This is a genomic window from Streptosporangium sp. NPDC051023 (assembly GCF_040689595.1).
In the GTDB taxonomy this organism is placed as follows: domain Bacteria; phylum Actinomycetota; class Actinomycetes; order Streptosporangiales; family Streptosporangiaceae; genus Streptosporangium.
This window is the reverse complement of record NZ_JBFBCE010000021.1, coordinates 57672-113627: the sequence shown is the minus strand read 5'-3', so window position 1 is coordinate 113627 and position 55956 is coordinate 57672. Positions and strand designations below refer to the sequence as shown.

At 69.3% G+C, this 55956-nt stretch carries 56 protein-coding genes (2 of these 56 running past the window's edge); 24 read left to right on the top strand and 32 right to left on the bottom strand.

Annotation, left to right across the window (positions count from 1 at the left end):
- Both AB0395_RS16530 and AB0395_RS16525 read right to left on the bottom strand, forming a co-directional pair.
- Positions 1 to 756: the 5' portion of an NAD-dependent epimerase/dehydratase family protein gene (locus AB0395_RS16530; RefSeq protein ID WP_366281349.1), read on the bottom strand. Its footprint begins 189 nt before the window's first position; 756 of the gene's 945 nt are visible here — the first part of the coding sequence; it begins with the start codon at positions 754 to 756; the stop codon falls past the left edge of the window.
- Positions 757 to 820: 64 nt separating this feature from the next.
- Positions 821 to 1165 carry a YrdB family protein gene (locus AB0395_RS16525; protein ID WP_366281348.1) on the bottom strand — a complete coding sequence of 115 codons (345 nt, stop codon included), beginning with the start codon at positions 1163 to 1165 and terminating at the stop codon, positions 821 to 823.
- A gap of 116 nt (positions 1166 to 1281) precedes the next feature.
- Between AB0395_RS16525 and AB0395_RS16520 the strand changes: the two genes are divergently transcribed.
- Together AB0395_RS16520 and AB0395_RS16515 are read left to right on the top strand one after the other, a co-directional pair.
- On the top strand, positions 1282 to 1980 hold the full coding sequence (locus tag AB0395_RS16520) for a TetR/AcrR family transcriptional regulator (protein ID WP_366281346.1): 699 nt from the start codon (positions 1282 to 1284) through the stop codon (positions 1978 to 1980).
- 189 nt (positions 1981 to 2169) lie between these two features.
- Positions 2170 to 4017, top strand: a complete 1848-nt coding sequence (locus AB0395_RS16515) for a translation factor GTPase family protein (protein ID WP_366281344.1) — start codon at positions 2170 to 2172, stop codon at positions 4015 to 4017.
- 49 nt (positions 4018 to 4066) lie between these two features.
- On the opposite strand, the gene AB0395_RS16510 is transcribed toward AB0395_RS16515, so the two are convergent.
- Positions 4067 to 4840: a DUF2267 domain-containing protein gene (locus AB0395_RS16510; RefSeq protein WP_366281342.1), complete on the bottom strand. Its 774-nt coding sequence runs from the start codon at positions 4838 to 4840 to the stop codon at positions 4067 to 4069.
- A gap of 374 nt (positions 4841 to 5214) precedes the next feature.
- Positions 5215 to 5550: a hypothetical protein gene (locus AB0395_RS16505; protein ID WP_366281340.1), complete on the bottom strand. Its 336-nt coding sequence runs from the start codon at positions 5548 to 5550 to the stop codon at positions 5215 to 5217.
- Between the two features lie 337 nt (positions 5551 to 5887).
- Between AB0395_RS16505 and AB0395_RS16500 the strand changes: the two genes are divergently transcribed.
- Both AB0395_RS16500 and AB0395_RS16495 read left to right on the top strand, forming a co-directional pair.
- On the top strand, positions 5888 to 6535 hold the full coding sequence (locus AB0395_RS16500) for a PadR family transcriptional regulator (RefSeq protein WP_366281338.1): 648 nt from the start codon (positions 5888 to 5890) through the stop codon (positions 6533 to 6535).
- 206 nt (positions 6536 to 6741) lie between these two features.
- Positions 6742 to 7611 carry an alpha/beta hydrolase gene (locus AB0395_RS16495; RefSeq protein ID WP_366281336.1) on the top strand — a complete coding sequence of 290 codons (870 nt, stop codon included), beginning with the start codon at positions 6742 to 6744 and terminating at the stop codon, positions 7609 to 7611.
- 295 nt (positions 7612 to 7906) lie between these two features.
- On the opposite strand, the gene AB0395_RS16490 is transcribed toward AB0395_RS16495, so the two are convergent.
- Both AB0395_RS16490 and AB0395_RS16485 read right to left on the bottom strand, forming a co-directional pair.
- Positions 7907 to 9238, bottom strand: coding sequence for a carotenoid oxygenase family protein (locus AB0395_RS16490; protein WP_366281334.1), 1332 nt, complete (start codon positions 9236 to 9238; stop codon positions 7907 to 7909).
- A gap of 58 nt (positions 9239 to 9296) precedes the next feature.
- The gene (locus AB0395_RS16485; RefSeq protein ID WP_366281332.1) at positions 9297 to 9875 is read right to left on the bottom strand and encodes a hypothetical protein; all 579 of its coding nucleotides are present in this window, start codon (positions 9873 to 9875) and stop codon (positions 9297 to 9299) included.
- Between the two features lie 97 nt (positions 9876 to 9972).
- Here AB0395_RS16485 and AB0395_RS16480 point away from each other — a divergent pair, with 97 nt between their 5' ends.
- The gene (locus tag AB0395_RS16480) at positions 9973 to 10542 is read left to right on the top strand and encodes a PadR family transcriptional regulator (protein ID WP_366281330.1); all 570 of its coding nucleotides are present in this window, start codon (positions 9973 to 9975) and stop codon (positions 10540 to 10542) included.
- A 237-nt stretch (positions 10543 to 10779) separates the two neighbouring features.
- Here the strand turns inward: AB0395_RS16480 and leuA are convergent, their stop codons facing one another.
- Positions 10780 to 12492 carry a 2-isopropylmalate synthase gene (gene leuA / locus AB0395_RS16475; RefSeq protein WP_366281328.1) on the bottom strand — a complete coding sequence of 571 codons (1713 nt, stop codon included), beginning with the start codon at positions 12490 to 12492 and terminating at the stop codon, positions 10780 to 10782.
- A gap of 337 nt (positions 12493 to 12829) precedes the next feature.
- On the opposite strand from leuA, the gene AB0395_RS16470 reads away from it, so the two are divergent.
- Together AB0395_RS16470 and AB0395_RS16465 are read left to right on the top strand one after the other, a co-directional pair.
- Positions 12830 to 13075 carry a DUF2630 family protein gene (locus AB0395_RS16470; protein ID WP_366281326.1) on the top strand — a complete coding sequence of 82 codons (246 nt, stop codon included), beginning with the start codon at positions 12830 to 12832 and terminating at the stop codon, positions 13073 to 13075.
- A 114-nt stretch (positions 13076 to 13189) separates the two neighbouring features.
- Positions 13190 to 14179 (top strand): GNAT family N-acetyltransferase, encoded by a 990-nt coding sequence (locus tag AB0395_RS16465; RefSeq protein ID WP_366281324.1) that lies wholly within the window; start codon positions 13190 to 13192, stop codon positions 14177 to 14179.
- Here AB0395_RS16465 and AB0395_RS16460 read toward each other — a convergent pair.
- From AB0395_RS16460 to AB0395_RS16415, 10 genes are all read right to left on the bottom strand, one after another.
- Complete coding sequence (locus AB0395_RS16460; RefSeq protein WP_366281322.1) at positions 14127 to 15359, bottom strand: hypothetical protein; 1233 nt, start codon at positions 15357 to 15359, stop codon at positions 14127 to 14129. The two genes, AB0395_RS16465 and AB0395_RS16460, sit on opposite strands and share 53 nt — an antisense overlap.
- Positions 15284 to 16372 (bottom strand): transporter substrate-binding domain-containing protein, encoded by a 1089-nt coding sequence (locus AB0395_RS16455; protein WP_366281320.1) that lies wholly within the window; start codon positions 16370 to 16372, stop codon positions 15284 to 15286. Before AB0395_RS16455 ends, AB0395_RS16460 begins: the two co-directional genes overlap by 76 nt.
- A 121-nt stretch (positions 16373 to 16493) precedes the next feature.
- On the bottom strand, positions 16494 to 16694 hold the full coding sequence (locus AB0395_RS16450; protein WP_366281318.1) for a hypothetical protein: 201 nt from the start codon (positions 16692 to 16694) through the stop codon (positions 16494 to 16496).
- 61 nt (positions 16695 to 16755) lie between these two features.
- The gene (gene era / locus AB0395_RS16445; RefSeq protein ID WP_366281316.1) at positions 16756 to 17676 is read right to left on the bottom strand and encodes a GTPase Era; all 921 of its coding nucleotides are present in this window, start codon (positions 17674 to 17676) and stop codon (positions 16756 to 16758) included.
- A gap of 17 nt (positions 17677 to 17693) precedes the next feature.
- Positions 17694 to 18026 (bottom strand): cytidine deaminase, encoded by a 333-nt coding sequence (locus AB0395_RS16440; RefSeq protein ID WP_366281314.1) that lies wholly within the window; start codon positions 18024 to 18026, stop codon positions 17694 to 17696.
- Between the two features lie 54 nt (positions 18027 to 18080).
- On the bottom strand, positions 18081 to 18665 hold the full coding sequence (locus AB0395_RS16435) for a hypothetical protein (RefSeq protein WP_366281312.1): 585 nt from the start codon (positions 18663 to 18665) through the stop codon (positions 18081 to 18083).
- Between the two features lie 525 nt (positions 18666 to 19190).
- A complete protein-coding gene (locus tag AB0395_RS16430) occupies positions 19191 to 20495 on the bottom strand; it encodes a hemolysin family protein (protein WP_366281310.1) in 1305 nt (434 codons plus the stop codon).
- Positions 20492 to 20974 carry an rRNA maturation RNase YbeY gene (gene ybeY / locus AB0395_RS16425; protein ID WP_365058004.1) on the bottom strand — a complete coding sequence of 161 codons (483 nt, stop codon included), beginning with the start codon at positions 20972 to 20974 and terminating at the stop codon, positions 20492 to 20494. Before ybeY ends, AB0395_RS16430 begins: the two co-directional genes overlap by 4 nt.
- Positions 20971 to 22047, bottom strand: coding sequence for a PhoH family protein (locus AB0395_RS16420; RefSeq protein WP_366281308.1), 1077 nt, complete (start codon positions 22045 to 22047; stop codon positions 20971 to 20973). The genes ybeY and AB0395_RS16420 overlap by 4 nt, the downstream gene beginning before the upstream one ends.
- A 92-nt stretch (positions 22048 to 22139) precedes the next feature.
- Entirely contained in the window at positions 22140 to 22490 is a 351-nt protein-coding gene (locus AB0395_RS16415; protein ID WP_366281382.1) for a histidine triad nucleotide-binding protein, read from the bottom strand.
- A 296-nt stretch (positions 22491 to 22786) separates the two neighbouring features.
- Between AB0395_RS16415 and AB0395_RS16410 the strand changes: the two genes are divergently transcribed.
- Positions 22787 to 23266, top strand: coding sequence for a SigE family RNA polymerase sigma factor (locus tag AB0395_RS16410; RefSeq protein ID WP_184719763.1), 480 nt, complete (start codon positions 22787 to 22789; stop codon positions 23264 to 23266).
- Between the two features lie 226 nt (positions 23267 to 23492).
- Here AB0395_RS16410 and AB0395_RS16405 read toward each other — a convergent pair whose 3' ends face one another.
- The 4 genes from AB0395_RS16405 to hrcA form a co-directional block, all read right to left on the bottom strand.
- Positions 23493 to 23813 carry a hypothetical protein gene (locus AB0395_RS16405; protein WP_366281306.1) on the bottom strand — a complete coding sequence of 107 codons (321 nt, stop codon included), beginning with the start codon at positions 23811 to 23813 and terminating at the stop codon, positions 23493 to 23495.
- 152 nt (positions 23814 to 23965) lie between these two features.
- The gene (locus tag AB0395_RS16400; RefSeq protein ID WP_366281304.1) at positions 23966 to 24697 is read right to left on the bottom strand and encodes a 16S rRNA (uracil(1498)-N(3))-methyltransferase; all 732 of its coding nucleotides are present in this window, start codon (positions 24695 to 24697) and stop codon (positions 23966 to 23968) included.
- 57 nt (positions 24698 to 24754) lie between these two features.
- Positions 24755 to 25894, bottom strand: coding sequence for a molecular chaperone DnaJ (dnaJ, locus tag AB0395_RS16395; protein ID WP_366281302.1), 1140 nt, complete (start codon positions 25892 to 25894; stop codon positions 24755 to 24757).
- Between the two features lie 12 nt (positions 25895 to 25906).
- Positions 25907 to 26920 carry a heat-inducible transcriptional repressor HrcA gene (gene hrcA / locus AB0395_RS16390; RefSeq protein WP_366281379.1) on the bottom strand — a complete coding sequence of 338 codons (1014 nt, stop codon included), beginning with the start codon at positions 26918 to 26920 and terminating at the stop codon, positions 25907 to 25909.
- Between the two features lie 183 nt (positions 26921 to 27103).
- Between hrcA and AB0395_RS16385 the strand changes: the two genes are divergently transcribed.
- Genes AB0395_RS16385 through AB0395_RS16375 form a run of 3 tightly spaced genes read left to right on the top strand, consistent with a single transcriptional unit; the run spans position 27104 to position 29518 of the window.
- On the top strand, positions 27104 to 27868 hold the full coding sequence (locus AB0395_RS16385; protein WP_366281300.1) for a hypothetical protein: 765 nt from the start codon (positions 27104 to 27106) through the stop codon (positions 27866 to 27868).
- 57 nt (positions 27869 to 27925) lie between these two features.
- Positions 27926 to 28741, top strand: a complete 816-nt coding sequence (locus AB0395_RS16380) for a DUF3097 domain-containing protein (RefSeq protein WP_366281298.1) — start codon at positions 27926 to 27928, stop codon at positions 28739 to 28741.
- Between the two features lie 24 nt (positions 28742 to 28765).
- The gene (locus tag AB0395_RS16375) at positions 28766 to 29518 is read left to right on the top strand and encodes a DUF4870 domain-containing protein (protein ID WP_366281296.1); all 753 of its coding nucleotides are present in this window, start codon (positions 28766 to 28768) and stop codon (positions 29516 to 29518) included.
- A 55-nt stretch (positions 29519 to 29573) separates the two neighbouring features.
- Here the strand turns inward: AB0395_RS16375 and hemW are convergent, their stop codons facing one another.
- Entirely contained in the window at positions 29574 to 30785 is a 1212-nt protein-coding gene (hemW, locus tag AB0395_RS16370; RefSeq protein ID WP_366281294.1) for a radical SAM family heme chaperone HemW, read from the bottom strand.
- Positions 30786 to 31038: 253 nt separating this feature from the next.
- On the opposite strand from hemW, the gene AB0395_RS16365 reads away from it, so the two are divergent.
- Positions 31039 to 32316, top strand: a complete 1278-nt coding sequence (locus tag AB0395_RS16365; RefSeq protein WP_366281292.1) for a glycoside hydrolase family 18 protein — start codon at positions 31039 to 31041, stop codon at positions 32314 to 32316.
- Between the two features lie 286 nt (positions 32317 to 32602).
- Here the strand turns inward: AB0395_RS16365 and lepA are convergent, their stop codons facing one another.
- Positions 32603 to 34444 carry a translation elongation factor 4 gene (gene lepA, locus AB0395_RS16360; protein ID WP_366281290.1) on the bottom strand — a complete coding sequence of 614 codons (1842 nt, stop codon included), beginning with the start codon at positions 34442 to 34444 and terminating at the stop codon, positions 32603 to 32605.
- 74 nt (positions 34445 to 34518) lie between these two features.
- Here lepA and AB0395_RS16355 point away from each other — a divergent pair, with 74 nt between their 5' ends.
- Both AB0395_RS16355 and rpsT read left to right on the top strand, forming a co-directional pair.
- Entirely contained in the window at positions 34519 to 35520 is a 1002-nt protein-coding gene (locus AB0395_RS16355; RefSeq protein ID WP_366281288.1) for a hypothetical protein, read from the top strand.
- A 402-nt stretch (positions 35521 to 35922) separates the two neighbouring features.
- The gene (gene rpsT, locus AB0395_RS16350) at positions 35923 to 36195 is read left to right on the top strand and encodes a 30S ribosomal protein S20 (protein WP_366281286.1); all 273 of its coding nucleotides are present in this window, start codon (positions 35923 to 35925) and stop codon (positions 36193 to 36195) included.
- Between the two features lie 277 nt (positions 36196 to 36472).
- Here rpsT and AB0395_RS16345 read toward each other — a convergent pair whose 3' ends face one another.
- On the bottom strand, positions 36473 to 36961 hold the full coding sequence (locus AB0395_RS16345; protein ID WP_366281284.1) for a MarR family transcriptional regulator: 489 nt from the start codon (positions 36959 to 36961) through the stop codon (positions 36473 to 36475).
- 75 nt (positions 36962 to 37036) lie between these two features.
- Here AB0395_RS16345 and AB0395_RS16340 point away from each other — a divergent pair, with 75 nt between their 5' ends.
- Positions 37037 to 37978: an EamA family transporter gene (locus AB0395_RS16340; RefSeq protein WP_366281282.1), complete on the top strand. Its 942-nt coding sequence runs from the start codon at positions 37037 to 37039 to the stop codon at positions 37976 to 37978.
- On the opposite strand, the gene holA is transcribed toward AB0395_RS16340, so the two are convergent.
- Positions 37975 to 38958, bottom strand: coding sequence for a DNA polymerase III subunit delta (gene holA, locus AB0395_RS16335; RefSeq protein ID WP_366281280.1), 984 nt, complete (start codon positions 38956 to 38958; stop codon positions 37975 to 37977). The two genes, AB0395_RS16340 and holA, sit on opposite strands and share 4 nt — an antisense overlap.
- Before the next feature lie 99 nt (positions 38959 to 39057).
- Between holA and AB0395_RS16330 the strand changes: the two genes are divergently transcribed.
- On the top strand, positions 39058 to 39216 hold the full coding sequence (locus tag AB0395_RS16330; protein WP_366281278.1) for a hypothetical protein: 159 nt from the start codon (positions 39058 to 39060) through the stop codon (positions 39214 to 39216).
- 513 nt (positions 39217 to 39729) lie between these two features.
- On the top strand, positions 39730 to 39900 hold the full coding sequence (locus tag AB0395_RS16325) for a hypothetical protein (RefSeq protein WP_366281276.1): 171 nt from the start codon (positions 39730 to 39732) through the stop codon (positions 39898 to 39900).
- A gap of 172 nt (positions 39901 to 40072) precedes the next feature.
- Here AB0395_RS16325 and AB0395_RS16320 read toward each other — a convergent pair whose 3' ends face one another.
- The 5 genes from AB0395_RS16320 to hutI form a co-directional block, all read right to left on the bottom strand.
- Positions 40073 to 42406: a ComEC/Rec2 family competence protein gene (locus AB0395_RS16320; protein WP_366281274.1), complete on the bottom strand. Its 2334-nt coding sequence runs from the start codon at positions 42404 to 42406 to the stop codon at positions 40073 to 40075.
- A complete protein-coding gene (locus tag AB0395_RS16315; RefSeq protein ID WP_366281272.1) occupies positions 42403 to 42693 on the bottom strand; it encodes a hypothetical protein in 291 nt (96 codons plus the stop codon). The genes AB0395_RS16320 and AB0395_RS16315 overlap by 4 nt, the downstream gene beginning before the upstream one ends.
- Positions 42694 to 42846: 153 nt before the next feature.
- Entirely contained in the window at positions 42847 to 43626 is a 780-nt protein-coding gene (locus AB0395_RS16310; protein WP_366281270.1) for a ComEA family DNA-binding protein, read from the bottom strand.
- 646 nt (positions 43627 to 44272) lie between these two features.
- On the bottom strand, positions 44273 to 44725 hold the full coding sequence (locus AB0395_RS16305) for a helix-turn-helix domain-containing protein (RefSeq protein WP_366281268.1): 453 nt from the start codon (positions 44723 to 44725) through the stop codon (positions 44273 to 44275).
- Positions 44726 to 45109: 384 nt separating this feature from the next.
- A complete protein-coding gene (hutI, locus tag AB0395_RS16300; RefSeq protein WP_366281266.1) occupies positions 45110 to 46318 on the bottom strand; it encodes an imidazolonepropionase in 1209 nt (402 codons plus the stop codon).
- Between the two features lie 816 nt (positions 46319 to 47134).
- Between hutI and AB0395_RS16295 the strand changes: the two genes are divergently transcribed.
- The 6 genes from AB0395_RS16295 to AB0395_RS16270 are packed head-to-tail and all read left to right on the top strand — an operon-like array spanning position 47135 to position 53099.
- Positions 47135 to 48010 carry an STAS domain-containing protein gene (locus AB0395_RS16295; RefSeq protein ID WP_366281264.1) on the top strand — a complete coding sequence of 292 codons (876 nt, stop codon included), beginning with the start codon at positions 47135 to 47137 and terminating at the stop codon, positions 48008 to 48010.
- The gene (locus AB0395_RS16290; protein ID WP_366281262.1) at positions 48010 to 48390 is read left to right on the top strand and encodes an STAS domain-containing protein; all 381 of its coding nucleotides are present in this window, start codon (positions 48010 to 48012) and stop codon (positions 48388 to 48390) included. The genes AB0395_RS16295 and AB0395_RS16290 overlap by 1 nt, the downstream gene beginning before the upstream one ends.
- Positions 48387 to 48788 carry an anti-sigma regulatory factor gene (locus AB0395_RS16285; RefSeq protein ID WP_366281260.1) on the top strand — a complete coding sequence of 134 codons (402 nt, stop codon included), beginning with the start codon at positions 48387 to 48389 and terminating at the stop codon, positions 48786 to 48788. The genes AB0395_RS16290 and AB0395_RS16285 overlap by 4 nt, the downstream gene beginning before the upstream one ends.
- Positions 48776 to 49786 carry an ATP-binding SpoIIE family protein phosphatase gene (locus tag AB0395_RS16280; RefSeq protein ID WP_366281258.1) on the top strand — a complete coding sequence of 337 codons (1011 nt, stop codon included), beginning with the start codon at positions 48776 to 48778 and terminating at the stop codon, positions 49784 to 49786. The genes AB0395_RS16285 and AB0395_RS16280 overlap by 13 nt, the downstream gene beginning before the upstream one ends.
- On the top strand, positions 49783 to 51519 hold the full coding sequence (locus AB0395_RS16275) for an ATP-binding protein (protein WP_366281256.1): 1737 nt from the start codon (positions 49783 to 49785) through the stop codon (positions 51517 to 51519). The genes AB0395_RS16280 and AB0395_RS16275 overlap by 4 nt, the downstream gene beginning before the upstream one ends.
- Complete coding sequence (locus AB0395_RS16270) at positions 51516 to 53099, top strand: fused response regulator/phosphatase (protein WP_366281254.1); 1584 nt, start codon at positions 51516 to 51518, stop codon at positions 53097 to 53099. Before AB0395_RS16275 ends, AB0395_RS16270 begins: the two co-directional genes overlap by 4 nt.
- 142 nt (positions 53100 to 53241) lie before the next feature.
- On the opposite strand, the gene hflX is transcribed toward AB0395_RS16270, so the two are convergent.
- Both hflX and AB0395_RS16260 read right to left on the bottom strand, forming a co-directional pair.
- A complete protein-coding gene (gene hflX, locus AB0395_RS16265) occupies positions 53242 to 54609 on the bottom strand; it encodes a GTPase HflX (RefSeq protein ID WP_366281377.1) in 1368 nt (455 codons plus the stop codon).
- A gap of 248 nt (positions 54610 to 54857) precedes the next feature.
- Complete coding sequence (locus AB0395_RS16260) at positions 54858 to 55550, bottom strand: DUF4097 family beta strand repeat-containing protein (RefSeq protein WP_366281252.1); 693 nt, start codon at positions 55548 to 55550, stop codon at positions 54858 to 54860.
- A gap of 235 nt (positions 55551 to 55785) precedes the next feature.
- On the opposite strand from AB0395_RS16260, the gene aceB reads away from it, so the two are divergent.
- On the top strand, positions 55786 to 55956 hold the 5' portion of the coding sequence (gene aceB / locus AB0395_RS16255; protein ID WP_366281250.1) for a malate synthase A. The gene runs 1416 nt beyond the window's last position; only the first 171 of its 1587 coding nucleotides appear in the window; its start codon is at positions 55786 to 55788; the stop codon falls past the right edge of the window.

Below are 55956 nucleotides of genomic sequence, written 5' to 3'. Positions count from 1 at the left end.
CATCCAGTGGGGCATGGCCTTGACCCCCGGGTTCGGCACGCCCGCCAGCGCGCACAGCCGGTCCGCGACCTGGCCGGCCGACATCGGCTCCGTCGTCGGGACGTGCCACGCCCGCCCCCAGGACCGGTCGTCGGTCGCGGCCGTCACCAGGGCCCTGGCCACGTCGGGCACGTAGGTCCAGCTGTGCGGCTGGTCCGGGTCCCCGACGAGGCGGACCGGCTTGCCGCCGAGCATCTGGGGGACGAACCTCTCTCCCAGATGCGACTGGCTCAGGCAGCCTGGACCGAAGTAGTCAGATCCGCGCACCTCGGTCACCCGGACCCGTCCCGCCTCGTGCGCGGCCAGAGCCTCCCGCCACACACGGACCCGGACGGCGCCCTTGGCGCTGGGCGGTTCGAGCGGGTCGTCCTCCCGCATCGGGCGCTCAGGGGCGGCGTAGACGTAGAGGTTCCCGAGCATGACGTATCCCGCCCCGCTGTTCTCCGCCGCGGCCAGCAGCGACTGCGACATCGGCGGCCAGTCCTGCGCCCAGCGGTGGTAGGGCGGGTTGACGCAGTTGTAGAGGACGTCCGCTCCCCCGGTCAGCTCGGTCATCCGCTCCCGGTCGGCCGCGTCCGCGGCGACCTTGCGGATTCCCCGGGCGTCGGGCCCCGATCCTGAGCGGCTGACCAGGACGACCTCGTGTCCCTGTTCGGCCAGCAGCAGGGCGACCTGGGCGCCGACCTGACCGGCTCCCGCGATGACGTGCTTACCCATGACCGTCTTTCCTTTCATCGTTTCTCATCGATTCCACGCGGTATTCACCGGTTCCGCGCGGTTTTCACTGGTTCCACAGCAGCCGCAGCACGGCGTTGACGACGTAGACGGCGGCGAAGACGAGGCCCGGGGTCAGGCGGCCCGCCATGACCAGCGCCGCGGCGCCGCCGCCGAACCACAGGACCTCAAGCACCACCCGGGCGAACCCGGTGAGCGGGATCAGCGCGCCGTTGGCCGCGCCGAAGACGGCCCAGAGCGCGATGAACAGCGCGGGCGCGCCGAGCCCGAGAAGCAACTTCACCGGCCAGCTCTGGCCGACGGTGAACCCCCAATAGCAGGTCGAGGCGAGAACGCCCAACTCCAGCAGGAACGCGACGAGGAGGTTGACGTTCTTGGCCAGGGACAGCATCGGGGGACTCCTTAGAGATTGCCATTCCGTTCTGAGAGCAATGCTCTCGCCAATGAGCGCCGCCCGTCAAGAGCGGTGCTCTTTTTTTATTTCGGTGCTCTGATATGGTCCTGAGCATGAGCTCAAGCCGCACAGCACGAGAACGGGTCCGCGCCGAGCTGACCCGCGAGATCACCGACATCGCCCGCAACCAGCTCGCGACCGACGGGGCGGCGGGCCTGTCCCTGCGCGCCGTGGCCCGCGAGATGGGGATGGTCTCCTCGGCGATCTACCGCTACTTCCCGTCCAGGGACGACCTGCTCACGGCCCTGATCATCGACGGCTACAACGCCGTCGGCGAGGCCGTGGAGAACGCGGACGCCGCCCGTCCCCGGGAGGACCACACGGGCCGGTGGCTGGCGGTCTGCCACGCCGTACGGGACTGGGCGCTGGCCCATCCACACGAGTACGCCCTGCTGTACGGCTCGCCCGTGCCTGGCTATCAGGCGCCGATGGACACCGTCGCCGCCGCGATCCGCGACACCACCGTCTACGGGCAGATCGTCTCCGACGCCCACCGCGCGGGAGCCCTGAACCCGCCGGGCATCTGCCCGCCCCCGCCTCCCTCGTTCGGCGATGACGCGAGCCGCGTGCGCGCGGTCATCTCCGAGGTCCCGGACGACGTCATCGCCCGCGCGCTGATCGTCTGGACGGGGCTGTTCGGCTGGGTCAACTTCGAACTGTTCGGCCAGTTCAACAACGTGATCCTGGACCGCACCACGGCCTTCGACCACTCCATGCGCTGCCACGCGGCCTTCCTCGGCCTGCCCCTCTGACCCCCGCGCCCCGCGCGGTTCTGGCGCCGGGGCTTTCGGAGACACGAACCAGAAAAACCGATCGCGGCCCGCATGGGACGGCTGGGAGGATGTCCGCCTACCCGACGTCCCAGGAGCACAGCATGCGGCAGAGCCTCGACATCTCCCAGCGCCCCACTGGCACTAGAGTTCTCGAGGTCTCCACAGCCCATGCGTGTCCTGAACATCGGCATCCTCGCGCACGTCGACGCGGGTAAGACCAGCCTCACCGAGCGGCTGCTGTTCCACACCGGCGCCATCGACCGGCTCGGCAGCGTCGACTCCGGCAGCACCCAGACCGACAGCGGCGCCATCGAACGCCGGCGCGGCATCACCATCCGCACCGCCGTCGCCCCCTTCACCGTCGGTGACCTGCAGGTCAACCTCATCGACACCCCCGGCCACAGCGACTTCATCGCCGAGGTCGAACGCGCCCTCGGCGTCCTCGACGGCGCGGTGCTCGTGCTGTCCGCGGTCGAGGGCGTCCAGGCGCAGACCCGCGTCCTGATGAGGACGCTGCGCCGGATGCGTCTGCCGACCCTCATCCTGGTCAACAAGATCGACCGAACGGGCGCGCGGCAGGAGGAGACACTGACCGACATCCGTCGCAGGCTGTCGCCGCACATCGTCGTCATGAACGCGGTCGAGGACATCGCCACGCCCGCCGCCCGTACCCGGCCCCTGCCGATCGAACACGCGGCGGAGGCCCTGGCCGAACACGACGACCGGCTGCTGGCCGATCTCGTCGACGGCCGCGCTCCCGGCCCCGGTGTTCTGCGTGACCTCCTGCGCGCCCAGACCGCGGAGGGGCTGACGCATCCCCTGTTCTTCGGCTCGGCGATTGGCGGGCAGGGCGTGGTCGAGCTCCTCGACGGCATCACCGGCCTGCTCCCGGCCGCCCCCCAGGCCGACGGGCCGCCGCGCGGTACCGTCTTCGCCGTCGAACGCGACGGCGGTGGGCAGAAGATCGCCTATCTGCGGCTGTTCGAGGGCGAGCTGCACCCACGCAGGCCGCTGACCCTGCGCCGCCCCGGCGGCGAGCACACCGAGCGCGTCACCGCGCTGCGTACCGTCGGTGCTACTCCGGCGATCACCAAGGTGTGGGGCCTGTCGAAGGTGCGGGTCGGCGACCGTGTGGGGGCCGCTCCCGACCTGGCCGACCAGCCGCGCTTCGCTCGGCCCAGCCTGGAGACCCTGGTACGGCCCCGCCACGAGACCGAGGCCGCCCGGCTGCACGCCGCACTGGCCAGCCTGGCCGACCAGGACCCGCTGATCCAGACCCGCACGGTTGAGGGTGAAGGCGTCTCGGTGCTGCTGTACGGAGAGGTGCAGAAGGAGGTCATCGCCCAGACGCTGCGTGACGACTTCGGGGTCGAGGCCGTTTTCGAGGAGAGCAGGCCGGTCTACCTGGAGCGCCCGCACGGCAGGGCCGAAGCGGTCACGGAGATCGACCAGCAGGGGTCCAGCGGTTTCTACGCCACCGTCGGGCTGCGCGTCGAGCCCGGCTCCGACATCACCTTCCGGCGGGAGGTGAACCTCGGCTCGCTGCCGCTGGCCTTTCACCGGGCCATCGAGGAGAGCGTGCACCAGGCGCTCCAGGAGGGGCCGAACGGCTGGCCGATCACCGACTGCGCGGTCACGCTGACCCGCACCGGCTATTTCTCCCCGATCACCGCCGCGGGCGACTTCCGCGGCCTGGTCCCCCTGGTGCTCCGGCGGGCCCTCAGGCAGGCGGGGACCACCGTGTTCGAGCCGTGCCACATTTTCGAGGCGGAGGTGCCGCACGAGGCGCTCAGCGCGGTCACCGTACTGCTGACCGGGCTCGGCGCGCAGCTCACCGAAACCTCCGGGCAGCAGACGTGGCTGATCAGGGGGGAGATCCCGGCCAGGAGCGTGCAGGAGGCCGAGCGTCGGCTACCGGGCCTGTCACGCGGCGAGGGAGTGTGGTGGTCGCAGCCCTGTGGTGACCGGCCGGTCATCGGTGCGCCGCCGAAGCGCCGTCAAGGTCACGGGAGATGAGACCGCGACGAGCCCGCGGGGCCGGGGATCCGCGAAGAAACCCGTGGTCTCAGGCGCTCAGCAGTGTCCGGTACTCCTCGGGAAGCCCGGCCATGACGTCGAGGAATCCCTTCTCGGTGACCGCCTCGCGCAACGTGGTGAAGACGGCCTGGGCGTGCCCGCGTCCCTCCTCCCGGTTCACGCCCTGGCGCTCGGCGACGCGGCACGTGAAGTCCTCCAGCGGCATCCGCCCGTCCGTGGCGAGCCCCTCCGACGCGCCCCGTTTCAGCGGCTCGTGCAGTGGAACGGCCAGCTCGCAGATCAGGTTCTCCGCCCGGCCGCCCGCGACCTGCTCGGCGAGCGTCTGCAACACGGCCTCGCTGGCACGGTGGGCTCCCGCGGCGTCGAGCCCGGCCCTGCTCGCGACCCGGGCGAGGAACTCCTCCGCGGGCATGACCCGGAGACTGCGCCGCTGGGCCTCGACGAGCAGCGGATCGAAGTCCTCGGACAGGCCTGCCGCGATGTCGGTGATCTCCTCCGGGGCCACCGCCTGCCCGAGCACCCAGAAGACGTCACGGGCGTGCCGCGCGGCCACCTCGACGTCCACCTCCTCGCGCTCGGCCACCCGGCGCAGGAACTCCTCAACGTCGAAGGGCTCGTGGGCGTCGGCGGCGCCGATCCAGGGTTTCACTCTCATGGGCAGCCGCTGGAGAACGCCCCTGCCCTCGCCGTCGGGGAGCCGCTCCCCCAGTGTCTGGAGCGTCGCGCGCACGGCGCGCTCCGCCTCCTCGGTGCCGAGATCGTCGTACTGCTTCAGGATGTCGATGAACTCCTCGTACTCCACGGCTCGCTCCTCCCCCGGCTCGTAGGGCAACGCATGCGCTCCGGCCTTTCCTGGTCAGCTACCCCGATTCCCGAATCGGCCACCAATGGACCCGGTCAACTCGGTATAGCCGAAAAGAGCGGAACGTCGAGCAAGAGAAAGGAAATATCTCTACTAACCATCCCATGAGACACGCGTCATGGGTGAAAGGCGGGAAGAGCTCGGCGCGGCAGTTCGTGGAGCGACCGGGGCGGCACGGCGATCCGTCGAGGAGATCCGCGCCGGAACGCCGTGCCAGGCCCGAGGAGGCTCCGCCGGTCACCCGGCGGAGCCGCTCAGCCGTCGATCCGTCGTCCGGCACGAGCCGGGAGACCCGCCGGGCGACCGCGCCGATCTCAGACCTGGAGCAGGCAGATCAGGTAGTGGTCCGGCAGTCCTTCCTTGGCACCCACGACCACGCTGGTCGGGTGGCTGAACCGGCAGGCGTCATAGGCGTTTCCCGAGCCCACGTACGTGAGCCGGCCGCCGGTGTAGCTGTAGCACCTGAGAGAGCCGTACTCGTAGAGACCGATGAAGGACTGGGAGTTGACCTTGCTGGCGCAGTAGTAGCCCGTGCTGATCGGGCTCTCGCCGTACTCGACGACGGCGGCCTGCGCGGGAGAGGACGCGGCGAGCACCGCGGCGGCGGCCAGGACGGCACTTGAGAGCAGCGTGAGAACACGTCGGGACATGAATGTCTCCAAAGGGAATAGGATCCGCTTTCCGTTTCCGGCGGTGCCGGCGATTCCCGCAGGACCATTTGACCTCAACGGTCCGCCACCGATAGCGGGACGAACAACAGCAGGCAGGGGATCTAAGACAGAGTCTTGTATAGGAAACTTTCCTAAGCAATACCTGAGAGCCAGAGAAATGCCGCTAGGCGGAATCCTTTTCCATCGTCACTCCGAGCAGGCGCGCGATCACCCAGGGCCTTCGCATCTCCACCGGGGAGGCCGTGGAGGCCGCTCTTGCCTCCCTTTACTCGCGCCCGTATGCTCGTAGACGAGTAATCGTTGGCGAGGTGATGTGATGGCGAAGCGCCGCAAAGTCGGCAACCTGCTGGCCCTCGGCGTGCTCACGACCCTCGTCCAGCGGCAGGCTCACCCCTACGAGATGGCCTCACTGCTCCGCGCGTGGAGCAAGGACGAGGACCTGCAGATCAAGTGGGGGTCGTTCTACACGGTCGTGCGGAATCTGGAGAAACACGGCTTCATCGCCGAGGTCGAGAGCACACGGCAGGGAGGCCGTCCCGAGCGGACGGTCTACCGGATCACCGACGCGGGCCGCGCGGAGCTTGAGGACTGGACGCGCGAGCTGATCTCGGTCCCCGAGCGGGAGCATCCGAGGTTCGAGGCCGGGCTCTCCGTGCTGGGAGGCCTGCCACCCGACGAGGCCGTGGTCCTGCTCGGACAGCGGCTCACCGGGCTTGAGGAGAGGATCGCGGACCAGCGCGAGGCGCTGCGGCGGAACGGCGACGAGGTGCCCCGCCTGTTCCTCGTCGAGGCGGAGTACGCCCTGGCGATGCGCGAGGCGGAGGCGGCCTGGGTCAGGTCGCTGCTCGACGAGCTCACGACCGGCTCGTTTCCCGGCCTCGCGCAGTGGGGGGCCTTCCACGAGACGGGCGACATGCCGCCCGAGCTGACCGACCTCACGCGAAGGGGGAGGACGACCGACTGACCTGAGAACGGCCCGGTGGGGTGCGGGAACACCCCGCCGGGCCGTCGGCCTCGAACCGAGACCCGCGGGAACGGAAACCCCGGCCACGAGGTGGCAATCGCAAGGATAGCCGGGCTTCTCCCAACGGGCCGGTTCGGGCGCACACCATCCGAATCGACGCGCGGGCGCCGGGCCGTACCGGCTCCGCGCGGTTCCTGGGAGGAACCATGACGAACGTGAAGATCGGCTCTGTGATCTCCGCGGACGGCACCGCCATCGGCTACCGCACTCTCGGCGGCGGCCGTGCGGTGGTGCTGCTGCACGGGGCCATGGAGTCGTCGGCCAGTCACCTGCAGCTCGCGCAGGCGCTGGCCGCCGATTTCACCCTCTATCTGCCCGACCGCCGAGGCCGCGGCCTGAGTGGTCCGCACAGAAGAGACCACTCCATACGCACCGAGGTCGAGGACCTGCTCGCACTGCTGACCGCGACCGGTGCCCGCGACGTCTTCGGGGTCAGCTCGGGCGGCGTCGTCGCGCTTCAGACGGCCCTGACCACCTCCGCCCTGGACAGGGTCGCCGTGTTCGAACCCCCGCTGATCGTCGACGGCTCGCTCTCGACCGCGTGGCTGGAGCGGTACGACAGGGAGATGGCCCGGGGCAAGGTGGCCGCGGCGCTCGTCACGGGCATGCTGGGAACCCGGATGGGTCCCCCGCTCTTCGACCGCCTGCCCCGCTGGCTGCTCAAACTGCTCACGATCATGCTCATGGCGAGCGAGGACAGGAAGGCGAGGGCCGGGGGCGACGAGGTGCCGTTCGGGGCGCTCGCGCCGACGCTGCACTACGAGGCGCGTCTGGCGATCGAGACGACCGACATGGTGGACGACTTCAAGGCCGTGGACATCGAGGCTCTCCTGCTCGGCGGCGGCAGGAGTCCCGCGTATCTGAAGACCGCGCTCGACGCGCTGGAGAAGGCGCTGCCACACGCCCGGCGCGTCGAGTTCCCCGGCCTCGGCCACGGGGCCTCGGGCAACACCGGCAAGGGCGGCCACCCGGAACAGGTCGCCCGGGAACTACGCCACTTCCTGACCCGCCCGTAACGGGCCACGCCCACCCGGACGAGCGACGGCGGCGACTGCGACTGCGTCGGAGTCGCCGCACTGTCCGATGGACACCGAGGTTTCCAGGACAACGAGAACCCACCGGCCCGGCGCCGATGCTCATCTCCACCGAATGGAATTTTTTTCCTCACATCGAACGGGGTGAGCGGGACATCCGCTCACCCCGTTCGGCCCCCGATGCCCCTGCGAAACCTCTACAGGGTGGACAACGCTCGTTTTCGGACCTCACCGCCGGTGAGACGATCACACCGGCGGTGAGGGAAGGGCTCCCGGATCAGAGGTCGGGCAGCCAGTTGCCGTGGAAGCCGTCCGGGACACGCCGGGGAAGCTCGACCGAGGCGACGAACTCCAGATCGGCGGCGTCCAGGACGAGGAGCCTTGAGGCGTCTCCCGAGTGGTCGGTGACGATCGACATCAGCCAGCCGCCGTCCTCGGTCTCGGCGCCCGCCGCGGGCACGAAGACCGCCTCGCCGGGGTGGCCGCCGACGTCCTTGACCTGCCCCGCGCCGGTCTCGGTGTCGTACTTCACGATCGCGTCGTCGGAGACGGTGTACAGCAGGCCGCTGGCACGGCCCAGCAGGTCCTCGTTGAAGGTGGGGAACTCGACCGCGCGGTCGTCGCGCTGTTCCTCCTTGACCGTGCCGTTCGCGGGGTCGAGCGTCCAGCGGTGCAGCACCGCTCCCCCGGTCTCGACGGCGGGGTTGGCACTGCCGCTGATGCGATCCCAGATGGCGTTGAAGGACTCCCGCGAGTAGCGGACCGCGTCGAGCACCACGCGCCCCGAGGCGTCCTCGCGGGCGTTGCCGACGTGGAAGACGTAGCACGGGTCGACGTCGAACCAGGTCACCTTCCCCGCGCGGTCCATCACGCCGAGCCTGGCCCCGTAGGAGTCGTCCCACCCGAACGGCAGGCCGCTTCCGACCCGCTCCATGTCGAAGACGACTGGCAGGTCGAGCCAGATCACGTGGTTCTCGGTGATCGCGAAGTCGTGGACCATCGTCGGCCCGGGGACGTCGACGACGCGGCTCTCCACCAGTTCCCCCGCCGCGGTCAGGCGGTGGTAGGTCAGGTACGGCGCCTCGAAGCCGTATCCGAAGAAGTGCAGCTCGCCGGTCGCCGGGTCCAGCTTGGGGTGCGCGGTCATCGCGGTGGTCAGCCGCCCGCCGAAGTCCCACGGCCCGACTGTGTCCAGCTCGGGGGTCACCTCGTACGGGAAGCCGCTCTCGACGAGTGCGAAGATCTTGTCGGCGTGCCGGATGACGGAGGTGTTCGCGCTGACGGCGGTCCTGTCGACGCCGTCCGGGCCGACGAGCTGGGCGCCCTCGGTGAAGGAGCGGGTGCGCACCCAGCGGTTGCGATACCACTCGGCGCGGCCCTCGCTCAGCCTGATGCCGTGAAGCATGCCCGGACCGGCGAACCAGTGGCCCGAGTCCTGGCCGGGCAGCGGGTTGGGACCGTTACGGAAGTAGCGTCCCGTCAGCTCCGGCGGCAGGGTGCCGGTGACCGGCAGGTCGAAGGCGCCGATCTCGTCGGGCACCGGGGCGAGGTGGCCGCTGAGGTAGGCGGGCGGCGCGGGGGTCTCGGAGGTTTCAGAAGTGGTGGTCACGATCAGCTCCAAATGACTCAGTGGAAATCAGGAAGAGCAGGGTCGGAAAGGGCGTCGGTCAGGCCGCGTCGCCTGCCGTCTGGCCCCGGTAGCGAGCGGCGACGGCCTTGGGGTAGCGGATGGTGAAGAGCATGGGCGCCACGAAGGTGACGATCTTGATGGTGATGACGGCGGCGGTCGCGTGCGGGGCGACGGCCAGCAGCACGGCCAGCAGCACCGCGGCGACGACGAAGGCGACACCCCACACCGCGGTGATGACCGCGTTGACCCGGTAGAACTGGGGAGTCCGCCAGACCTCCTCCGGCGCCATGGTCCTGGCGATGCCGAGGGTGAAGGGCTTGCGGATGGCCAGCGACCCCCAGGCGGTGAGCGCCAGCCAGGCGTTGACGAGGGCCGGCCCGTACGGCATGAGCGGGGAGCCGGGATCCACGAAGGAGATCAAGGTGACCAGGACGAAGAACACCGCCGCGCTGGTCTCAATCACCATCTGGTCCCACGCCTTGCCCGTGCGACGGTCCATGAAAATGACGCCGAGTGCGATCACCAAGCCAGCCAGCGCGCCGTACCGCCACTCGTCGCCGGTGGCGATGACGGCGTAGACGATCCACGGGAGGAATCCAAGGAAACTGCGGATCATGGCTGAACTCTCTTCACACTCGACATTCCTGTGCAGACAGGTCGAAGATAGAAGCTCCTGTAGCGACATGTCAACAGTGGAATGTAGGATCGCCGTCATGAGCCTCCGACACGCGCTGCTGGGCCTGCTGGGACAGTCTCCTGCGAGCGGCTATGACCTGCTGAAGACCTTCGGCATCTCCCTGGCCAACGTGTGGCCCGCCACGCAGAGCCAGGTCTACGCCGAACTCGGCCGCCTCGCGGACGCCGGGCTGGTCGAGGTGAGCGCGGAGGGACCACGCGGCCGCAAGGAATACGCCATCACCGAGGCCGGGCTCGCCGAGCTCCGTCACTGGATGACGGAGACCGACCCGGGCCCGATCGCCAGGCGCAGCGAGATGCTCCTGCGCGTCTTCTTCCTCGGCCAGATCCGCCCCGAGCAGGCACGCGCCTACCTGCGGCGGCAGGCGGAGCTCGGGGAGGAACGGATCAAGAAGCTGGCCCCGCTGAAGGAGGTCGTGGAGAAGATGGACGACGATCTGTCGGTGTACGGCAGGCTCGCGCTGGATTGGGGGCTGCGCTTCAGCGCCATGCAGCGGGACTGGGCCCTGTGGGCCGAGAAGGAGATCGAGAAGGAAATCGAGAAGAAGCCCGGCAGCGCTCCTGAGCCGGAGGCGCGACCCGAGTAAGCCGGACGCGGGCCCCGGGGCAGGCCGCTCCCCCGAGACAAGGGCTCGACCGGCTCCGGACACGACTCGACCGCGCCTCGCGCGGATCTCGCGGCGGACGCGGTCGAAGTGGAGAACGTGATCGCCTCGTGGGCGCCTTGTCACGTCCGCCCGTCGGCGCCGATCAGGTCAGTGTCGCTCCTCGCCGAAATGACGCCGTGAAGAAGGCGTCGTCCGGCGAGGGAGCAGGTGGCACGCCTAGCGGGTGGCGCGGTTGACGGCGGAGATGATGGCCTTCAGCGAGGCGGTCGTGGTGTTGGCGTCGATGCCGACGCCCCACAGCGCCTGGCCCGCGACCTCGCACTCGATGTAGGAGGCCGCCTTGGCGTCGGTGCCCGCGCTCATCGCGTGCTCGGCGTAGTCCAGGACGCGGACCTGGATGCCGATCCCGGCCAGGGCGTCGCAGAAGGCGGAGATGGGGCCGTTGCCGACACCCTCGACCTCGCGGATCTCACCGTCGACACGCAGGTCGGCGCCGATGGCGTCCTTGTCGTCCCCCCTGGATACGGTGCGGTGGGCCAGCAGGCCCAGGCGGCCCCACGGGCTGGCCGGGTTCGGGAGGTACTCGTCGGTGAAGACCTCCCACATCTGGGCCGGGTTCACCTCGCCGCCGAAAGCGTCCGTGCGGTTCTGCACGACGCGGGAGAACTCGATCTGCAGGCGACGCGGCAGGTCCAGGTGGTGGTCGGCATTCATGATGTAGGCGACCCCGCCCTTGCCCGACTGGCTGTTGACCCGAATGACCGCCTCGTAGGTGCGACCGATGTCCTTGGGGTCGATCGGGAGGTACGGCACCGCCCAGGTGAACTCGTCCACCGGCACGCCCGCCTCGGCGGCGTCGCGCTCCAGGTGCTCCAGGCCCTTCTTGATGGCGTCCTGGTGGGACCCGGAGAAGGCGGTGTAGACCAGCTCGCCGCCCCAGGGGTGACGCGGGTGGACGGGCAGCTGGTTGCAGTACTCGGTGACCCTGCGGATCTCGTCGATGTCGGAGAAGTCGATCTGCGGGTCGATGCCCTGCGAGAACAGGTTCATGCCCAGGGTGACCAGGCAGACGTTGCCGGTGCGCTCCCCGTTGCCGAACAGGCATCCCTCGATGCGGTCGGCTCCGGCCAGGTAACCCAGCTCGGCGGCGGCCACGGCGGTGCCCCGGTCGTTGTGCGGGTGCAGGGACAGCACGATCGAGTCACGGTAGGCCAGGTTGCGGTGCATCCACTCGATCTGGTCGGCGTAGACGTTCGGCGTGGCCATCTCGACCGTCGCGGGCAGGTTGACGATGACCTTGCGGTCAGGGGTCGGCTGCCAGACGTCGTTGACGGCGTCGCAGACCTCGACGGCGTACTCCAGCTCGGTCCCGGTGAAGGACTCGGGCGAGTACTGGAAGTAGATCTCGGTGCCCTCCAGCTCGGCGGCCAGCTTCTTGCACAGCTTGGCGCCCTCGACCGCGATCGCGGTGATGCCGTCCCTGTCCTGGCCGAAGACGACCCGGCGCTGCAGCGTCGAGGTGGAGTTGTACAGGTGGACGATGGCCTGCTTGGCCCCGCGCAGCGACTCGAAGGTCCGCTCGATCAGCTCGGCCCTGGCCTGGGTCAGGACCTGGATCACCACGTCGTCGGGGATCCGGCCCTCCTCGATGATCTGCCGGACGAAGTCAAAGTCGGTCTGCGAGGCGGCCGGGAAGCCTACCTCGATCTCCTTGTAGCCCGTCTTCACCAGCAGCTCGAACATCTTGAGCTTGCGGTGGGAGTCCATCGGGTCGATCAGCGCCTGGTTGCCGTCACGCAGGTCGACGGCGCACCACTGGGGAGCGCGGTCGATGACCTTGCCGGGCCAGGTGCGGTCGTCGAGCCGAACCGGGGCATAAGGCTGGTAACGCTTGAAAGGCATGGAACTGGACTGCTGCTGCGGATACATGGAAAGGCTCCTCGGCTGGAAAGATAATCACGGCCGACACGCATGGCTCGCTCCGCGACGAGGGAGCCGGCCTGTTACAGGCCCTCGTCGCGGCAGCTAAGAAGCAGCCCGCGCAGCATGCCTAGCACGTTAGCAGACGCTCCCGAATACTTGAGACACGGTCTCACATCGCGGGACACGTGAGGCAGGAGCGACCACCGAGGCCCCGGTGAGGTGGGTGACCGCCCGTACGAGTCTCCCGCGCACAGGTGGTGCGCGCGGGGCGCGTTTCAGCTCGTGTCCACCGTTTCCGGTCGCGGGTTACAGTGGCGCTACCGCCGATGACAGGGGAACGGACATGAAAGATGACGACATCCTCACCCACATCCACGAGCTGATCGCCGAAGAGCACGGCCTCCGCCAGCGGCTGGCCTCCGGCTCGATCTCCTCGCACGAGGAGAACAACCGGATCACCCAGCTGGAGGAGGCCCTCGACCAGGCATGGGACCTGCTCAGGCAGCGGCGGGCGCGCCGGGAGTTCGGGGAGGACCCCGACTCGGCGGCACCGCGCCCGATCCCGGAGGTCGAGGAGTACCGCCAGTAGGGCACGCGCACCCTCCGAGGAGCACGGCAGGGCACGCGTCTCGAAGACCGGCGGGGCACGCGCCTCGGGAAAAACCGTTCGCCCCGTGGGAGCGGTCCGGGTTCTCCTTGGGTCATGCGGATCGAGCGGATCGACTTCACCGTTCCCGGGCGCCGGGTGGCCGAGTGGCACGCGACTCACCTCGCCTCCGAAACCGGCAGGCCAGGCCCCCTGCTCGGCCTGCGGCGCTTCACCGTGATGGCCGAGCGTGGCTGGTCGAACCAGTACACGGAGGCGTGGGTGGCCGAGGAGGCGGGCCGCGTTCTCGGCGGCTACAGCCTGCACTGCCCGACGACGGACAACACCCACGTCTGCGAACTGCACTTCTTCGTGGTCCATCCCGGCCACCGGCGGCGCGGGACGGGATCCGCACTGCTGGAACACGCCGGGCGGCGGGCCCGCGTGCACGGCCGCGAGCTGATCCTGTGCGGCGCCCCCGCGGATGAGGCCACCACCGCGTTCGCCGCGAGCGCCGGGGCCGAGCTGGGGATCGTCGACACCCGCAGGGCCCTGGACCTGCGCGCGGCGGACTGGGACGCCCTCGACGGGATGCGGGCGGCGGCCGTACGGCGGGCGGCGGGTTACCGGCTGGAACGGTGGGCGGGCGCGACGCCTCGGGGGCTGGTCCCCGACATGGTGGAGCTGATGGCCGGGATGAACGACGCCCCGCAGGACGACCTGGAGATCGAGGGGTCACGGTGGGACGCGGAGCGCTATCTCGCCTCCGAGGCGGCGACCGAGGCTGCCGGGCTGCTGGCGTACACGACGTTCGCGCGGCATGAGGAGACCGGAGAGCCCGCGGGTTTCACCCAGCTCTACGCGAGCCGGGAAGAGCCGGAGGACTGGGGACACCAGGGGGACACCACGGTGCTCGCGGCCCATAGGGGGCACCGGCTCGGCCTGCTCATGAAGATCGAGAACACGTCCTGGTTCCACGGGCGCGAGCCCGCCGTTCGGCACGTCCTCACCTGGAACGCCGACTCCAACACGCACATGGTCGCGATCAACGACCTCATGGGCTTCGTGGCGCTCGACACCTGGCACTTCTGGCAGCTGCGGCTCTGACGGCTTCCGGAGAGGACCGGTGCGGCGCCGCCTCACGTCCCCGGCCCTCGTTCTCCCGCGCCACTTCCCTGCCCCGTTCCCCCGTTCCGTCCAGGCACTTCCCCTTGCTCTCCGGATCACTGACGGACCGTCCCTGGCAGCGCGGGTCGGGCAGCACCGGACGGGGACGGGTCGGCGCGAGCCAGGAGGCCACGTTCTGCTCGACGTACCAGCCGTGCAGGCTCACCAGGGTCCGGGGCACCTCGCCGGGGTCCGGGCACAGCACCCTGGACCGGAGCGTGTCGTTCCGGACGAAGCTCACACCGCCGTCACGCTCCAGAACGGTGGACATCTGGTCGTCGCTCGCGACGAGGTAGCCGACAAGCACCCGGGGCGGTTCGTTCTTCTCCACCACCTCCAGGGCGGTCAGCGGCAGGATCGGCGCGCGCATCACGGCCACACCGACCAGGAACGGCGCGAAACCCGCGAGCGCGATGGCGATGCCGTGGGTGAGCGTCCTGGCGGGAGCCTCGGGAACCGGACCGGTCAGCAGGGGCGCGGCTCCCGGCGGAAGCGTCAGGAGAACCGCGGTCGCCACGTCGTGCGCGGCGAACGCGGCGGCGATGGCGGGCCACAGCGCCACGTAGGAGAGGATCGCGGCCATCACGGGCAGCGCGTAGCAGAACGCGGTGCGCAACTCCTCGTGGTGGGGGAAGCGGTCCCTGACCGTCAGGCCCCCCGCGGCCAGCGCCAGCATCATCAGCGTCGGCAGGAAGCGCAGCTGCCAGGAGAACAGGCCGACCAGGACGGCCAGGATCACCACCCAGCCGGGAAGCCGTTCCGCGGCCCGCACCAGCCAGGAGGAGCGGCGCGCGCTGACCCAGTAGAGGGTGCCGAGCACCTTGCCGACCAGAACGAGGGCGGGCAGGATCCAGACAGCCGTCAGCAGGGTGACGCTGAGCAGGCCGAGCGGGCTGATGCTCTGCAGGAGCAGGAGCAGCGTCTGGGTGTCCTGCCTGCTGGCGTACCACAGCCGCACCACCAGCAGGACGAGGGGGAACACCGGCAGGAGCGTGAGCAGCCACTCCTGGTTCCTCGGCGTGGCCTTGACGCGCCGGGCGCGCTTCACGGGGACGGGCAGTTGTCGACGGAGAAGGCCCGCTCCCATGGCCAGCTGCGCACCTGCGGAGGCGGCACGCACGGCTGCTCAGTCTGGGCCACGCCGCTGCCGACCGACATCATCGGACGGATGTAGTGATCGAAGGCCTGCTCCCACGTCTGGTTCTTCGGGTTAGCGTACGAGTCGTAGAGCGCGAGCTCGACCAGGGTGCGCAGCGCTTTGTTCGGGCCCGTGTTCACCGCCCACATCTCGTTCTTCTCCAGGCCGATGTCGTGGTGCTTGAACCACTTGCGCTTATCTTTGTTCTTCTGGGACTCGACGACGAACCCGGCCAGGATGGCCGCGTCGGTCGTCACCGCGTCGTACGTGTCGTTCTTCAGACCCTCTATGCACCCGCTGATCTGATTCTCGCCGGTGACCTTCGCCCTCGTCGCCTTCCTCAGCTCGGCCTCCGAGGTCGAGGTACCGAGCGTGCAGACCTTCTTGCCCGCGAGTTGCTCCAGGGAGGTGATCTTCTCGGGGTAGTCGGACTGGGTCACCACGGACTGCTCGGTGCTGAAATAGGGCGTGGAGAGGCCGACGGAGGGGTCCTTCCTCCGGGATTCCGTCGAGCTGAAGGTCGCGACCACCAGGTCGACCTTGCCGCCGGGGTTCGAGGCCCCCATGCGCGCCCTGTCCTCCGTCTCGATGGGCACGAAGACGACCTTGTTCCACCGGTAGCCCAGATCAGCGGCGATCATGTAGGCGATCTCGATGTCGAACCCGCTGAAAAGATGGGTGTTCGGATCCTGGTACGCGACGCCGGGAGTGTCGTTCTTGACGCCGATCCTGAGCGTTTCCTTGCCGAACAGCCCGGCCTGCTCCCGCAGCTCGTCCTCGGTCGGCGGCCCGTTGACCCACAGGACCGACGCGCCGACCACGACGGCCGCCAGGACCACGGCGATCCACGCGGCCAGCCGGAACCGTCTCGTGCGTCGCTTCCTGCCGGGCTCGGGCGGCGGGGGTTCTGGCGGCCCGGGCTGGAGGACACGGGCCTCGACGGGAGCCTGCGGTTCCTCGGACTCCGCCCCCGCGTCCGCGGGTTCTTCGCTCATGACGCCTCCGGGCTCCCTGTTTGCCCGCAGGCTATGTCGCGGTCCAGGAAAGCGGGTGCCGCTTCACCAAGACGAGATCAAAGGAGCGTGCCAGGACGCCTTCTCCGGTGTCCGCGGAAGGTCAGCGGGGGGAGTCGTCCTTCCCGGCCTTCCTGCGGGCCCGTAGTTCGGCCGTGCCGACGGCCGCGACCGCGATTCCGGTGAAGGACAACGCGGGCAGCAGCCAGTCGGCGGTCGGCCTGCCTTCGACGCGGAGGTCGAGCATGATGACCAGGAAGGCCCCAGCCCCGAAGAACAACGCCCTGAGAAGAAACCTGTACATCGGCACTGCCCTCCGGTCGTACAGACGGGTTCTTCCCCGGCCCCGGCGCCTCCCGGACGGCTCAGTCGTAGAAGCCCAGGCGGCGGAGCTGCTTGGGGTCGCGCTGCCAGTCCTTGGCGACGCTGATCCGCAGGTCGAGATAGACCCGGGTGCCGAGCAGCGCCTCGATCTGCTTGCGGGCCCGGCTGCCGACGTCCTTGAGACGGGTGCCCTTGTGCCCGATCACGATGGCCTTCTGCGACGGGCGCTCGACGAACATGTGCGCGTAGATGTCGAGCAGGTCGTCGCGGCCCTCGCGGGGCAACATCTCGTCGACGACGACCGCGATCGAGTGCGGCAGCTCGTCCCTGACCCCCTCCAGCGCGGCCTCGCGGATCAGCTCCCCCACCAGCACCTGCTCGGGCTCGTCGGTGAGCTGACCCCCTTCGTACAGCGGCGGGCTCTCGGGGAGCCGGTCTATCAGCACGTCGGCGACCACGTCGAGCTGCTCGCCCGACTCCGCGGAGACCGGGACGATCTCCGCGAACTCGGCGAGCTGGGAGACCGCCAGCAGCTGGGCGGCGATCTGCTCCCGGGTCGCCAGGTCGCACTTGGTCACCACGGCGACGACCGGGGTCTTCTTGACCGCCGCGAGCTTCTCGGCGATGAACCGGTCGCCCTTGCCGACGGGCTCGTTGGCGGGCACGCAGAAGCCGATCACGTCGACCTCGGTGAGGGTGGACAGCACCAGGCTGTCCAGCCGCTCGCCCAGGAGGGTCCTGGGCCGGTGCAGGCCGGGGGTGTCCACGATGACGAGCTGGGCGTCGGGGCGGTGCACGATGCCCCTGATGGCCCGGCGGGTGGTCTGCGGCTTGGACGAGGTGATCGCCACCTTCGTGCCGACCAACGCGTTCATCAGCGTGGATTTGCCGACGTTGGGCCTGCCGACGAAGCAGGCGAAACCGGCATGGAAATCAGCAGCTGAGGAACTCACGCCACCCATTGTCCCCGATGGCGCGGTCAGCTCTGACGCAACGTCCCGTCGGGACCGGCCACGAGCAGCCGCTGCCCGCCCAGATCGCGGACCGCCAGCACGTCCGCCTCCGCCGGGCCGTCCGCCGCCGTGACCAGTGCCGCCGCCTCCAGGGACTCGGCTCCGCTGGAGACGGCCATCGCCACGGCCACCTGGATCGCCGACAGCGTCAGCGACGGCAGCGCCACGTTGGTCGCGGAGTAGGTCCGCCCCGTCTCGTCACGCACCGCCGCCCCTTCGGCCGCGCCACTGCGGGCGCGGGCGGAGCGGGCCAGCACGATGATCTTGTTGTCCTCTGGGTCGAGGGTCGCGTCACTCACGACACAAGGGTATTCAGCCCGCGGGATCGGACGCGACCACCACCGGTCGGCCGGTCAGGAGGGCGTCTGGCCGATGAGCGACCGGGCGAGCTGGCCGGTACGCCCGGCGTCGACGTCCGCGACCCCGGTGTGCACCAGCGAGACCAGGGTGTGCCCGGCGAGGGCGAAGACCACGTGCATCTCGTAGGGGTATCCGTTGAGCCTGCCGTGCAGCCGCCTGGCCTGCACGACGGCCCCGGCGGCGTCCAGCTTCAGCTCGGAGACCTTGAAGGAGGTCCTCCTGCCCGGCAGGGAGTTCCTGGCGACCCGGCAGCCGCTCAGCGCCTGGGTCAGCTCGGCGAAGTGGAGTTCGGCCTCCTGCCCCGCGTACGAGGCCAGGCTGACCCCGGCCAGCTCGCCCAGCCTGTCGCCCGGATAGGTCACGGCCACCCATGTCCCCTCGCCGGACTCGGCGGGCCCGCCTCCGGCCGTGTCGAGGAGGAACCGGCAGTCCTGGTCGGCAGCCCTGAACGGGGGCACCCACCCGTCGCGCGGCCTGGCCGAGAACCCGTCCGGCAACCTCGACGCCCCCGCCCGCAGCAGCCCCCGCAGCCTCGCGAGTTCCGCCCCCGCGGCGCTCCCTGCGGAGGTGTCGTTCACCGCCCCGCCACCGCACGCGACCGGCCCCCCGGCCAGGACCCCGCACACGGCAACCGTAATAACCACTCGAATCCCCCGCGTCATGACTCATCCCCCGATGTCACGTGCGAGGTGTCTTGTCCCCGCCGATCCGCTTTCTTCCCCTCAGCAAAAGCGGCAATCGCCAAGAAACGCCTAAGGGTGCCCTCAACCCACCCCATGTGGCTGAGAACACCCTTCAGCAGGCGACGAGAGACCGTCTCACGACGGCCTCACGCGCCATCCCCCCGGGATCACCCCGACGCCGCGAACCCCTCCCGACGCCGGGACCTCCCATCGGCTCCCTCCCCCGGGTGCCGTGAGATAACAGTGACAGGAGGCGGTTGCAGAACGCTTGCGAGCCGCTTAAAGCCCTCGCGGAACACCTTCTGGTGAGCCGGGTTCGAGAGCTCCTGGCGCACCACATGAGGTGCGCCCAGCACCGAATACCTGGTCAGCGCCTCGGCGATCCCACGGTCGACGGCACGTGATCTCAGAACCGGGACACTAGTCGTGCCCCGCCGAGGCACTGACCGAGTCGGGTTCTGCGGGGGCGACCCGCCGGACGAGGACCGTGCCGATCCGGTTGCGGCGTCCCGCGAGGCTCTCGGCCGTCAGGCTGAGCCCCTCGACCACGGCCTCGGAGCCCGCGATCGGCACCCGGCCGAGCGCGTGGGCCAGCAGCCCGCCCACGGTGTCGACGTCGTCGACCTCGAGCTCGATGCCGAACAGGTCGGCCAGGTCGTCCACGGGAAGCCTGGCGGTCACCCTGACGGACCCGTCGTCGAGCGACTCGACCGGCCGAATCTCCTGGTCGTACTCGTCGGTGATCTCACCGACGATCTCCTCGAGGACGTCCTCGATGGTGACCAGGCCGGCCGTTCCGCCGTACTCGTCGATGACGATGGCCTGGTGGATCTGACGGGCCTGCATCTCGCGCAGGAGCTGGTCGATCGGCTTGCTCTCCGGCACGTAGGTGGCCGGACGCATGATCGTCTCGACCTGCTCCGCGCGGCCGTCGTCGCCGGTCTCCTGCACCCTGCGGACGATGTCCTTGAGGTAGGCGATGCCGATGACGTCGTCCTCGTTCTCCCCGACCACGGGGATGCGGGAGAAGCCGCTGCGCAGCGCGAGCGACAGTGCCTGGTTCAGGGTCTTGCCGCGCTCGATGAAGACCATGTCGGTGCGGGGCACCATGACCTCGCGCACCAGGGTGTCACCGAGCTCGAAGACCGAATGGATCATCTCGCGCTCGTCCGGCTCGATGACCCTGCGCTCCTCGGCCAGGTCGACCAGGTCGCGCAGCTCGGCCTCCGAGGTGAACGGTCCCTCCCTGAAGCCCTTTCCCGGCGTCACGGCGTTGCCGAGCAGGATGAGCAGCTTGGGCAGGGGCCCGAAGATCCGGGTCAGGCCGTACACGAGGGGGGCGCTGGCGAGGGCGATCGGCTCGGCGTGCTGGCGGCCCAGCGTGCGCGGGGAGACCCCGACGATCACGTAGCTGATCACGATCATGACGGCCGCGGCGGCGGCGTACGCCCCGCCCTTGTCGCCGAGCCAGTCGATGAAGAGCAGTGTGGCGATCACCGTGGCGATCAGCTCACAGCTCAGGCGGAGTAGGAGCAGCAGATTGAGGTAACGCGGCGGATCGGCGACGATCGCCTGCAGGCGCTTCGCGCCCCGGCGACCCTCACGCACGAACTCCTCGGCCCGCACCCGCGAGATGCGGGTGAGGGCCGTCTCCGCGCTGGCTATCAAACCGCCGACCACGACGAGGACGACGGCCGAGAACAACCACCCGTTGGCGAGGTTCACCGCTGGGGGCGCACCTCCCGCCACGATTCCAGGAGCTCGCCCTGCAGGCCGAACATCTCCTTGTGCTCCTCGGGTTCTGCGTGGTCGTAACCGAGGAGGTGGAGGATGCCGTGCGTGCACAGCAGCTCCAGCTCCGCCTCGGTGCTGTGCCCCGCCTCCGCCGCCTGCTTGGCGGCCACCTGCGGGCAGAGCACCACGTCGCCGAGGAGCGCCGGGTCGGCCGGGGCGTCGCCCTCCTGGCGAGCCCCGCTGCCGGGACCGGGACGCAGCTCGTCCATCGGGAAGGCGAGCACGTCCGTCGGGCCGGGCTCGCCCATCCACTGCTCGTGCAGCACCGACATGGCCTCCTCGTCCACGACGAGGATGGACAGCTCGGCGAGCGGGTTGATGTCCATCCGCTCGAGCACGTGCCCGGCGAGCGCGACGATGAGCCCCTCGTCGATTTCGACGCCGGACTCGTTGTTGACCTCGACGCTCATCGGTCGCTCACCGTTCTTCCCCTGGGGCGCTTCATCACGCCCTTGATCGACTGCGGCTCGCTCTGCCGCTGCGTCTCGTCGTAGCGCCCGTACGCGTCCACGATGTCGCTGACCAGCTTGTGCCGCACCACGTCCGCACTGGTCAGGCGGCTGAAGTGGATGTCAGGGATGCCGTCCAGAATATCCTGGACCACCTTCAGGCCGCTCTGCGTGCCGCCGGGCAGGTCGACCTGGGTGACGTCACCCGTGACGACGATCTTCGAGTTGAAGCCAAGGCGCGTCAGGAACATCTTCATCTGCTCGGGCGAGGTGTTCTGCGCCTCGTCGAGGATGATGTAGGCGTCGTTGAGCGTACGGCCGCGCATGTAGGCCAGGGGGGCGACCTCGATCGTGCCCGCCGCCATCAGCCGGGGGATCGAGTCGGGGTCGAGCATGTCGTGCAGCGCGTCGTAGAGCGGCCGCAGGTAGGGGTCGATCTTCTCGTAGAGCGTGCCCGGCAGGAAGCCGAGCCGCTCACCGGCCTCGACCGCGGGGCGGGTGAGGATGATCCGGTTGACCTTCTTCTCCTGCAGGGCCCTGACGGCCTTGGCCATCGCCAGGTAGGTCTTGCCGGTGCCCGCGGGCCCGATGCCGAAGACGATGGTGTGCCTGTCGATCGCGTCGACGTAACGCTTCTGGTTCACCGTCTTCGGGCGGATCGTCCGGCCCCGTGAGGAGATGATGTCGAGGGAAAGCACCTCCGCCGGGCGGTCCGAGTTCATTCGCAGCATCGCGATGCTGCGCTCGACCGCGTCCGGTGTGAGCTCCGCGCCACCGCGGACGAGCTCGACCATCTCCTCGAAGAGCCGCACAACGGTGCTGCTCTCCTCCGGACTGCCGGTGATGGTGATCTCGTTGCCCCGGACGTGGATGTCGGCCCGGAAGGCGCCCTCGACGACTCGCAACAACTCGTCGCGCGAACCCAGCAGGCTCACCATCGAATGATCGTCCGGAATCACCACCTTCGCCTGGGTCCGGCTGGGACCCTTCGACCTGGGCTGGGACGTTCTGTTGGAATCGTTTGTCTCGGACATAGGCGGGCCTTTCGGCCTGTTCGCCTCCAGATATCGGGTTCGGACTTCTACGCCATCGTATCCGTGATCGACGCGATCGCGCTTTCCGATTTCTACCCGGGCGGCCAGGTCAGGCCGCGTCCGCCCAGGACGTGTCCGTGCACGTGGAAGACGGTCTGCCCGGCCCCGGGACCGGTGTTGAACACCAACCGGTATCCCGACTCCACCACGCCCTCCTGCTCGGCGACGGCGTGCGCCGCCTTGAACACGTCGTCGGCGAGCCCGTCGTCGGCCGCGGCCAGTGCCGCCGCGTTCGGGTAGTGGTCCTTGGGGATCACGAGGACATGAGTCGGCGCCTGGGGGTTGACGTCTCTGAAGGCCAGGGTGCGCTCGGTCTCATGGACGATCTTCGCGGGAATCTCCCCGGCCACGATCCTGCAGAACAGGCAGTCGGCTTCGCTCACCATGCAGGCACCCTATCCCCCTGGGCATCCCTGCGGGCCGTTGTCAATCGGTGATGGTCCATCGTCAGCAAACAAAGATCCACCCAGCTAAGGTAAGTATGCAAAACTTCAACAACGACAGCCCATGCGATTAGCACGATGTGGCCGCCTGGCGAGGACACGACTGGGTCATGCCCCCTAATGAACCGGAAGAGCGTAAACCCTCTGGGAAGGCCGAGCGTCCCACTGATGTGACCACCGAGACCCTCGTGGCCGACAGGTCGCTGGGAGCGGTGCCCGTCGGTTGGGACGCCGACATGGCCGTTACCGCGCTCTACAGCGCGCACTATCGGTCTCTTGTGCGTCTCGCAGTTTTGCTCGTCCGCGACATGGCAACCGCGGAGGAAGTCGTGCAGGATGCGTTCGTCGCCATCCACGGCGCCTGGCGTCGCCTGCGTGACACCGACAAGGCACTCGCCTACCTGCGCCAATCGGTCGTCAATCGATCACGCTCCGTGCTCAGGCACCGCGCGGTCGTGGAGAAGTACGCACCGAAGGGACTGCCCGACGCGCCGAGCGCAGAGAACGGCGCGATCGGCGAGCTGGAGAGGTCCGCCGTCATCGAGGCGCTTCGCGGCCTGCCCGCCCGGCAGCGGGAGGCCCTGGTCCTGCGCTACTACGGGGACCTGTCGGAAGCGCAGATCGCCCACGCGATGGGCATCAGCAAAGGCGCGGTCAAGAGCCACACGGCTCGAGGCATGGCCGCCCTACGAACCTCACTGGAGCAACTGTCATGACCGACTCCCCCGACGAGTACGGTGAGCTGCTCCGCCGTGCCCTGAGCGCGGAGGCGAACTCGGTCGTTCCCTCCCCAGACGGACTGGAGATCATCCGCGCCCGCATAGAACGACGGGGGCTCCGCGGCCTGATGTGGTGGCGCGCCGGAGCCTCCGTGGCAGGAGCTGTCCTCGTCGCGGCGACCGTCGTGATGGTGGTCCCGCAGTTCCGTCAGCACGTGGCCGATCAGATCCAGAGCGGCGAGGTCAACTTCACGGTGCCGACGAAGCCGGAGATGTCGGCCACATCACGACCTCCGGTGAGAGTCGGCACACCGCCTCCGGCCCCGGCCAGGCCGAGCGTGACGCCGCCCGCGCCGCTGCCCGCCACCTCCAGGCCGGGGACGCCGAGCCCGAAGCCGTCGGCGAAGCCGTCGAGGACTCCCAAGCCGACGCCGTCGCCGAGCTGCCCGACGGCGCCCGCGAACAGCAACACGGTCGAGCCCGAGGGGCTGCCGAAGGGGTGCGGCGAGAGCGAGACACCGGCTCCTCCCCTGCCTTCTGACACGGGGTCCTCGGACTCCCCGTGCGCGCTCGACGAGTGCCCGCCGGGGGACGGGCCGCGGACCCCGATGCCGACGGAGGTCTCCGGTCCGACGCCGACAGGCGGCCGCTAGCGGCCGCCTGTCCCCCAGGCACAGGGGACGGAGCGGGCCGGGCTCACCAGCGGCCCGTGCGCGCCTGGAGCACCGCCGCCGCCGCGACACCCGCCGTCGAGGTGCGCAGCACCGTCGGCCCGAGGAGCGTGGGTACGGCTCCCGCCCCCCGGAAGGCGGCGATCTCCTCCTCGGCGACACCGCCCTCCGGCCCGACGACCACGACGATGTCGCCGTCGGAGGGAAGGGCGAGAGTGGAGAGGGGCGAGGCCGCCTCCTCGTGCAGCACGACGCCGAGCGCGGCCCCGGACAGCAGCGCGGCGACCCCGGAGGTCGTCGCGGGCTCGGTCACCTCGGGCAGCCGGAAGCGGCGAGCCTGCTTGGCCGCCTCCCGCGCCGTGGACCGCCAGCGGGCCAGCGACTTGGCCGCCCGCTCGCCCTTCCATTGGGTGACGCACCTGGAGGCGGACCAGGGCACGATCACGTCGACCCCGGCCTCGGTCATCATCTCCACGGCCAGCTCGCCCCTGTCGCCCTTGGGCAGCCCCTGCACGACGACCAGGCGCAGACGCGGCGGGGGCACCTCGTAGCGGCGCAGCACCTCGACGCGGAGCGAGTCCTTGCCCGCGTCACGGACCACGCACTCGGCCACGGCCCCCGCGCCGTCGGTGAGATCGAGCCGCTCCCCGGCACGCAGCCGCCGTACGGCCGCCGCGTGGCGCCCCTCGGAGCCGCCGAAGGTGAACTCGGGCCGGGCCAGGTCGCCGGGCTCGGCCAGGAAGACCGGGACCGTCATCGGCCTTCGGCGGCGTGCCGGAGGACCCCGAGGACGGTCCCGCGAACGGCCGCCGGGTCAGCGGCCATTGAAGGCGTCCCGCAGGCGGGAGAAGAAGCCCTGCTGCCCCGGAGCGAACTTACCCGGCGGACGCTCCTCGCCGCGGAGCTTGGCCAGCTCGCGCAGGAGCTCCTCCTGGGCGGGGTCGAGGCGGGAGGGCGTCTCCACGTTGACGTGGATCAGCAGGTCGCCTCTGCCGGTCTCGTTGAGGCGCTGGACGCCCCTGCCATAGAGCGGGATGGTCTGCCCGGACTGGGTGCCGGGACGGACGTCCAGCTCCTCTGTGCCGTCGAGCGTCTCCATCGACAGGATCGTGCCGAGCGCGGCCGCGCTCATCGGGATCTGCACGGTGCAGTGCAGGTCGTCGCCGCGGCGCTCGAAGATCTCGTGGGGGCGCTCGACGATCTCCAGGAACAGGTCTCCCGGCGGGCCGCCGCCGGGGCCGATCTCACCCTCGCCCGCGAGCTGGATGTGGGTGCCGTCCTCGACGCCCGCGGGGATGCGGACCTTGATGGTCCGCCGGGTGCGGACCCGGCCGTCGCCGGAGCACTCCTGGCAGGGGTTGCGGATGATCGAGCCGAACCCGCCGCACTGGGGGCACGGGCGGGACGTCATGACCTGGCCGAGGAAGGAGCGGGTGACCTGGGAGACCTCGCCGCGTCCGTGACAGAGGTCACAGGTGTCGGGGTGGGTGCCCGGCGCCGCGCCGGAGCCGGTGCAGACCTCGCAGAGGACCGCGGTGTCGACGACCAGTTCGCGGGTGGTGCCGAAGGCGGACTCTTTCAGGTCGAGCTCCACCCTGATGGTGGCGTTTCGGCCCCTGCGGGCACGCGAGCGGGGACCTCGGCCGCCCCCGCCGCCCGCGGCGCCGAAGAAGGCGTCCATGATGTCGCTGAACGGGAAACCCGCGCCGAAGCCCCCCGCGCCCGCGCCCGCCGAGGCGAACGGATCGGCGCCCATGTCGTACATCTGGCGCTTGTTGGGGTCGGACAACACCTCGTAGGCCTGCGTGATGTCCTTGAACCGCTCCTGGGTCTCAGGGTCGGGGTTCACATCGGGATGCAGTTCTCTGGCCAGGCGGCGGTAAGCCTTCTTGATCTCTTCCGCACTGGCGTCGCGCCGCACCCCTAGGGTGCCGTAGTAGTCGCTCTTAGCCACTTAGTTGACCTCTTAAGATGCAGCCAGGATCTGGCTGACGTAGCGTGCCACCGCGCGCACCGCGCCCATCGTGACCGGGTAGTCCATACGTGTCGGACCCAGCACACCGAGCCGGGCCAGTTGCTTGTCTCCGGAACCGTATCCGGCGACGACGATCGACGTGCCCTGGAGACCGGTATAGGGGTTCTCCGAGCCGATCCGCACCGTCAGCGCCGACAGGTCCGAGGTCTCGCCGAGCAGTCGCATGAGCACGACCTGCTCCTCCAGTGCCTCCAGCACGTCGCGGAGCCCGACGGTGAAGTCGGCTCCCGCGAGGTTGGCGGCCCCGGCGAAAACGATCTTTTCATCATGCCGGTCCACAAGGGACTCCAGCAGCACCGACAGGATCGTGGCCGCGAGCGGCCGGTCCTCCGCCGGGAGTCGTTCGGGCAGGTCGGCGACCAGGTCGGGGACGTTGGTCAGCCCACAGCCGTCCAGGCACGCGTTGAGGACCGCGCGCAGGTGCGCCACGCGGTTCTCGTCGACGACGTCGGGCAGCTCGACCACACGCTGCTCGACCCGCCCGGTGTTGGTGATGAGCACGAACATCAGGCGGCGCTCGCTCAAGGGGACCAGCTCGACGTGCCTGACCTTGGAGTTGGTGATCGTGGGGTACTGGACCACGGCGACCTGCCGGGTCAGCTGTGCCAGCAGCCGCACCGTACGCATGACGACGTCGTCGATGTCGACCGCGCCGGCGAGGAAGGTCTCGATGGCCCTCTTCTCCGCGCTGGACAGCGGCTTCACCTGTGAGAGACGGTCGACGAACAGCCGGTAGCCCTTGTCGGTCGGCACCCGGCCCGCGCTGGTGTGAGGCTGGGCGATGTAGCCCTGCTCCTCCAGCACCGCCATATCGTTGCGGATGGTCGCGGGCGACACACCGAGGTTGTGCCGATCCGCGAGAGCCTTCGAACCCACCGGCTCGTTGGTGGACACGTAGTCCTCGACGATGGCGCGTAGGACCGCCAGCTTGCGGTCGTCAACCAACGTGCTCACCTCCCTACCTGCGCTCGGACGGGAAACGTCAGGTCTGGCACTCTGTGTTCCCGAGTGCCAAGTGTACGGCTCCCGCCCGCGGGGTGCGATAACACGGCACCACGATGACGGAAGCAAGCCATTGTCAAGTCAGCTGCTATCGCTATCCAAGCGGTAAGCGCCACAATCCGGTATATGTCCAATGATTTCGGATCCCCCTCGGGTGACGGCGCCGCGCACGTCCCCGGTCACGGCGCCCCCCAGCAGCCATACGGTCAGCCCTACCAGCAGCAACAGCCCTACCAGCAGCAGGGCGGCCCGACCTACGGCTATCCGCCTCCCGGCTACGGCGCCCCTCATCAGGGCCCGCCGCCGAAGGTGAAGGTGAAGCCGAGTGTCGGCTGGATCGTCGGCGCGTGGCTCGTCTTCGTGCTCAGCGTGATCATTGGCATCGGCGGCTTCGCGGGCGGCATCTTCAGCGCGATCACCGACGCCGCCCCCGCCAGCTCGTTCGGCCCCGGCGAGAAGACGACGGTCAGCCTCGACCCGGCGGACAAGCCCGCCATCTACGTCGCCGCCGCGAAGGGCACCAACTTCGAGTGCCAGATCGAGGGCGACCCGGGGAGCGTCAAGCTCCAGCAGCCGGGCATACAGCAGACCGTCACCGCGAACGGGCAGTTGTGGGAGCTGGCCCTGCGGATCGGGGTCGACAAGGCCGGCGACTACCCGATCACCTGCACCACCTCCGACAACGCGGACGCCAAGTTCGGCGTGGGCAAGGAGATCGCCGCGAACTCGGTGGTCGGCGGCGCGCTCGTGCTGATCGGGGTGCCGAGCTTCGGCTTCCTGCTGGCCGTGATCGTCACGATCGTCGTGCTGGTCAGGCGGAGCGGCGCCCGCAAGCGCCAGGCCGCCGCCGCGGCGGCCCAGTGGGGACAGCCCGGACCGTACGGCAGGTGACGGCGGCTTTTGCTACCGTCCACTTGATCCCCGGCGAGAGAGGGTTGGCGGTCGGTTATGTATGAGCGTGACGTGCTGGCGGGAAACTGGCGGCGCCCCCTGAAGGGGAAGATCCCTCAGGTTCCCGCGGAGCTCGACCTGGTCGTCGAGGACGCGGACAGCGGCTTCTGCGGCGCCGTGGTCGCCTGCGACAAGGAGGCCGTCACGCTGGAGGACCGGTTCGGGCGACGGCGGTTGTTCCCGCTCGAACCCGCCGCGTTCCTCCTCGAGGGCAAGACGGTGACGCTGGTGCGTCCCGCCACCGCGCTGCGGACCCCGAGGCGCTCCGCCTCGGGGTCCATCGCGGTCGAGGGCCTGCGGGCCAGGGTCGCCAGGGAGAGCCGCATCTACGTGGAGGGCGTGCACGACGCCGCGCTGGTCGAGAAGGTCTGGGGACACGACCTGCGCGTCGAGGGCGTGGTCGTGGAGTACCTCGAAGGCGTCGACCACCTGCCCTCGATCGTCGAGGAGTTCGAGCCCGGCCCGGAGCGCCGCCTCGGCGTGCTCGTCGACCACCTGATCGAGGGGTCCAAGGAGAGCAGGATCGCGGCCCAGGTCTCCTCACCCCACGTGCTGATCGTCGGGCACCCGTTCGTGGACGTCTGGCAGGCGGTCAAGCCGTCCGCGCTGAGAATTCCCGCCTGGCCCGCCGTACCGCGCGGCGTACCCTGGAAAGAGGGTGTCATCGCCGCCCTGGGCTGGAATCTGGAGCCCGGCGACGCGTGGCGCCGCGTTCTCGGATCGGTCGCCACCTACACGGATCTGGAGCCGGAGCTCCTCGGCCCGGTCGAGGAGCTGATCGACTTCGTGACCGCTCCCGGCGAGGATGGCTGACCCCGTACCCCGTCAGGAGGGGCCATGAGCGACACTCCAGAGAATCCACCGCGCGAACCCGCCGGAGAGGACCAGGCCCGGGATCCGGACCCGCAGCCCTCAGCGGGGCAGACCCAGCCCGGACAGCTGCGGCATCCGCCGCAGGAGCACACCCAGCCCGGACAGGCAGAGCCGGGCCACATCCAGCCCAGCCAGGAACAACCGAGCTACATCCAGCCCAGCCAGGAACAACCGGGCCACGCCCGGCCCGGTCAGCCCGGCGACAGCCCGTCCGGCTACGCGCAGCCCGGTCACGGCTGGCAGGAGCAAGGCTGGCAGGGGCAGGGCTACCCGCCGCAGGCCGCATCGCCGTACGACCAGGGCGCCTACGGCTACCAGGGGTCGTATCCCCCTCCCGGGTACGGCGCGCCCGGCGGCTACGGCTACCAGACCTTCCCCGGCGCGTACGGCCCGCGCCCCGGCACCGACGACACGACCATGGCGATGCTCGCCCATCTGCTGGGTCTGCTGACCTGGTTCATCGGCCCGCTGGTGATCTACCTCGCCAAGAAGGACGAATCCCCCTATGTGCGGGCCCAGGCGGCTGAGGCGCTGAACTTCCAGCTCACCCTGACGATCGCCTACGTGGTCTCCTGGGTCCTGACCATCGTGCTGATCGGCTTCCTGCTGATGCTGGTGGTCTGGATCGGATCGCTCATTCTGATGATCATGGCTGCCGTCGCGGCCAACCGCGGGGAGAACTACCGCTATCCGATGAACATCCGGTTCGTGAACTGATCGTCACGGCGGACGAGGAGGGCGCGGGTCACCTGGCCCGCGCCCTCAGGACAGGTCAGGTCAGGTCTCGCACCAGGGCATCGGCCAGCAGGCGCCCGCGCAGCGTGAGCACCGCGCGGCCCGCCTTGAACGGTTCGACCTCGAGCAGGCCGTCCGCCAACGCCCTGGCGACGACCGGCGGCTTCTCGATCTCCCTGAGCGGGAACCCCTCGGAGAGCCTGAGCTCCAGCATCAGCCGCTCGACCGCCCTGTCCTGCGGGGTCAGCACCTCGCGCGCGTACGCGGGTGAGACGCCGGAGGCCAGGCGCTCCGCATAGGCCGCCGGGTGCTTGACGTTCCACCACCGGGTGCCTCCGACGTGGCTGTGCGCGCCGGGGCCGACACCCCACCAGTCGCCTCCGGTCCAGTACAGCAGGTTGTGTCTGCAGCGCCCCGCCTGCGAGGTCGCCCAGTTCGACACCTCGTACCACTCGAACCCGGCCTCCGCGAGCATGGCGTCGGCGATGAGGTAGCGGTCCGCGGCCACGTCGTCGTCCGGCATCGGCAGCTCGCCGCGCCGGATCCTGGCGGCCAGCCTGGTGCCATCCTCCACGATCAACGAGTAGGCCGACACGTGGTCGGGCCCCGCCTCGATCGCCGCCGCCAGCGAGGCACGCCAGTCGTCGTCGCTCTCGCCGGGGGTGCTGTAGATCAGGTCCAGGTTGACGTGGTCGAAGCCCGCCTCGCGGGCCTCGGCCACGGCACGCGCGGGGCGGCCGGGGGTGTGGCCGCGCTCGAGCACCCGCAGCACGTGCTCACGGGCGCTCTGCATGCCGAAGCTCATCCGGGTGAACCCGCCGCCGCGCAGCTCCTCCAGGTAGGCCAGGTCGACCGACTCGGGATTGGCCTCGGTCGTCACCTCGGCGCCCGGGGCGAGGCCGAACTCCTCCTCGATCGCCCCCAGGATCCGGACCAGGTCGGCGGCGGGCAGCAGGGTCGGCGTGCCACCGCCGAAGAACACGGTCTCGACCGGCAGGTCCACCTCGCCGAGGTTGGCCCGCGCCCGCCGCACCTCCTCGACTGCGGTCTGCGCGTAGTCCCTCCGCGAGGCGCCCGGACCGAGCTCGGACGCCGTGTAGGTGTTGAAGTCGCAGTAGCCGCAGCGGGTCAGGCAGAAGGGCACGTGGACGTAGAAGCCGAAGGGCCGCTCCCCCAGGCCGTCGAGCGCGCTGTCTGGGAGGCTGCCCGAGGGGGGCACGGGATCGCCGTCGGGAAGTGTGGATGGCACGGCATCAAGTCTGCCGCTCGGGGCGCGATGCCCGGTACGGCGGAGCCGTACGGCCCCGGGGCCGCCCACCGGCGCGTCACGGCAGTGCGGCACGGCGGCGCGGCACAGTGGTGCGTCACGGCGGCCGATGGATGGCCAATGGCGGCGAATCCCCGGCAGACCGTTGACGGGTAGATCACCCAGGTCTACGATCCGGGAAAACTTAAAGGAAAGTTTCCTATAAGTTGTCCCCCCAGGCAACATGGAGAAGCCCGTGCAGAGACTCCTCCGGAACACGCTCGCCGCGGCCCTGGCCGTCGGTCTCACGACGCTGGCCGTACCGGCGCCGGCCCAGGCCCAGACCCACCCGGACCACGGTGACCGCTTCAAGCGGGTCGCCTACTTCGTCCAGTGGGGCGTCTACGGCCGCAATTATCACGTCAAGGACGTCGAGACCAGCGGCGCCGCGGCCAAACTCACCCACATCAACTACGCCTTCGGGTTCGTAAACGCCCAGGGCGAGTGCTACTCCTCCGACGCCTGGGCCGACTGGCAGCGCCCGGTGCCCGCCGAGCAGAGCGTGGACGGCGTCGCCGACGCCGAGGGCCAGGCCCTGAACGGCAACCTGAACCAGCTCAAGAAGCTCAAGGCCAAGCACCCCGGCCTCAAGGCGCTGATCTCCCTCGGCGGCTGGAGCGGCTCGAAGTACTTCTCGGACGCGGTGTTCACCCCCGAGGGACGCGCCAAGCTGGCGGCCTCCTGCGTGGACCTGTGGCTCAAGGGCAACCTGCCCGGCACCGCGCCCGGCACCGGGGCGGGTGTGTTCGACGGTATCGACCTCGACTGGGAGTGGCCGGGTACCGAGGCCAACGAGGGCAACGTCGTCAGGCCGGAGGACAAGCGCAACTTCACCCTGTTCACCACCGAGCTGCGGCGCCAGCTGAACCAGTTCGACCGGCGGAGCGAGCTGACGGCCTTCCTGCCCGCGGGGGCGCCGAAGGTCGACGCGGGCTTCGAGGTCCGCGACGTCTTCAAAAACCTCACCTTCGCCACCGTCCAGGGCTACGACCTGCGCGGCTCATGGGATCCCATCACCGGTCACAACGGCAACCTGTTCACCGACCGGCATGACCCCAACACGGTGAAGTACAGCGTCGACCAGACCGTCCGCGACTACCTGACGCGCGGCGCCCCCGCCAAGAAGATCGTGGTCGGCATCCCGGCGTACGGCCAGGGCTGGACCGGCGTCACGGCAGGCGGCGACGGCCTGTTCAAGGCCGCCTCCGGACCGGCCCCCGGCACCTGGGCCGCTGGAAGCGACGACTACAAGAACCTCGCCAAGAAGCCCGGCAAGCGCTACCGCGACGTGCGGACCGGCGCCAACTGGCTCTACGACGGCAACGAGTTCTGGTCCTACGACGACCCGGCCACGGTGGTCCAGAAGGCGGCCTACATCCGCCTCAAGGGCCTCGGCGGCTCCATGATGTGGTCCATCGACCAGGACGACTCCAAGGGGTCGCTGACCTCCGCGCTCTACAGCGTCCTGCGCTGAGGCGCCCCTCCCAAGACCGGGCGGGGCCGCAGATCCTGGGTCATCGGCGACCCCGCCCGCACCAACCCCTCACACCGCGTCCCCGTCTCCGTGACCTGCTCCGATCACAGAGGCGGGGACGCCCGCTTCACAGCCCTGCCGCAGCGCCCCGCGAGCCGCCTCACGACGCTCGCCGCACCGCCCCGTGAGCCGCCTTCACGACACCTGCTCTACGGCCTCTACGGCCCCGCGACCGCCTCACACGGCGCCACCACCGGTGTACGCCCGGCGGGGTGGGCCATCGGGACTATTTCTTCGACTTGTCCGCCGAGGAGGACTCGGTGGACAGCGCGGCGACGAAGGCCTCCTGGGGGACCTCGACGCGGCCGACCATCTTCATCCGCTTCTTGCCCTCCTTCTGCTTCTCCAGCAGCTTGCGCTTACGGGAGATGTCGCCGCCGTAACACTTGGCGAGGACGTCCTTGCGGATCGCGCGGATGTTCTCCCTGGCGATGACCCGGGCGCCGATGGCGGCCTGGATCGGCACCTCGAACTGCTGCCGCGGGATGAGCTCGCGGAGCTTCTTGGCCATCTCGACGCCGTAGGCGTAGGACTTGTCCCGGTGGACGATGGCGCTGAAGGCGTCGACGGCCTCGCCCTGGAGCAGGATGTCGACCTTGACGAGGTCGGACTCCTGCTCGCCCGCGGGCTCGTAGTCGAGCGAGGCATAGCCCCGCGTACGGGACTTGAGCTGGTCGAAGAAGTCGAAGATGATCTCGCCGAGCGGCATGGTGTAGCGGATCTCGACCCGGTCCTCCGACAGGTAGTCCATACCCTGCAGATTGCCCCTGCGGTTCTGGCAGAGCTCCATGATCGCGCCGATGAACTCCGAGGGGACCAGCACGGTCGCCTTCGTCACCGGCTCGAAGACCTTGTCGACCTTGCCCGTGGGGAACTCGGAGGGGTTGGTGACGGTGATCTCCTTACCGTCCTCCATGACCACCTGGTAGACCACGTTGGGGGCGGTCGAGATGAGCGAGAGGTTGAACTCGCGCTCGAGCCGCTCCCTGACGATCTCCATGTGGAGCAGGCCGAGGAAGCCGCAGCGGAAACCGAAGCCGAGGGCCGCAGAGGTCTCCGGCTCGTAGACCAGGGCGGCGTCGTTGAGCTGGAGCTTGTCGAGGGCCTCGCGGAGCTCCGGGTAGTCGTCGCCGTCGATCGGGTAGAGACCGGAGAAGACCATCGGCTTGGGGTGCTCGTAGCCGCTGAGCGGCTCGGTGGCGGGCCTGGTGCCGGAGGTGACGGTGTCACCGACCCGCGACTGGCGCACGTCCTTCACACCGGTGATCAGGTAGCCGACCTCGCCGACGCCGAGTCCCTTGTCCGCGATCTTGGGCTCGGGGGAGATGACCCCGATCTCCAGGGTCTCGTGGGCCGCGCCGCTGGACATCATCAGGATGCGCTCGCGCTTGCCCAGGTGGCCGTCCATGACCCGGACGTAGGTGACCACGCCACGGTAGGTGTCGTAGACGGAGTCGAAGATCAGCGCGCGGGCGGGCGCGTCGGCCTGGCCGATCGGGGCCGGAACGCTCGCGACGACGTGGTCGAGCAGCTCCCGGACGCCGACGCCGGTCTTGCCGGACACCTTGAGGACGTCCTCGGGCTCGCAGCCGATGAGGTGGGCGATCTCCGCGGCGTACTTCTCCGGCTGGGCGGCCGGAAGGTCGATCTTGTTGAGCACCGGGATGATCGTCATGTCGTTGTTCATGGCCAGGTAGAGGTTGGCCAGGGTCTGCGCCTCGATCCCCTGCGCGGCGTCGACCAGCAGGATCGCGCCCTCGCACGCCTGGAGCGAGCGGGAGACCTCGTAGGTGAAGTCGACGTGCCCGGGGGTGTCGATCATGTTGAGGACGTAGTCGGTGCCGTCCACCTGCCACGGCAGCCTGACCGCCTGCGACTTGATCGTGATGCCGCGTTCGCGCTCGATGTCCATCCGGTCGAGGTACTGAGCGCGCATGGAGCGGTCGTCGACCACACCGGTGATCTGCAGCATGCGGTCGGCAAGCGTCGACTTGCCATGGTCGATGTGCGCGATGATGCAGAAGTTGCGGATCACCGCGGGATCGGTCTGGCCAGGCTGAATGCGCACCGGTGTCCGTTTCGACGGGATTGACGACGATCTACGACTGGCATACCAGTCGTTCTCCATGGTGACATGTCCGGGTGATTACCCGGACCAGAGCACGGCGCGGCCTGCGGTTTTTCGTGGCGGTCGCGGCCCTGCTCCTTGTGCTTCCAGGGGTGGCCGCAGCCACCCTCACGATCCAGTTTACCGGGACACCCGCCCCCTGGGCGAAGAGCACAGGTCATGACGCCCTGTGGCTCGGCCACATGTGGGTCGACGGCCGCAAGAACGCGGCCGATGTGAAGGCTCTGGCCGTACGGCTGCGCAAGACCGGGATCAAGGACCTGTACGTCCACTCGGGCCCGTTCGACCTCGATGGCACGCTTCCCCCCGCGAAGTACTCCAGGGCGGCCGAGTTCCTGAAGGAGATCCGCGCGGAGCTGCCGAAGGTCCGGATCTCGGCATGGCTCGGGCAGAAGGTCGACGGAGGCCTGGACCTCGACGACGCGACCGCCAGGCAGCGCGTGCTGGACGGCGCGCGGGCCGTCATGACCGCCGGTTTCGACGGCGTGCACTACGACTTCGAGCCGGTCGGAGACAGCGACGCCGAGTTCCTTCAGCTGCTCACCGGGACCCGTCAGGTCGTCGGCAAGGGCCTGTTGTCCGTCTCGACGCCCCAGATCGAGCCGTTCCCGCTCACCCGGCCCTTGGCACACGTGGCCATCGGTCACGACAAGTACTGGTCACCGGCCTACTTCACGAAGGTCGCCGCCCTCACCGACCAGGTGGCGATCATGACCTACGACTCCTTCCTCCCCTCCGAGCTGCTCTACGGCGGCTACGTCGTACGGCAGGCGACCCTGGCCCTCGATCTCGTGCCGGAGAACAAGACCGCACTGATCGGCGCCCCCGCCTACCACGACCACGGCCTGTCGTGGGGCGACGCCGCGGAGAGCGTCGCGACCGCCGCGGAGGGCGCCAGGCTGGCGCTGACCTCCCACGGAACACGCCGTGAGCTGTTCGGCCTGGCGCTCTATGTCGACTTCGCGGCCACGCCCGAAGACTGGAAGGAGTACGAGCAGGCCTGGCTCAACCCCTGACCTCCACCACGTCCGCCATCACGTCCGGCCATCACGTCCGGCCACCGCGCCTGGCCACCGCGCCTGGCCACCATGCCCAGCCGCCGCGCCCGGCCTGGCCTTCGGCACCCGGCCCCGCCTCGGATCTTCTCAGGACGACCATGCCGCCGGATCGGAGCGATCACGCCACCGGAATCTTGTCCCGCTCGCGAGGCATCGCCGTAACAGACCACTGAAATCCCCACGCCGCCGGCGATGCACCGCCCCAATCACGATGCAGGCACGGTAAACTGACCGGGCATCCCTCTGTCCAGGCTGTTGATTTGAGCGACCGCCTGGGCAGTTGGTAGCCTATTCAACTGCGTGTGGCGCGCCCTCTCTGCCCGCGCGCCCCACTCCGACGACATTCACCGAGGCTTCTTCGTGGCGAACATCAAGTCCCAGATCAAGCGCAACCGGCAGAACGAGAAGGCCCGGCTGCGTAACAAGGCTGTCAAGTCTTCCCTGAAGACGGCCGTCCGCAAGTTCCGCGAGGCTGCCGACCAGGGCAAGGCCGACGAGGCCGTCGCGCTCATGCGCGCCGCCAACCGTCAGCTGGACAAGGCTGCCAGCAAGGGCGTCATCCACAAGAACCAGGCCGCCAACCGCAAGTCGGCGATCGCCCAGCGCGCTGCCGCCCTGTCGGCCGCCAAGTAATCCAGGGTTCTCCAGGACGCCGCATCCCATCGGGGTGCGGCGTCTTCGCGTTGCCCGCCGTACAACCGGGCGGCCCAACTCCATTCACATCGCCCGCCCGGCCCGGTTCCGCCTCACATCGCCCAGCCGGCTCCATTCGCATCGCATGTCCGGCTGGTTCCGCTTCACACCGCCCGCCCGGGCCGGCCGCCAGCCCCGTGCGCCCAGCACAGCCCCTACGTGCCCGCCCCGGACCCGGCCACCACGCCCCTCCGATGCCCCCGCCCGCGCCCGAGCGCTATTCCAGCCCGCCGAGCAACTGCCTGAGCAGATCACCGAGACGTTCGCGCTCCTCGCCTGACAGCACAGCCAGGACCTCGTGCTGCACCCGCAGTCCCGCGGTCACCGCCTCCTCGACGACCTCCGTCCCCTTGGCGGTCAGGCTGATGCGCAACGCCCGGCGATCATCGGGATCCTGGGCACGAGCCACCAGGCCCACGCGTTCCAGCCGGTCCAGCCGTCCCGTCATGCCGCCCGAGGTCAGCATGAGCGTGGCGGTCATCTCCTTGGGCGACAGCGTGTACGGCTCGCCCGCCCTGCGGAGCGTGGCGAGCACGTCGAACTCACCCCTGCCGATGCCGTACTCCGCGTAGACCGCCGCCATCCGATCGCCCATGAGCCTGGAGATCCGATAGATCCGCCCGAAAACCGCCATCGGCGCCGGCTCCAGATCGGGCCGCTCCCGCCGCCACTGCGCCACGATCCTGTCAACGGGGTCCTCCATCATGGCGACAGCATAGCTTGACGCTAATTAACTTACTGCTAAGTTAATTAGCAACAAGCTTGCTTGAAGGAGATCGCCGTGCCCTCCCCACGCGTCGCCCTCGTCGCCGCCACTGCCTTCGCCCCCACGGTCTGGGGCACCACCTACATCGTCACGACCGAACTGCTTCCACCGGACCGCCCGCTGTTCACCGCCCTGATGCGCGCGCTTCCCGCGGGGCTGCTTCTGGTCGCCGTGACGCACACGCTTCCCCGCGGGAGCTGGTGGTGGCGGGCTCCGGTGCTGGGCGCGCTCAACATCGGGTTGTTCTTCCCCCTTCTCTTCCTGTCCGCCTACCGGCTGCCGGGTGGCGTCGCGGGAGTCCTCGGCTCCATCCAGCCGCTCATCGTCGCCGGGCTCACACGCGCCGTGCTCCGTGAGACCGTCCCGGTTCATCGGGTCGTCGCCGGAATCACGGCCACGGCAGGCATCTCCCTCGTCGTGCTGAGGGCCAACGCGGCTCTCGACGCCACAGGTGTCGCCGCGGGTCTCCTCGCCGCGGCGGGAATGGCCACCGGGGTCGTCCTCACCCGCTCATGGGGAAAGCCTCCCGGCACGAGCGACCTGGCCCTCACCGGCTGGCAGCTCACCGCGGGCGGCCTCATGATCGCTCCGGTCGCCTTCGCCCTCGAAGGCCCGCCACCCCCGTTGGACGGCGCCGCCGCCTACGGCTATGCCTGGCTGGGCCTCATCGGTACGGCTATCGCCTACAGCCTGTGGTTTCGCGGGATCAGCCGCCTGGCCCCTCTGCAGGTCTCCCTGCTCGGCACCCTCAGCCCGCTCACTGCGGCCCTGGCCGGCTGGATCGTTCTCGGCCAGTCGCTGAGCCCGTTCCAGTTCGCCGGTTTCGCACTGGCTCTCGCCGCGACCGTCGCAGGCCAGCTTCCCGCGCCTGGGCGCACCGGCCCCTCCCTGCCCAAGGACACGCATCCGCCACTCACCCGGTCCGGGCGTGGACGAGACACGCCGGACGCCCCCTAACGGCCGGTACGGTTGGCGACGACGGTCTGGATCATGTGCTCCAGCGCATAGGCGGGGTCGGCGCCACCACCCTTGACCTGCTCATCAGCCGTGGCGACTGCCTGGAGCGCACGAGCGATGCCGTCGGGCCCCCAGCCGTTCAGCTGGCGCTGAACCCGGTCGATCTTCCAGGGCGGCATGCCGAGATGGCTGGCGAGCTGCCCACCACGCAGATTACGGGGGGCTCCCCCGACCTTCGCCAGGGAACGCAGACCACCGGCGAGCGCGCTCACCAGCAGGACGGGGGCCGTTCCGGTGGCGAGCGCCCAGCGAAGCTGCTCCAGCGCATCGCCCAGACGGCCCTCGACGGCGGAGTCGGCCACGGTGAACCCGCTGACCTCCGCCCGCCCGCGGTGGTAGCGGGCCACAGCGGCCTCGTCGATGGCCTTGCCCGGCGTGTCGAAGGCGAGCTGACTACAGGCGGCGGCGAGCTCCCTGAGATCGTTGCCCACCGCGTCGAGCAGGGCGGCCGCCGCGTCGCCGCCGATGGTGCGCCCGGCCCGTTTCAGCTCGAACTTGACGAAGGCGAGCCGTTCGGCCGGTTTGGTGATCTTGGTCACGGTGACCACGTGGGCACCGGCCTTCTTGACCCCATCGACCAGGGCCTTCCCCTTGACCCCGCCGGGGTGAACCAGCACCAGCACGGCGTCCTCTGACGGGTTGGCGGTGTAGGAGACGATCTCGGCGATGACATCCTTGACGAGGTCCTGAGCGGAGCGGATCGCCACCACCGACCTGTCGCCGAACAGCGACGGTGAGGTCAGCCGGGTCAGCTCGCCCGGCTCCACCTTCCCGCCTACCAGGTCGTGAACCTCGGCCCCGGGGTCGGCCGCCCGAGCCGCGGCGATCACCTCGCCGACCGCACGGTCCGCGAGCAACTCCTCGTCGCCGACTACCAAGGTCACCAGTGCTGGATCGGTCGCCGCCATGCCCAGCAGCATGCCACGTACCGGCGGTCGAATCGCAATCGACAAGCGATTCGCAATTCATCTGCAGGTGACATGCGGCACACTCTGGATGACCAGAGGAGATGAACCCCGATGAATTCCACCGTCTGCCGTCACACCTGCCCGCACTGTGGCACGGTCCTCGACGAGGGGCCGATCATGTACCGCTGCGCTCCCTGCGGCCGTTCCGTCTATGCCGCCGACGTGGACACCGAGTTCCACCACCCCGCCAAGTCCACCGTCTCGGTATAGGGCGCCTCTCGCGGCTCTTCATCCGCACCGCGGATCGGCCAGAGGCCAGCCGGCTGGATGGAGTCGCGAAGCGGGAAGAGTCCGTAACGGAGTTACGGACAGCCTGACACCGTGGCCACGGCGAACGCGGACCTCGCCCCCGCGGCGAACGCGGACCTCTCGTGTGTTACGGCGGACGCGGAGCTCTCGTGTGTTTTCGTGGAGCGATGACGCGGCGGACCGGACGGCGACACGTGGGAACCGCCTCCGGCGACGTGTGAATTCCCGTGCTTGACGCAACGCGCCTGATCACGGAGGCGTTTTGGCGGCGAGGCGAGGGCGCAGGCGGGAGCTGGATGCCGAACCGGAGCGCCGGTGCCGACAGGAGCGGGAACGATCGAGGCCTGGCGAGCCGCGGATGAAGAACGTTCGAAAGTTGGTTGGCGACCGACGTTCCCGGCTCGCTAGGGTACGGCAAATGATCAGCCCTCGACTCCTTCGTCCTGTACGGCTGACAACTGTGAGGAGCTCGTGATGGACGGGGACTCCGAAGCGGCCGATCCCGAATACGGGCGATGGCACGGCAGCCTGCCGGCGATCGGCGATACGAGCACCGGCAAGGAACTGTTCGTCGAAAAAGACACAATGACCGGCCACAACAAGGCCTCCCGGACAGGAAGAACACACGACAACCAGCCCACATGAAGCCGAAAAAGACATGATGACCCGCCGCATGAAGATCAGGAGACGTGATCGAGCCTGTGCCGACAGACCGACTCCTCTTAGGTTCTTTCCGTCCCGCGGACCGACATCGTGACCGGCGGGACATGGCTTCCGAGGGCCTGCCAAAACGGTCAGGTCGCCTCCACGAGAGGCTTCATTTCCTTGGGACAACGGCCAGTCCCCCCTCCCGGGCGACCACGGCGAGAGTTCCCGACAGGTCGGTCCGGTAGACCCGCATGCCGAGCCCCAGCAACCCGGCCAGGGTGGACGGGGCCGGGTGACCGTAGTCGTTGTCGGCTCCGACGCTGATCAGCGCGGCACGGGCACCGACGGCCGCGAAGAATCCGGGGTCATATCTCGCTGATCCATGATGGGGAACCTTGAAGATGTCGACCCGTGGCAGGCCTTGCCGGAGCAGCTCGGTCTGCGCCTCGGTCTCGATGTCTCCGCTGAGCAACGCCGTTCCGGTCGCCCAGCGCACGTGCACCACGACACTGGCGTTGTTGACGGTCGTTCCCTCACCTCCGCCGGATGGGGAGGCGTCGGCCTGCGGGGCGAGGATCGTGAGCTCGGAAGGGCCGAAGCGCCAGCTCGCTCCCGGCCGTGCCGCCCACTCGACGACCCGGCGACGGGCAAGATCGCCACTTAGCCGGATGCTCTCACGCTCGGCCACTTCGCGCGGGGTGACCACGACCGCCCCAACCGCACGCCCGCGGAAGACCCCGTCCAGCCCTCCGACGTGGTCGAAATGAGGGTGGGTGAGAATGACCAACGGAACCTCCCTGACCCCCATGGATCTCAGACACCGGTCCATCCGCACGGGATCGGGCCCGGTGTCCACCACCACGGCACGCCCCGGCCCCGCGGCGACCAGCAACGCGTCTCCCTGGCCGACGTCGCACGCGACCAGTAGCCAGCCCTCGGGAGGCCAGCGGGTCACAACCGATCCGGCCACGACGGTGACGACGACCGCTCCAGCCGCTGCGGCCGCGACCATCCGGCGCGACCGGCGATGCCTCAGTGCCGGAACGGCGAGCGCGGCCGCCACGGTCAGCGTGACCAGCCCCGCGAGGCCGCCGGGCCATGGGATCACCGCCAGCGGGAGATCGGCCGCGCGCTCCGCCACCTCGACGATCCATCCGGTGGCCAGACCCGCAGGACGGACCAGCAGATGCGCGATCCCCATGTGCAGTGGCGCGGCGAGCGCCGCGACGAAACCGAGCAGGGTCGCGGGTGCGACGGCGGGAGCCGCAAACAGGTTGGCGGGGATCGCCACCGGAGCGATCTGTCCGGACATCAGGACCAGCACGGGAGTAACGGCGATCTGAGCCGCCGCGGGCACCGCGATCGCCTCCGCCAGCCAACGGGGCAGGCGTGTGGCGAAGCGATCCCGCCAGCGCGGGGCGAGAACCAGAATGCCTCCGGTGGCGCAGACCGACAGAGCGAAGCCGTAGGACCGTGCGAGAGCGGGATCGAAGAGGACCAGCCCCAGAACGGTCACCGACAGGGCCGCGACACCGTCACGCGAGCGGCCCGTACTGAGTGCCACCGCGGTGACGCTTCCCATGAGCAGGGCGCGGAGCACACTGGGCGACGGGCGCGCGACGACCGCGAAGGAAAGCATGGCGAGCACCGCCAGCGCTCCTCTGGCCGCGAGGGGAAGTCCTACGCCCCGGGCCAGCGCGACAGCCGCCCCGGCGACGACCGCGAGGTTGGCACCGGAGACCGCGGTGAGATGGCTGAGCCCTGCCTGCTTGAAATCAGCTCTGACCTGCTCGTCCATCCGGGACATGTCACCGACGACCAGAGCCGGCAACAGGCCGCGTTGAGCCGGTGGCAGCACGGCCGCCGCCTCACGCAAACCCGCGCGAAGCACTCCTGCCACGCGTTGGATCCACGATGGCCCGCTCAGGATCCGGGGTGGCCCGCGCACCAGAACCACAGCGGCGAGCAGCTCACCCGGATCAGCCGGGCCGAACCGCCCCCGGACGGCTATCCGCTGACTGGGCAGCAGTGACCGCCACTCTTCTCCCGACGCGAGCAGCATCACCGAAGCCCGCAACGCCACCCTGCCCGCCACTCCAGCGGCTCCGTCGCCCTCCGCACGCTCAGCCGCCGCTTTGTCGACCGCTCTGTCGGCTTCTGTCGTGCCCGCCGTCATGCCCTCGGCTTTCTCGGCCGCTGAGGTCGGCACCATCTCGACCACTTCGATTCGTGCGGGCACCACGAAACTCTTTCTCCGCGAGAGCCCTCCGTGCTGGACCAGCTCCCGGGGGTCATCCGTCACCACCGCCTCCACCATCGCCGAAGCCCGTCTGTCGACCAGCTCGGCCACCGGTCCTGTGTCGGCGGCATGCACGTGGAAAGCCACCGTGCCAGCCACGGCCGCCACGCACACCAGAACGGCGAGCGCCGCGTTTCCCCAGCCCGCACGTCTCTCGGCGCGGACTGTCACCATCACCAGGAGCGCACCGCCGGCAGCGATCACCGCTCCCCAGGCCCCCACGAAAGCGGGACAGCCCAGGAGAACAAGAGCGGTGGCCCACGATGCGAGAGCGGGCAGAACCAGATGAAGTGCGTAAGCTCGCACGCCTGGCCGGGGCAAGCCGTCCCCATCGTGAGGAGAGGCACCATCACGGCGAACAGGGCCATCCTCCTCACGAGGAGAAGCGGCATCGCGGGGAGAAGCGGCAACGCGGGGAGAAGCGGCAACGCAGGGAGAAGCGGCAACGCGGCGAACAAGGCCAGCGCCCTCGCGAAGAGGGTCTCCGTCATGGACAGCAGGGGAACCGGTGCGGCCCACGCCGGATGCTCCGAGACGGCTCATGACCGCGGCCGGACCAGGTTCCCGGTCACCGGGCCACACTCCTTACTTCTTACTCGGGGACCGCATAGGTTCCTATGAGAGGGACTCGGCGGAGGCCGGGGTCACACGCGGACCTTGTCTTTCAGCTCGGCGTATTTCCGATCACCGATGCCGCTGATCTCCCGTAGTTGTCCGACGTCGCGGAAGCCCCCGTGGCCGTCGCGGTACTCGGTGATGCGACGGGCCAGCACCTCGCCAACGCCCGGCAGCTGTTCCAGTTGCTGCGAGGTCGCGCTGTTGAGGTCGAGGACGACTGTCGCGGGATCGATCGGGGCAGGTGCGGTCATGCCGGCGGGCCCATGGGCTCCGACGACGATCTGCTCGCCGTCGACGAGCTTACGGGCGAGGTTGAGAGCACCGATTGTGGAGCCCGCGCGCGCACCCCCCGCGGCTCTGAGCGCGTCGGTGACACGGGAGCCGCCGGGCAGAGTGACCACACCCGGATGGCGGACCTTGCCGGTGACGTGGACGGTGACCTCGAACGTGGCCCCGCCCGCGGCTGTGGGCTGCGCCGAAGAGCGGGGTGACGACATCGGAGGTGCCGGGAGAGGGGAGCCTGAGACCGGCACGGGCGGAGCGAGGGGCTCAGGCTCCGGCCGGGATCGCCAGAAGTGGACCCCTGCCGCGATCGCCGCGACGAGGGCGATGAGGACGAGCACACGCAGTCCCGGGCGGCTGACGCCGAACAGCGGGCCCTGAGCGGCGACGGCCGAACGGAGGGCTTCGAACGAGGGCGGGACAGGGGCGGAACGAATCCAGCCCGCGGGAGCGGCGGAACGGCCTGAATCCCCGGTGGCCCGCCGGCTGTCCGGGTCGTCCTGGTCGGCTGAGCCAGGGGACAAATCGGAGCCTCCGGGAACGACGGGGCTGCCCGGGTGGGGCGGGCTCGGGTGAGGCTGGGTCGGACGGGGCGGGCTGTCAGGACGGGCGGGGGCATGGCGAACACGAGGGACGCCCTGGCTGAAAAGATCGATGAGGTGAGAAGGGACATCTGGGCCGCCAGAGTCGATGGGACGGGAAGGAGTGTCATGGGCGAGCGGAGGTGCCGAGGAGCGTAGGCCGGCCGGGAGGGCGGGACGAGCCGAGTGGACCAGGCGTGCCGGGAAGGGAGCCGAATCGGGGACGTCGAGCGCCGTCAGCAGCCGTAGCCGTGACTCGGCTCGTAACCGCTCGGTGGCCTGATCTGTGGTCCGCACGCACAGGACGTTAGGGCGATGGCACAGCACGCCCATCCGCCGAACACGGTTCTGTGGAAAACCCGGTGACCTTACGGCCTGGCTGTGGACAACCGCCCTGTCCAGACCGTCTTCGACGCACGACGTGCGGCACGAAGCACAGGCTGACGTCAATGCGGCGACAACACTTTGAGGGCAGGGCCTACCCTGCGCCAGGCCGCGCGAGTGACCCGGCGAGAAGCCGCTCCTCCACTGGGAAGAGGGGGACCGCGACTCGGTGCGCCGACAGGTCCGCGCGTGCCGTCAGGTCCGTTCAGTCCGCGGACAGGCCCGCGGCGGTCCATCCGGGATCACGGAAGCGGGGGGTCAACGACCCCGTCACCGGTTCCTCACCGCAGGCATGGCAGACGAGGACGGGATCGAGGTCAGCACCGCAGGAGTGCTTCCACACGACAGGAGGCCTGTCCACGAGGTGACGGTTGCCCCACTTCATCAGCGCCAGCAGAACCGGCCGCAGCTCGCGTCCGGCGTCGGTGAGGTGGTACTCGAAGCGCGGCGGGCGCTGGCTGTACGGCACTTTCTCGAGCACTCCCGCTTCGACGAGATGGCGAAGCCGTGCCGTCAAGATGTCCCGTGGCGCTCCGATGTTACGGATCATGGCGTCGAAGCGGCGGACGCCGAAGAAGACCTCGCGAAGCACCAGCAGGGAGTACTTCTCGCCGACGACACCAAGGGCGTCGGCGATCGAGCATTGGCGTCGCGTCATGGATCCACCGTAAGGCAGTCCGTTTGCTTATCCAACGCGCTGAGACGATGCGCGTGGGCGTCCCCACGCCTCTCAAAGACGCCGGAGGGCGCGGCCGGACCGACAGGGGAGGCGGCCGGACCGGGGAGACGGTCAGACCGAGCATGCCGGGCCCGTGCGTGCCGACGATCTCGGCGGGGACCCCAAGTCTCCGGTACGGGCCGCCTCCGCCGTGATCCCCAGACGGGCGTGCTCCCGGGCGGGAGATCACCCGTGCGGGAGACACGCGACAGAGCCCATGACAATGACGACGGGTGGCGGCATGGCCGGAGATCGTCCGGTTGAACTCACCTCGTCAGAGGTGAGGTCACCATCGTGTCACTCTGCGCGCCGTGGAATCAGGGCCTACTGGATGGGGGTTCCTCCACGCCAGACTCGGCGGGGCTTGAGGCCGAACGCCCAGGCGAAGGCCCCTTCGTGGTCGGCGTCCCACTGGACGATGTCGGCCAGCCTGCCGGGAGCGAGGACACCGCGGTCGGGAACGCCGAGCACGGTCGCGCCACCGAGCGTCGCGGCGCGAAGCGCGTCGCCGACGCTCATCCCGAAGGCCGCCACAGCGAGACTGATGACCAGGGACATCGAGGTGATCCCGCAGTGACCCGGGTTGTGGTCGCTGCCGAGCGCCACGGTGACGCCCTGGGCAAGCATGCGCCTGACCGGTGGCAGGCTGCCGCGCTGAAGCGCGGTTCCCGGGCAGACGACCGCGGGCACGCCGTACCGGGCCAGGATCGAGATGTCCTCGTCCGAGGTGTTGTGGAGCAGGTCGGCCGAAGCACAGCCGAGTTCGGCGGCGAGCTGGACCGCGCCGCGACGGCTGTAGGCGCCGGCGTGCACGCGCGGCAGCAGGCCGACGTTGCGGCCCGACGCCAGGACCCAGCGGGCCTCGTCGGTGGTGAAGTGACCCTCGTCGCAGTAGACGTCGACGCTGTCGGCTCCGGCCGCGGCCGCGTCGGCGCACCAGGCGCCAACGGCCTCGACGTAGTCGCGCTGACGACCGAAGTACTCCGGCGGGACGACGTGCGCGGCGAGGAAGGTGACGTGCACGCGCGGCATCATCGGCTCTTTCTCGAGCTCGCGCAGCAGCCGCACGTCGGCCAGCTCGCCGTCGCGGGTGAGGTGGTAGCCGGTCTTGGCCTCGACGGTGGTGGTGCCGCTGAGCAACCACTCGCGCAGACGCTCACGAACACCGTTGCACAGGGTCCACGGATCGGTGCCGCGGGTCACCGTGACGGTCGAGCCGATGCCGCCTCCAGCCGCGGTGATCGCGGACGGGGTGGAGCCGCCGGAGCGCATGGCCATCTCGGCGTAGCGGTTGCCCGCGTAGACCGGATGGGTGTGGGCGTCGATCAGGCCGGGCGTGACCAGCGCGCCACCGAGGTTCTCGACGTGGTCGACGTCGACGATGTCGTCGACCACCCCGGGCACGCTCTGTGGCAGGTCCGCCGCTCGCCCGACCCAGGCGATCCGGTCGTTGTGCACCAGGATCGCGGCATTGCTGCACACATCGTTACCGGTCCAGAGCCGGCCGATGTTGGTCAGAAGGCGGACCGTCATCGCATCACAGCCTTGCACGCAGGGAAAGACGTCGGAAGGGAGACCATTTCCTGAGACGGCACATCGACCCAGCCAGCGCGAGACGCCATGCCCGCTGGGTTCGCTGTGAGTCCGGACGACATCGGGGGTCTCCTGCTCTCATCCGCATATCGTTGTGCGGCGACAGTATCGCCGAGATCATGATCAGGCGATTTCAGTTCAGTTACGTTATTTCACAAGTGAGCTCGCTGTACAGGCTAATTGGGAAGAACGCCGCTTCACCGTGACCACACCAGCCTCACCGGTTCCGCGGCCGCACGCGACCCGAACATGTTTTCACAGCTCAAGCCACTTCTTTCCCACCTACATCAGCGGCCGCCAGGACAACTTGCGCCCCAACATCTCGCTGGATTTGCCTTATGGTAGCAATCCAAACCTTGGCCGACCACTGTCGCTTTTGGGGCTTTTGTACGATTTCAATCGCCGCCAGTGCATCCCATAAAGCCGCATCACGGCAAGTCTTTCGATTGAAACGCCACACGCCATCTATCTAGGCTGTTGAAAGTCAAGAAACAGGTCACGGTCCGTACCGGCCCGGCGACGGTATGCAGGATCCCGAGTAGACCAGAACCCGGCTCCGAACCGGGTCGGAGACACGGGTGACGTTCACCACCCTCAGGACCGGAGACAGGCCCGCCGTGCTGGGCGACGGCATCTGTCTCCCTCCCGACACGGGGTTTCCAGCTCCCCACGACACCGGCCGCACACCCCTGAAACAGGGTTTAAGCAGGACATACCATGTAATCTTTCGGACGAGCTATCCATAAGCCCGCACGTATGGGAGTCACCTTGTCCGTCTCCGCAGACGCCGGTCGGCGTCGCATAGAAGAGCTGCTCCAGGAGAACGAGGAGCGCCTCCTCAGGCGCTGGCTGGAGATAGCGGGCTCGTCGTCCTCCAACGGCAACACCGACCGCAAGGCCCTTGGCGAGCAACTGCGAGAGCTCTTCCAGGCGCTGCGGCAGTCGTTCGACGGAGCGGGCGACTCCAGCGACCTGCGCGGCCTCCTCGCCGAGCTCTCCCGCAGCCGCGCCCGCCAGGGGTTCACGCCGACCGAGACCGCCATTGTGGTGTTCGGCCTGAAGGAGGCGATCTACGAGAGCATCGAGGCCGACGGCTCCGCCGAGGCCCTGCGGGGTTTCATCTGGTTCTCCCAGCTCATCGACGACCTGGGGCTCCTCACGATGGAGAACTACGCGGCCGCCAGAGAGAAGGTCATCATCGACCAGGCGGAGCAGCTCCTGGAGCTCTCCACCCCGGTGGTCAAGCTCTGGGAGGGCATCGTCGCGGTGCCGCTGGTCGGCACGCTCGACTCGGCCAGAACCCAGGTGGTGATGGAGAAGCTGCTGCAGACGCTGGTGGACACCGGTTCCGAGCACGCGGTCATCGACATCACCGGCGTGCCCGCGGTCGACACCCAGGTCGCCCAGCACCTCCTCAAGACCGTGGTCGCGGCGCGGCTGATGGGCGCGGAGTGTGTGATCTCCGGCATCCGCCCGCAGATCGCCCACACCATCGTCACCCTCGGCATCGAGTTCGGCGACATCGTGACCAAGGCCTCCCTCGCCGACGCCCTCGCGCACGCGCTGCGGAAGAGCGGTGTCGAGTTCGTCAGCAGGAAGGCCCGCGTCGCCGTACGGACCGAGGAGGGCTGATGGACCGCGTTCCCGTCCTCAAGCTCGGAGACATCCTGATCGTCTCCATCCAGATCGACCTCCAGGACCAGAGCGTCCTCGCGCTCCAGGAGGACCTGGCGGACAAGGTCGTCGCGACAGGCGCCCGAGGTGTGATCATCGACATCACCGCCGTCGAGATCGTCGACTCGTTCATCGGGCGCATGCTGGCCACCATCGCGGCGATCTCCCGCATGCTTGACGCGGAGACGGTGGTCGTCGGCATGCGGCCGGCGGTGGCGATCACCCTCGTGGAGCTCGGCCTCTCTCTCGGTGGCGTGCGCACCGCGCTGAACCTTGAGAAGGGCGTCGCGCTGCTGAACCACCTAGAGGGCGCCCAGATAGCCGCGGCCATCCGGTGACCACCCCCGCCGAGCTGCCCGTCAACAGCAACAGCGACGTCGTCCTGGTGCGCCAGCATGTCAGGACCGCGGCCGTGGACGTGGGCCTGTCCCTCGTCGACCAGACCAAGGTCGTGACCGCGGCCAGTGAGCTGGCCCGCAACGCGCTGGTCTACGCGGGCGGCGGGCAGGTGCGCATCGAGATCGTGCGGAACGGCCTGCGCAAGGGCCTGCGCCTGACCTTCAACGACGAGGGCCCCGGCATCCCCGACATCGAGCAGGCCCTCACCGACGGCTGGACCACCGGCGGTGGCCTCGGCCTGGGGCTCAGCGGCTCCCGCAGGCTGGTCGACGAGTTCGACCTGAAGTCGGCCCCCGGAGAGGGAACGCTGATCACGGTGACGAAATGGGCGAGGTGATCAGCTCACAGAACGACACGTGGGTCAGAGCCGAGGACGCGAGCGCGATCGGCTCCCTCCGCCGCGCCGCCGTCGTGCTCGCGGAGAACCGGGGATTCGACGAGGAGGACACGGGACGGGTCGCCGTCGCGGTGAGCGAGGCGGCGTCGAACCTGGTCAAGCACGCGATCGAGGGCATCATGCTGATCCGCCCCCATCCCGAGCTGGCGTCGGCGATCGAGGTCATCGCCGTCGACCGGGGGCCGGGCATGCGCGACGTCTCCCGCGCCCTGCGCGACGGCTACTCGACGGCGGGCACCCTCGGCATCGGCATGGGCGGCATCGCGCGGATGGCCAGCGGATACGAGGTTCATTCCATGCCTGGGCGGGGCACGGTGCTCGGCATGTACTTCACCGCGCACCAAGCTCGGCGACCCGCGTGCCAGGTGAGCGGCGTGACGCGCCCGATCGGCGAGGAACTCGTCTGCGGCGACGCGTTCGCGGCCTTCGACACCGGCGCCACGGTGACCGTGATGCTCTGCGACGGCCTCGGTCACGGCAGTGCCGCCGCCCACGCCTCGCAGGAGGCGGTACGGCTGTTCCTTGAGCGCACGGATCTCACGCCCACGGGTATTCTTGAGCGCATCCACGCAGGCCTGGGCCAGAGCAGGGGCGGCGCGGTCGCCGTCGCCCGCATCGACCGGGTCGCGGGCACGGTGAGCTTCGCGGGACTCGGCAACATCTCCGCGTGGATCGCCCACCAGGAGGGCAGGCAGGGCATGATCTCGGTGCCGGGGATAGCCGGCCACAAGGCCAGGACCCTGCGCCAGTACGAGTACGCCGTACCGCCGCACAGCGTGGTCGTGCTCCACTCTGATGGCCTGTCCGACCGCTGGGACATCACCTCCTATCCCGGGCTCGTCACCCGTACCCCCTCCGTCGTCGCCGCCACGTTGCTGCGAGACGCCGGGACGCGAAGGGACGACGCCTGCGTGGTGGCAGTGAGGCCGGGCGTATGAGGCGCGAGACGGGTGACCTTCCTCGCGCGGGCGGGGACATGGATGGCGAAGAGCTGATCAGGACGCCCGTCCGGGACGAGCAAGACGTGTTCGCCATGCGCAGGCTGGGCCGCGAGGTCGCGGAGGCCGCGGGGCTGGAGACCCAGGACCAGATCCGCATGGCCACGGCGCTGAGCGAGATCGGCCGGGAGGTGCTGGGCGAGAAGGCCGAGACGTTCGCCACCTTCCTGCTGGGGCAGGACAGTCTCGTCGTCACCATCGATCTTCCGGCGAAGGCCGGTTTCGGATCGGCGGACGGCGTGACGCTGGCGGGGCGTCTCGTCGACGTGATCGAGCTGGATCCCGCCAGGGGAACGATAAGCATGCTCAAACGGCTTCCTCTCGGCCGGCCGCGCCCTTCGGCGGCGGAAATACGCGCCAAGCTCGCGAAGCTGACCCCCGCGACCGCCCTCGACGAGCTGCGCCAGCAGAACCACGAGCTCGCCGCGACTCTGGAGGAGGTCCTGCAGCTCAACTCCGAGCTGCAGGAGACCAACCAGGGAGTGCTCGCCCTGTACAACCAGCTCTCCGAGGAGCTGGAGGAGACCAACCGCGGTGTCGTGGCCCTGTACGCGGAGCTGGACGAGAAGTCCGCGCAGCTCAGAGAGGCGAGCGCCGCCAAGGACCGGTTCTGGGCCACGGTCAGCCACGAGCTGCGCACCCCGCTCAACTCGATCATCGGCCTGGTGCGTCTCCTGGTCGGCCCCGGCGGGGAACCGCTGGCCGACGAACAGGTCCACCAGATCCAGCTCATCGGCTCCTCGGCCGAGACGCTCCTCAACCTGGTGAGCGAGCTGCTCGACATGGCCAAGGCACAGGCGGGGCGGCTGGACCCGCAGCCGTCCCCGGTGGATCTGGTCGCCCTGGCCGAACGGCTGCGCATGACGCTGCGTCCGACCGTCGGAACCCGGGTCTCCCTCTCGGCGCGGGTCGCGGACGACGTGGTGGAGATGCTCGCGGACGAGACGATGCTCACCCGCGTGCTGCGCAACCTGCTGTCCAACGCGCTGAAGTTCACCGAGGAGGGCGAGGTCCGCCTCGACGTGAGCTTCGACGCCGCGACCCACGAGATCGTCTTCAGAGTGACCGACACCGGGATCGGCGTCCCCGAGGAGCACCAGGAACGCGTCTTCGAGGAGTTCTACCAGGTTCCCGGGCCGATCCAGGTCAGGGCGAAGGGCACGGGGCTCGGCCTGCCGTACGCCCGCAGGCTGGCCGAGGCGATGGGCGGCACGCTCAGGCTGGCCAGTACGGCGGGCGAGGGGACGACGGTCACGGTCAGGCTGCCGAACCTCGACAACAGGGTCCCCGTGGTCGACCGGGTGCTCGTCGTCGACGACGACGACGAGTTCCGCGCGACCGTACGGCGGATGCTCTCCGGGTTCGCGGCCCACATCGACGAGGCCTCGGACGGGCTGGTCGCGCTGGAGACGATGGCGCGGAACCCGCCGGACCTCGCCCTGGTCGACCTGCTCATGCCCAGGCTCGACGGTGCCGCCCTGCTGCAGCGGATGGCCGAGGACGAGCGGCTGCGGGAGGTGCCGGTGATCGTGGTGACCGTCGCGAGCTCGCACCAGTACCCGCAGGAGGCACGCACGGTCGTTCCCAAGCAGGGGCTGCGCAGGGAAAGCCTGCTCGCGGCCGTGCGGAACGCCCTGGGGCGGGAGCACGACTCGGGGGCGGGAGCACGATGAGCGAGGGGCAGGCGACGGTGCTCGTCGTCGACGACACTCCGACCAAGCTCTACATCCTGTCCAGCTGGCTGCGGCGCTCGGGACACGAGGTGATGCAGGCGACCGGCGGCGTCGAGGCGCTCGCCAAGGTCAGGGAGCTGCGGCCCGACCTGGTCGTCCTCGACGTGCGACTGCCCGACATCAGCGGCTACGAGGTCTGCGAGCAGATCAAGGCCGACCCGGCGACCGCCTCGATACCGGTCGTGCAGATCTCCGGGGCGGCGATCACCCCGGCGGACCGGGCCCACGGGCTCGAACGCGGGGCGGACGCGTACCTGGCCGAGCCCGTCGAGCCGGACGAGTTCGCCGCGACGGTCGAGGCCACGCTGCGCTACTACCGCGCGCGGCAGCGGGCGGAACGGATAGCCGAGCGGCTGGCCGCCCTCACCGAGGTCACCCTCGCGATGAACTCCGCGGGCACCTTCGACGAGCTTCTCGCCACGGCCGTCGAGGGCACCTCCCGGATTCTCGGCAGGCACGCGGGCGCGCTGGCGTTGCCGCCGGACGGGCGGACGCGCAGGTACGCGGCGCTGCCACAGGCGGACGTCGCCACGCCCAAGGTCGCGGCCCCGGACACGCTGCCGACGCTCAGCGCGATGTCGCTGGGCAACACGGCGGGGACCCAGGTCTTCACCGTCTCCGTCGGCGACTGGCTGAAGCTGATGCCCGACGCGAACATCAAGGACAGCGTCTGCGCCGTGCTCTGCCGTACCAAGGTCGGCAGGCCCCCCGTCTATCTGGGGGTCGAGGCGACACCCGCGCTCGACGGGGACGAGTCCAACGTCCTGCGCCAGCTCGGCCAGGCCCTGGCGCTGGCGGTCGACGCGCTGCGCGCGTACGCCGAGGAGCACGCGATCGCCCTCACTCTGCAGCGCAGCCTGCTGCCCGCCAGAATCCCGGAGACCCCCGGTCTGGAGATCAGCTGGCGCTACCAGCCCTCGGTCGACAACGTCGAGGTCGGCGGCGACTTCTACGAGGTCCTGCGGCTGGGCGAGCGGGTGCTCATCGCCATCGGGGACGTCCAGGGGCACTCCCTGCACGCCGCGACGGTCATGGCGGAGCTCCGCCACGCGCTGCGCGCCTCCCTCATCGGCACGGTCGACCTGGGCGCGTCCATGGCCCTGCTCAACGACGTGCTGCGGCGCTACCACCCCGGCATGACCGCGACCGTGTGCCTGACCCTCCTCGACCCGGCGACCGGGGAGATGGAGGTCGCGAACGCGGGCCACATCCCGCCGCTGCTCATCGGCGACGGCGAGACACGCTACACCCGCCTGGGCAACCTCCTGCTGGGCGTGGCCGAGGAGACCTACCGGGTCGACCGGCTGACCGTGCCGGACGAGGGGGGCGTGCTGCTGTTCACCGACGGGCTCATCGAGGACCGCGACAAGCTGCTCGACGAGAGCCTGGAGATCGTACGGCACCTGGCGGAAACGGTCGAGGAGGATCTGGAGCTCTTCTGTGACCGGTTGATCGAGCAGTTCGGTGCCCGTGAGGACGATGTGGCGCTCGTGGTCTTCCGCCGCGGAACACCTCGCTGATCCCAGCCGCCGGACGCCTCACGGAAGGCGTTGCGGCACGGCCGTCCCGCTGGAAGGTGTTCCACGGCGGGACGTCTCGCCGAAACGCCCGCCGCGCCGTACTCCCGCGCCTGATGCGCGGGAGTACGGCGCGGCGGCCGGGTCAGACGGTCTCGACCGGCTTCGCGGTCCTCTCCAGCTCGGCGAAGAGTGCGGGCAGGACCCTGGCGTGCAGGATCGTGCCGTCTCCCGTGTGCTCGAGGCCCAGGACCTCGCCCTCCTTGTGGGCCCTGGAGATCAGGTCACCGCGCTGGTACGGCACCAGCAGCCTGACCTCCTGGTCGAACCGGGGCAGCTCCTGCTCGATCAGCGCCATCAGCTCGCCGATCCCGGCGCCGGTACGGGCCGAGACCACGACGGTGTGCTTCTCCCGCGCGGTCAGCTGAGCCAGCACCACCGGATCGGCGACGTCGGCCTTGTTGATGACGACGATCTCCGGGATGTCGCGGGCGCCCTCGATGTCGCCGACCACCTCTCGCACGGCGGCGAGCTGCGACTCGGGGTCGGGATGCGAGCCGTCCACCACGTGCAGGATCAGGTCGGCGTCGCCGATCTCCTCCAGGGTGGAGCGGAAGGCCTCGACCAGCTGGTGCGGCAGGTGCCGGACGAACCCGACGGTGTCGGCCAGCGTGAACAGCCTGCCCTCCGGCGTGTGCGCTTTACGCACAGTCGGGTCCAGCGTGGCGAACAGGGCGTCCTCGACCAGCACACCGGCACTGGTGAGACGGTTCAGCAGTGAGGACTTGCCCGCGTTGGTGTAGCCGGCGATGGCCACGGCCGGCACCTCACGCTCGAGACGCCGCGCCCGCTTGGTCTCCCGCGCGGTGGTCATCTCCACGATCTGACGGCGCAGCTTGGCCATCCGCTCGCGGATCCGCCTGCGGTCCAGCTCGATCTTGGTCTCACCGGGGCCACGACCGCCCATGCCGACGCCGCCCGCGGCACGTCCGCCGACCTGACGGGACAGGTTGCCACCCCAGCCTCGCAGGCGCGGCAGCAGGTAGTTGAGCTGGGCGAGCTCGACCTGTGCCTTGCCCTCGCGGCTCTTGGCGTGCTGGGCGAAGATGTCGAGGATCAGCATGGTCCGGTCGATGACCTTGACCTTGACGACCTCTTCAAGCTGGCGGAGCTGGCCGGGGCTCAGCTCGCCGTCGCACACCACGGTGTCGGCGCCGGTCGCGGAGACGATGTCGGCGAGCTCCTGTGCCTTACCCGAACCGATGTAGGTCGCGGTGTCAGGCTTCTGGCGGCGCTGGATCACGCCTTCCAGGACTTCCGATCCGGCGGTCTCCGCCAGAAGCTTTAGCTCAAGGAGTGAGTTCTCGGCGTCGATCGCCGTACCCGAGGTCCAGACACCGACCAGGACGACCCGCTCAAGTCGCAGCTGGCGGTATTCGACCTCGGTGACGTCCTGAAGCTCCGTCGAGAGTCCCGCGACCCTGCGCAGCGCCTGGCGTTCGGCCAGGTCCATCTCGCCGATCTCCGGCAGGTCCTCGAATCGGTCGATCTCCAGCGGCTCACGAGTGTCTATGTCGTTGCTCCGTTCAGATGCGTGGTTCATGTGCGTCATCTCTTATGAGAACGCCCGAACACCCCGGGTCTCTTCCCCATGATGGTGCCACGCGAACGCCCGAGGGTTCATCTGGTTATCCCGGTGTTCGTCGTGACAGACGAGGTCATCCTCGCTCTTTGCGGCCTCTCCTCGCCACCGGCGCGCCTTCAGGAGGGCAGGACCTTGGCGTCGCCCGCACCGGTCCGCACCGAGACGCTGTTGGGGGAGGAAGGGTCGTTGGTGACCTTGACGGTCTTTTCGCCCGCGACGGTTCGTGTCGTCACGTTGTAGCTCGCGCTGGGCAGCCGTACGGTCGCGTCACCGGCGGTGGTCTCGACCTCCACGTGACCGGGCACCGCGGCGAACCTGACCGTGACGTCCCCGGCTCCGCTGGTCGCGACGAGGTTCTTGGCCCCCAGGGCGTTGGCCTCGATGTCGCCGGCGGTGGTGGTCGCCTTCACCTCGCCCGTCAGCGCGCGCAGCGTGATGTCGCCCGCGGTCGTCCTCAACGTGATCTTGACCCCCTTGGGGATCTCGACCTTGTAGTCGACCGCGCAGTTCGAACCGGAGCACTCGTGGCGCAGCGTGAGCGTTCCGCCGGCGACAGGGTGCTCGGTCTTGGGCTTGTCTCCCTTGTCCCCGTTCCAGTGAAGCGTCTCGGTCACCCGGATCCCCGGCTGGTCGGACTCGTTGACCACGATGTCCCCCGCGTCCGTGTCCCCCTCGAGCGCTGTGACGCCGTTGCCGACGTCGTAGGAGTTGACGGCCTGGTTCTGGTGGCCGAGGCCGTCGACCCTGCAGCCGGACAGTACGAGGACCGAGCCGAGAAGCGTCCCTGCGACGATCATGTTCTTCTTCATGAGCCCGATCCTCGATGTTCCGGAAGGCCGCGGGCTTCCTTCGCGCGAGCGGTCCTTCTTCTCCCCTGCGGAGGGAGGGTTGCCTCAACTCTTCCCGAGCGTGACGCCCTCATCTATCGGGGAAGCCCCCGACAAGACCCCTTAGGGGACCCCTGTCTTTGACCCACCAGTGACCATCAAGTAGCGTCGATTCCATAATTCAGAAGAGTTTTTCCACTGTGCGGAAAGGAAGCTCATGGACGGCGTTGAGATCACCGGCCCATCGGCAGAGCGGTTCGACGAGATCCTCACGCCGGAGGCGCTGGCCTTCACAGCCACGCTCCAGCGTGAGTTCGGCGCCAGGCGCCTGGAGCTGCTGCGGGCCCGCCAGGTCCGCCAGGCGGAGCTGTCCGCGGGCGGCACCCTC

Excerpts from the sequence above, each read along its gene's own strand:
- AB0395_RS16525 (WP_366281348.1), bottom strand. The coding sequence starts at position 1,165 with ATGCTGTCCCTGGCCAAGAACGTCAACCTCCTCGTCGCGTTCCTGCTG.
- AB0395_RS16520 (WP_366281346.1), top strand. The coding sequence starts at position 1,282 with ATGAGCTCAAGCCGCACAGCACGAGAACGGGTCCGCGCCGAGCTGACC.
- AB0395_RS16515 (WP_366281344.1), top strand. The coding sequence starts at position 2,170 with ATGCGTGTCCTGAACATCGGCATCCTCGCGCACGTCGACGCGGGTAAG.
- AB0395_RS16505 (WP_366281340.1), bottom strand. The coding sequence starts at position 5,550 with ATGTCCCGACGTGTTCTCACGCTGCTCTCAAGTGCCGTCCTGGCCGCC.
- AB0395_RS16500 (WP_366281338.1), top strand. The coding sequence starts at position 5,888 with ATGGCGAAGCGCCGCAAAGTCGGCAACCTGCTGGCCCTCGGCGTGCTC.
- AB0395_RS16495 (WP_366281336.1), top strand. The coding sequence starts at position 6,742 with ATGACGAACGTGAAGATCGGCTCTGTGATCTCCGCGGACGGCACCGCC.
- AB0395_RS16485 (WP_366281332.1), bottom strand. The coding sequence starts at position 9,875 with ATGATCCGCAGTTTCCTTGGATTCCTCCCGTGGATCGTCTACGCCGTC.
- AB0395_RS16480 (WP_366281330.1), top strand. The coding sequence starts at position 9,973 with ATGAGCCTCCGACACGCGCTGCTGGGCCTGCTGGGACAGTCTCCTGCG.
- leuA (WP_366281328.1), bottom strand. The coding sequence starts at position 12,492 with ATGTATCCGCAGCAGCAGTCCAGTTCCATGCCTTTCAAGCGTTACCAG.
- AB0395_RS16470 (WP_366281326.1), top strand. The coding sequence starts at position 12,830 with ATGAAAGATGACGACATCCTCACCCACATCCACGAGCTGATCGCCGAA.
- AB0395_RS16465 (WP_366281324.1), top strand. The coding sequence starts at position 13,190 with ATGCGGATCGAGCGGATCGACTTCACCGTTCCCGGGCGCCGGGTGGCC.
- AB0395_RS16455 (WP_366281320.1), bottom strand. The coding sequence starts at position 16,372 with ATGAGCGAAGAACCCGCGGACGCGGGGGCGGAGTCCGAGGAACCGCAG.
- AB0395_RS16450 (WP_366281318.1), bottom strand. The coding sequence starts at position 16,694 with ATGTACAGGTTTCTTCTCAGGGCGTTGTTCTTCGGGGCTGGGGCCTTC.
- era (WP_366281316.1), bottom strand. The coding sequence starts at position 17,676 with ATGGGTGGCGTGAGTTCCTCAGCTGCTGATTTCCATGCCGGTTTCGCC.
- ybeY (WP_365058004.1), bottom strand. The coding sequence starts at position 20,974 with ATGAGCGTCGAGGTCAACAACGAGTCCGGCGTCGAAATCGACGAGGGG.
- AB0395_RS16420 (WP_366281308.1), bottom strand. The coding sequence starts at position 22,047 with ATGTCCGAGACAAACGATTCCAACAGAACGTCCCAGCCCAGGTCGAAG.
- AB0395_RS16410 (WP_184719763.1), top strand. The coding sequence starts at position 22,787 with ATGGCCGTTACCGCGCTCTACAGCGCGCACTATCGGTCTCTTGTGCGT.
- AB0395_RS16400 (WP_366281304.1), bottom strand. The coding sequence starts at position 24,697 with ATGACGGTCCCGGTCTTCCTGGCCGAGCCCGGCGACCTGGCCCGGCCC.
- AB0395_RS16385 (WP_366281300.1), top strand. The coding sequence starts at position 27,104 with ATGTCCAATGATTTCGGATCCCCCTCGGGTGACGGCGCCGCGCACGTC.
- AB0395_RS16380 (WP_366281298.1), top strand. The coding sequence starts at position 27,926 with ATGTATGAGCGTGACGTGCTGGCGGGAAACTGGCGGCGCCCCCTGAAG.
- AB0395_RS16375 (WP_366281296.1), top strand. The coding sequence starts at position 28,766 with ATGAGCGACACTCCAGAGAATCCACCGCGCGAACCCGCCGGAGAGGAC.
- AB0395_RS16345 (WP_366281284.1), bottom strand. The coding sequence starts at position 36,961 with ATGATGGAGGACCCCGTTGACAGGATCGTGGCGCAGTGGCGGCGGGAG.
- holA (WP_366281280.1), bottom strand. The coding sequence starts at position 38,958 with ATGCTGCTGGGCATGGCGGCGACCGATCCAGCACTGGTGACCTTGGTA.
- AB0395_RS16330 (WP_366281278.1), top strand. The coding sequence starts at position 39,058 with ATGAATTCCACCGTCTGCCGTCACACCTGCCCGCACTGTGGCACGGTC.
- AB0395_RS16325 (WP_366281276.1), top strand. The coding sequence starts at position 39,730 with ATGGACGGGGACTCCGAAGCGGCCGATCCCGAATACGGGCGATGGCAC.
- AB0395_RS16315 (WP_366281272.1), bottom strand. The coding sequence starts at position 42,693 with ATGACGGAGACCCTCTTCGCGAGGGCGCTGGCCTTGTTCGCCGCGTTG.
- AB0395_RS16305 (WP_366281268.1), bottom strand. The coding sequence starts at position 44,725 with ATGACGCGACGCCAATGCTCGATCGCCGACGCCCTTGGTGTCGTCGGC.
- hutI (WP_366281266.1), bottom strand. The coding sequence starts at position 46,318 with ATGACGGTCCGCCTTCTGACCAACATCGGCCGGCTCTGGACCGGTAAC.
- AB0395_RS16295 (WP_366281264.1), top strand. The coding sequence starts at position 47,135 with ATGGGAGTCACCTTGTCCGTCTCCGCAGACGCCGGTCGGCGTCGCATA.
- AB0395_RS16290 (WP_366281262.1), top strand. The coding sequence starts at position 48,010 with ATGGACCGCGTTCCCGTCCTCAAGCTCGGAGACATCCTGATCGTCTCC.
- AB0395_RS16280 (WP_366281258.1), top strand. The coding sequence starts at position 48,776 with ATGGGCGAGGTGATCAGCTCACAGAACGACACGTGGGTCAGAGCCGAG.
- AB0395_RS16275 (WP_366281256.1), top strand. The coding sequence starts at position 49,783 with ATGAGGCGCGAGACGGGTGACCTTCCTCGCGCGGGCGGGGACATGGAT.
- AB0395_RS16270 (WP_366281254.1), top strand. The coding sequence starts at position 51,516 with ATGAGCGAGGGGCAGGCGACGGTGCTCGTCGTCGACGACACTCCGACC.
- hflX (WP_366281377.1), bottom strand. The coding sequence starts at position 54,609 with ATGGACCTGGCCGAACGCCAGGCGCTGCGCAGGGTCGCGGGACTCTCG.
- AB0395_RS16260 (WP_366281252.1), bottom strand. The coding sequence starts at position 55,550 with ATGAAGAAGAACATGATCGTCGCAGGGACGCTTCTCGGCTCGGTCCTC.